Consider the following 57,140-nt stretch of genomic DNA (forward strand, 5'->3'; position numbering starts at 1 on the left):
CCGGCGGCGATGGATGCGAGCCGACGACGACGGCGGGCAGGCCGAGTTCGGCGAGCAACGCGAGGCGGGGGTCGTCGGCTCGCGGGTCGATGAGCACGACGCCGTCCACGCGGTGCCCGCTCCACCACTCGCGGTACGTCTCGAGCTCCTCGTCGACGTCACGCGCGACGAGGAGGTTCATCCCGACGTGGGTCCCGGCGAGGCCGAGCTGGATCCCGGAGATGAGGTCGCCGAAGAACGACTCCGTCCCGAGCGTGCGCGCGGGCCGGTTGAGCACGAACCCGATGGTGCCGGCGCGGGCGCCGCCGAGGGCCCGCGCGGCCGAGTGGGGACGCCAGTTGAGCTCACGGGCGACCTCGAGGATGCGCGACCGGGTGGCCGCCGAGACACCCGGCCGGTCGTTCAGTGCGAACGAGACCGCTCCCGTGGACACGCCGGCCCGTGCTGCGATCTCGGCGATCGTCACCCGTTTCGGTTGCGGCATCGTCGCTGCACCGGCCCCCTCGTCGTCCACGCGCTCATCATGGCGGCACCCGCGCCCGTTGGCGAATGGCACCGCGCCCGGCGAGTGACCACCGGGTGTCGCCGCGGCGCACGACCGGGGACACGCCGCGGCTTGACTATAGCGCTTTAGTCCTTCATGCTCACCTGCAACAGCGGTAGCGATGCCGCGACTGATGGCGGATCTGAACCGCTTCAGTTGCTGCGGCGAACAAGGGAGTCCACGCAATGTCACGTCGTACCACCACAGCACCCACCTCCGGCCGGAGGCGAGCGACGTTCGCCGCAGGCCTGGCGACCGCCGCGGCGGCCGCGCTCGTCCTGACCGGCTGCTCCGCGGGCAGCAACAGCGGCGGCAGCAGCGCCGGCGGCGACGTCACCGGCACGATCACGCTCCAGACCTGGGCGCTGACGCCCAAGTTCACGGGGTACCTCAAGGGCGTGATCGCGGCGTTCGAGAAGAAGCACCCCGGCACGACCGTCAAGCTCGTCGACCAGCCCGGCGACGGCTACTCCGACAAGGTCCTGAGCCAGGCGTCGTCGAACACCCTGCCGGACGTCGTCAACCTGCCCCCGGACATCGCGCTGCCCCTGGCGAAGCGCGGGATCCTCGAGGACGTCAGCAAGGCCGACAGCTCGCTGCGGAGCACCTACACGGCGGGCTCGGTCGACGCCTACGACTACAAGGAGACGAAGGGTGGCGTGTACGGGTACCCCTGGTACCTCAACACGGACGTCGACTTCTGGAACAAGTCGATGCTCGACCAGTGCGGTCTCGACTCGTCGAAGCCGCCGGTGACCACGCAGCAGCTCTTCGCGCAGGCCAAGACCATGCACGAGCACTGCCCGAACGACTACCTGATGAGCCGCAAGCCCACGCTGAGCGACTTCACCCTCGCCGGCGTCAAGGTGCTCAACAGCGACGGCACGAAGTTCACGTTCGCCACGAAAAAGGCGGCGTCGCTCATCGACCAGTACGCCACCGCGTACCAGAACGGCTACATGCCGTCGTCGGTCCTCAACTCCGACTACCTCGGCAACTCGACCCTGTTCACGCAGGGCAAGGTGGCCTGGACCACGGGTGGCGCGTCCTCGCTCAGCGACTTCGAGACGAACAACCCGTCGCTCAAGAACGACGTCGTCGTCTCGCCGGCGCTCGACACCCCGCCGCTGTACGTGCAGGGCCTCAGCGTGTCGCAGAAGTCGAAGCACCTCGCCACCGCGAACGCGTTCGCCCAGTTCATGACGAACGCCGCGAACCAGAAGGCCTTCGCCAAGCTCGTCAACATCTTCCCGTCGACGAAGTCCTCGCAGTCGGACCCGTTCTTCTCGAAGGACGACGGCACCGAGAACGGCACGGCCCGCGTCCTCGCGAACACGGCACTGAAGACGGCGAAGAACCTGACGCCGGTCGAGGCGAACGACTCCATGACGACGTTCCTCGACCAGCAGATCGCGCTCGCCATGAAGGGCCAGACCACGAGCATGAAGGCGCTGCGGACCGCGCAGACCAAGATGAACACCCTGCTCGCGAACGGCTGACGCCACCACCAGGAGAGGGAGGATCGCCATGCGAGCGAACCGTTGGTACACGCCGTGGATCCTGATCGCGCCGGCCCTGGTGTGGCTGCTCGTGTTCAGCTTCTGGCCGTCGATCAACACCGTGCGGCTGTCGTTCACGAACGCCAGCCCGCTCGGCGGGGTGAGCGCGTGGGTGGGCCTGAAGAACTTCAGCACCCTGCTCGCCGACCCCCAGGTGTGGCAGGCGCTGCTCAACAGCGTCGTCTACATGGCGATCTGCCTGCCGCTGCTGACGATCCTCCCGCTCCTCATCGCGCTCCTGGTCGAGAAGAACCTGCCCGGGATCGCGTTCTTCCGGACCGCGTACTACACGCCCGTCATCGCGTCGGCGGTGGTCGTCGGGCTCATCTGGACCTGGATCCTCGACGACCGCGGCGTGGTGAACGAGGTCGCCCAGAGCCTGCACGTCATCCAGGGGCCGCTCCCGTTCCTCACCGACCGATGGCTCGTGCTCTTCAGCGCGATCAGCCTGACGGTGTGGAAGGGCCTCGGCTACTACATGATCATCTTCCTGGCGGCGCTCGGGAACGTCGGCAAGGACCTGCACGAGGCGGCGGCACTCGACGGGGCCGGCGCCGTCCGCCGGTTCTGGAGCGTGACCATGCCGGGCGTCCGCGGCACCATGACGCTCGTCGGGATCCTCGTGTGCGTCTCGGCGCTGCGGGTGTTCTCGGAGCTCTACGTCCTCACCAACGGCAAGGGCGGCCCCGGCGGCCAGGACGAGTCACTCGTCAGCCTCATCCAGGAGTACGCCCGCGGCTTCACCGGCAACCTCGGCTACGCGTCGGCCCTGAGCATCCTGCTCTTCGTCGTCACGCTCGTGCCGATGCTGGTCCTCGCACGCATCAACAACAAGGCGGAGCAGTGACGAACACGACGACGACGTCCGAACCGGTCGTCTCCGGAGACCGCGGGACCGCAGCGAACGCTGCGGGCGGCAGCCGCGCCTCCCGACCGGGAGGGACGGGACGGACCCGGCGCGTCGGTCCGGACGGGCGCCGCCGCCGGAGCCGCACCTTCGGCACCATGAGCACGAAGGAGAAGGTGTTCCGCTACGTGCTGCTCGTGGTGGTGCTGTTCATCACCATCGGGCCGTTCCTGTGGCAGCTGTCGACCTCGCTCAAGGGCGCGGGCGAGGACATCTACACGCAGACGCCGGAGTTCGTACCGAGCCAGCCGACGTTCCTCAACTACGTCAAGGTCGCCGACGCGATCCCCGTGTTCACCTACATCGGGAACTCGCTCGTCGTCGCCGCGCTCGACGTGGTCGGCAACGTCGTGTTCGCCACGCTCGCCGGGTTCGCCGTGGCCCGCCTGCAGTTCCGGGGCAAGAAGGTGGTGCTCGGGCTGTTCCTCGCGACGCTCGTGCTCCCCGGCGAGGTCACGATCGTCTCGCAGTTCGTCACGATCAAGGACCTCGGGCTCGCGGACTCGCTCGTCGGCGTCGCCCTGCCGGGGATGATCGCCGCGCTCAACGTGCTGCTCATGTACAACGCGTTCCGGCAGATCCCGGAGGAGATCGACCAGGCGGCCGTGATGGACGGCGCGAACTCGTGGCAGCGCCTCCGGTTCGTCGCGCTGCCCGCCGTGCAGGGCACGATCGCCGTCATCGCGATCTTCTCGTTCATCGGCGCGTGGGACGACTTCCTCTGGCCGCTCATCGTGCTGCAGACGCCGGACAAGCTGACCCTGACCGTCGGACTCCAGTACCTGCAGGGCACGTTCTCGAACGACCAGCGCCTCATCGCGGCGGGCACGATGATCGCGTTCATCCCGATCGCGGTGATCTTCTCGGTGCTTCAGCGCTTCTTCTTCAAGGGCGTCGAAGAGGGCGGGGTCAAGGGCTGATGCGCTTCGGCGTCAACTACACGCCCGCCGAGGGTTGGTTCCACTCGTGGCTCGACTTCTCGCCGTCCGCGGTGGCGCGTGACCTCGAGCAGATCGCCGGCCTGGGCGTCGACCACGTCCGCGTGTTCCCGCTCTGGCCACTCGTGCAGCCGAACCGGACGCTCATCCGGGCGTCGGCGCTCGACGACGTCGCGACGGTCGTCGACATCGCCGCGTCGTTCGGGCTCGACGTCAACGTCGACGCGCTGCAGGGGCACCTGTCGAGCTTCGACTTCGTGCCGTCGTGGCTCGAGAGCTGGCATCGTCGGAACGTGTTCACCGACCCGGACGTCGTCGCGTCGACCGCCGACTACGTGCAGGCGCTGTCCGCGGCGCTCGCCGGCCGGCCGAACCTGCTCGGCGTCACGCTCGGCAACGAGCTGAACCAGTTCGCGCACGCCCCGCACCCGACCCCGCATGCGGTGACCGACCGGGAGGCCGGGGACTGGCTCGCGACGATGGTCGCGGCGGCGCGCCGCGGGCTCGGCGCACCGGTGCCGGACGCGGTCCCGGCTCCGGGTCTCCCGTCCGGCGTCGGCCGGGAGGCCCGGCGCACGGCCGCCCCGTCCGTCACGGTCGCGCAGTACGACGCCGCCTGGTACGACGACGCGCAGCCGTTCGGTCCGGAGCACGCGGCCGAGCACGGCGACATGACCGTCACGCACTCGTGGGTGTTCAACGGGGCCGCCCGCGTGCACGGTCCGCTCGGCACCGGGTCCGTCCGGCACGGCGAGTATCTGCTCCAACTCGCCGCGGCGTGGAACCGGACCGCGGAGCGACCGAACTGGCTCCAGGAGGTCGGCGCCCCGACGAACGTGGTCCCGGTCGACGACGCCCCAGCGTTCCTCGAGGGCACGATCCGGCACGCCGTTGAGGTGCAGCAGCTGTTCGGCATCACCTGGTGGTGCTCGCACGACGTCGCACGGTCGCTCGCCGACTTCCCCGAGCTCGAGTACAACCTCGGACTCTTCACGAACGACGGACGCCGCAAGCCGACCGGCGAGCGATTCGCCGAGCTCGCCCGTGCGTTCGGCGACGGTGCCGGCGCGGCACTCGAGCGGCTCGCGCCGCCGGCGGACGCGCTCGTCCTCGACGACGTCCTGCCCGACGGCCGTCGCGCCCCGGACGTCCGCGCGACGGCCGCCCCCGGGGGCCGGTTCTCGCTCGCCTGGGTCGCGCTGGCCGAGTCGCTCGGCCGCGGACCGCAGGTCGTCCTGCGCTCGCGCGCGGGAGACTCCGGACTCCTGGCCGAACGCGGCATCCGCACGCTGCACGACGTCCCGGCGGACACCCGCGCCGTCCACACCGCGGTGGCGCACCCCGCCACGATGCCCTGACCACCTCATCCGGAAGGCACTGATGCACGACGACATCCCCCTCACCATCGGCCGAGCGCGCCGGGTCCTCGACGAACGGATCCTGCCGGCCGTGCACGCGACGGCGGTCCCGCTGACGGTCGAGTGGAACGAGCTCCCCGGCGAGCCGATCACCCCCGCCGAGGGCCTCGCGCTCGCCTACCGGCCGTACGAGGTCGGGACGTCGTGGGGCGCCGCGTGGGGGACCACCTGGTTCCACGTCACCGGGACCGTGCCCGAGCAGTGGGCCGGACGTCGGGTCGAGGCGCGCATCGACCTCGGGTTCGACGTGAACATGCCGGGGTTCCAGTGCGAGGGCCTCGTCTACCGACCGGACGGCAGCCCGGTGAAGTCGATCAACCCGCGCAACCAGTGGGTCCTCGTCACTGAGCAGGCCGAGGGCGGCGAGCTCGTCGACCTGTACCTCGAGGGCGCGTCGAACCCCGTGCTGCTCGACTACCACCCCTTCCTCCCGACGCAGGAAGGGGACATCCAGACGTCGTCGTCACGGCGGTTGTACACGTCGCGCCGCATGGACCTGACCGTGTTCGAGGCCGAGGTGCACGAGCTCGCCCTCGACATCGAGGTGCTGCTCGAGCTCCAGGCCGAACTGCCCCAGGGGCCGCGACGGATGCGGATCCTGCAGGCGCTCGACGACGCCCTCGACGCCCTCGACCTGCAGCACATCCCCGAGACCGCGCCCGACGCCCGAGCGGCGCTCGCCGACGTGCTCGCGTCCCCGGCCGAGGCCTCGGCCCACCGGATCTCCGCCGTCGGACACGCCCACATCGACTCCGCATGGCTCTGGCCCGTGCGCGAGACGATCCGCAAGGTGGCGCGGACCACCTCGTCGATGACGGAGCTCATCGACCAGACCGACGACTTCGTCTACGGCATGTCGAGCGCCCAGCAGTACGCCTGGATCAAGGAGCACCGCCCCGAGGTGTACGCACGCGTCAAGGAGGCCGTGGCAGCGGGTCGGTTCCTGCCCCTCGGTGGCATGTGGGTCGAGTCGGACACCGTGATGCCGACCGGCGAGTCGATCGTCCGGCAGTTCTCGCAGGGCCAGCGGTTCTTCGAGCGCGAGTTCGGGATCCGGCCGAAGGGCGTCTGGTTGCCGGACAGCTTCGGGTACTCGCCTGCCCTACCGCAGCTCATGCGTCGCGCCGGGTTCGAGTGGTTCTTCACGCAGAAGATCTCGTGGAACCAGGTGAACAAGTTCCCGCACCACACGTTCCTGTGGGAGGGCATCGACGGGTCCCGCGTGTTCTCGCACTTCCCGTCCATGGACACCTACAACTCGCAGCTGTCCGGCTCCGAGGTCGCGAAGGCGTCGCGGCAGTTCCGCGAGAACCGCCTGGCGTCCGGGTCGATCGCGCCCGTCGGGTGGGGCGATGGCGGTGGCGGGACCACGCGCGAGATGACCGGCAAGGCCGCGCGCCTGGCGGACCTCGAGGGCAGCGCGCAGGTCGCGTGGGAGCACCCGGACGCGTTCTTCGAGCGTGCCCGCGGCGAGCTCGCGAACCCGCCCGTGTGGGTCGGTGAGCTCTACCTCGAGCTGCACCGCGCGACCCTGACGTCGCAGCACGGGACCAAGCAGGGGAACCGCCGCGCGGAGCACCTGCTCATCGAGGCCGAGCTGTGGTGCGCCACCGCCGCGGCCCGCACCGGGTTCGCCTACCCGTACGACGAGCTCGACGCCCTGTGGCAGCAGGTGCTCCTGCAGCAGTTCCACGACATCCTGCCCGGCACGTCGATCGCCTGGGTGCACCGCGAGGCCGTCGAGCAGTACGCGCGCGTCGCCGACGCCCTCGTGGCGATCATCGCGCAGGCCGTCCGCGCGCTCGTCGGTGAGGGGGACACCCCCGTCCTGGTGAACCCCGCGCCGTTCGCCCGGGGCGGGGCGCCCGCGCTCGGGGCGGTCGTCGCGGCCTCCGTGCCGCAGGTCGCTCCCGTCACCATCACGGAGGACGGCGACGCCCACGTGCTCGAGAACGACCTCGTCCGCATCACGGTCTCCGCCGAGGGGCTCGTGACCTCCGCGGTCGACCTCGGGTCCGGGCGGGACGCGATCGCGCCCGGCCAGGCGGGGAACCTGCTGCAGCTCCACCAGGACTTCCCGAACATGTGGGACGCGTGGGACGTCGACCGCTACTACCGCAACCGGGTCGAGGACATCCGCGGGGTCGACGAGCTGACCGTGTCGACCGGTGCCGACGGCGTCGCCCGGATCGTCGTCCGCCGGTCGTTCTCGGAGTCGTCGATCGAGCAGACGCTGTCCCTGGCGCCGGGGTCACGCACGCTCGAGGTCGCCCAGGTCGTCGACTGGCACGAGACGGAGAAGTTCCTCAAGGTCGCGTTCCCGCTCGACGTCCGCGCGGAGCACACGATCGCCGAGACCCAGTTCGGCGCGAACAAGCGCGTCACCCACAGCAACACCTCGTGGGAGGCCGCGAAGTTCGAGACGTCCATGCACCGGTACGTGCTCGCGGAGGAGCCGGGCTTCGGCGTCGCGCTCGTCAACGACTCGATCCACGGGTACGACATGACCCGGGACGCCGTCGACGGGGACGTCACGACGACGCTCCGGCTGTCGCTGCTCCGTGCACCGCGGTTCCCCGACCCCGAGACGGACCAGGGCGTGCAGACGCACCGCTTCGGGCTCGTCGTCGGGACGTCGGTGGCCGGTGCGACCGAGGAGGGCGTGCTCCTCAACCTCGACGCCCGGACCGTGACGGGCGACCACGGGTTCGACCCGCTCGTGACGGTGTCCGACGACCTCGTGCTGTCGAGCGTCAAGCTCGCGGACGACCGCTCGGGCGACCTCGTCGTCCGGGTGTACGAGCCGGCGGGTCGTCGTGCCCGCGGGACCGTGACCGTCGCGGCCGACGTCGCGGCCGTCACCGAGGTCACCCTGCTCGAGGAGCCGATCGTCGACGCGGCGACCACCGGCGCGTCGAGCACCGTCGCGGCGACCGACCCCGCGACGGTCGACCTCGCACTCGGCGGCTTCGAGGTCCGCACGCTGCGGTTCACGCTGGGCTGAGGCCGGTGTCGGGCGGCGCGGTCCGGGGCTGACGACCGCGCCGCCCGCGAGCGGCCACGTCGGGCGGCGCGGTCAACGGTCGATGGCCGCGCTCGCCCGGGCCGCAGCGCGATCGGGCGAGAGGAACCCGATGTCGTACCGCGGCCGGACGCCGAGCGCGAGGTCCGCGAGCACCTCGCCGAGCACCGGCACGAACTTGAACGCGTGCCCGGAGCAGCCGGTCGCGACGAAGCACGCCGGCGCCCCGGGGAGCGCGCCGAGGATGAAGTCCTCGTCGCTGCTCATCGTGTACATGCACGAGTACGCGTCGAGGTCCGCGCCCGCGGCCCCGGGCAGGAACCGCTCGAGGACACCGCGGAGTTCGGCGACCTCGTCGGGGCGGACCACGCGGTCGATCGTGTCCGGGGTCGTGTCCTCCCCACCGTCGTGCCGGCCGATCTTGACGCCCTGCCCGTCGTGGTCCGGGAACCCGTAGTACAGGTGCCCGTCGTGCTGGATGGAGAAGCCCGGCATGGCGTCGGCCCCGAGACCCCGGGGGTTCGTCGGCGCGAAGTGCGCGACCACCTTGCGACGGGCCACGATCCGGAGGCCCGTCGCGGCGAGCAGCTCGGGCGCCCATGGTCCGGCCGCCACCACGACCCGGTCCGCGCGGTAGGCGGCGACGTCGGTGCGGACGAGCGGGTGCGCTCCGAACGCGATGTCGACGACGCGTTCCGCGCGGAACTCCGCGCCGTGCTCCTGGGCGAGTCGGTGGTGGGCGCGGACCGTCGCCTCGGGGTCGACGAATCCCGCTTCCCGCTCGAGGACGCCCTCCCAGCCGTCGGCGACGCGGAATGCCGGGAACCGATCACGGATCGCGGTCGCCGTGAGGTGCTCGACGGGGAGTCCGTGCGCGCGGGCCGCGGCGAGGGTGTCCGCCACAAGGGCTCCTCCGATCGGAGCGACGGCGAGCACGCCGCTCTCGGTCAGCAGACGGGTGCCGGACACCTGCTCGAGTTCGTGCCACAGCCTCCATGCGGCGGTCGTGAGCGCGACGTACTCGGGGCCCTCGGCGTACGCCTGCCGCACCAGGCGCGACCGGCCGTGCGATGAACCGTCGCGGTGACCCGGGAGGCGCGGGTCGAGTCCGAGCACCGTCGCACCCCGTGCGGCGAGGTGGTACGCGGCGGCCGAGCCGATGCCTCCGAGCCCGACGACGACCGTGCCCGGGACGCGGACCTCGGCGTCCGTGGCGCCGGAGCCCCCGGTCGCCCCGCGCGACCGACCGGTGGAGGGATGACCGACGTCCATGCGGTGATCATCGCAGACGCATCATGCCGCAGATCCGCCAGCCGACCCCGTCGTTTCTCACCGACGTCACTGGAGGCTCATCGAGGTCACCCGGGAGGCCGAGAGGTGGCGGCGAGGACCCGTTCGTAGCGTCATCGCAGTCGGCCCCGCCGTGCGACCGCACGAGCCGGAGACCAGGAGCCGACCCTGGCGAGGAGACCCCATGTTCACGACGTACCTGAGGCGCGAGCTCACGAACCGCAAGAAGCAGACCGTGATCATCGCGATCGGGATGGCGTTGGCCATCGCGCTCGTGATCATCGTGTCGTCGATCTCGAGCGGCGTGAAGGCAGCGCAGTCCAGCGTGCTCGAGTCGGTCTACGGCGTCGGCACCGACATCACCGTGACGAAGACGGCGACCGCGTCGTCGAGCAAACCACCGAGCTTCGACTTCGGCTCGGGGTCCGGCTCGTCGTCGGGCTCGAGCGGGAAGACGAACCTGTCACAGTCGACCCTCTCCGTACAGCGGGGTACCTCGACGATGGCCGCGAGCACGGTGACGAAGGTCGCGAACACCTCGGGCGTCGCTGCCGCAACGGGCGTGCTGCAGCTGACCGAGAACTCGTTCTCGGGCTCGGTCTCGTCCGGGTCGTCGTCGGGCACCTCGGGCTCGTCGTCCTCGGGCTCGTCGTCCTCGGGCACCACGGGGTCCGGCACCTCGGGCTCGGGCCAGTCGACCGACGGCGGTCCCGCGGGCGGCTTCGGCGGCGGCAGCTTCAGCGTCGACCAGACCACCGTCGAGGGCATCGCGACGTCGAGCACCACGGTCGGCCCGCTGACGAGCGCCGAGGTGACGAAGGGTCGGGCGCTCAGGGCCTCGGACGCCGGGAAGGACGTCGTCGTGCTCGACACGACGTACGCGAAGACCGAGTCGAAGACCGTCGGCGACACCATCACCATCGGCGACACGACGTTCACCGTGGTCGGCATCGTCGCGTCGACGAGCTCGTCCTCGAGCACCGCATCGGACATGTACATCCCGCTCGACACCGCACAGGAGCTGTCCGGTGAGACCGGCAAGGTGACCTCGGTCTACGTCTCGGCGACCTCGTCCTCGGACGTCAGCAGCATCAAGACCGCGCTCGAGAAGAAGCTCACCAAGGCGACCGTCTCCACCGAGGCCGACCTCGCATCGAGCGTGTCCGGGTCCCTCTCGACCGCGTCGAGCCTCGTGTCGAACCTCGGCACCTGGCTGTCGATCGTGGTCCTCGCCGCCGCGTTCCTCATCGCCATCCTGTTCACGATCTCCGGCGTGAGCCGCCGCACCCGCGAGTTCGGCACCCTGAAGGCCATCGGCTGGTCCAACGGCCGCATCACCCGGCAGGTCGCCGGGGAGTCGTTCGTCCAGGGCATCATCGGCGGCGTCGTCGGAGCCGTCGCGGGCCTGGTCGGCATCCTCGTCATCAACGTCATCGCCCCCACCATCTCCGCCAGCGCCTCCAGCAGCACCAGCGCGGGTGACCCCGGCGGGGCAGGACCCGGCAGCGCGGCGACGGCGGCGGCCGGTTCCGGCGCCGCGAACGGTGCGGCGAGCGCAGCCGGTCGGGCTGCGTCCTCGGCGACGGAGGTGGTCCTCCACGCCCCCGTGACGGTCGAGATCATCGTGGTCGCGATCGGGCTGGCGATCACCGGCGGACTGCTGTCCGGGGTGTTCGGCGGGTGGCGGGCCTCCCGGCTGCGTCCGGCGGCGGCGCTGCGGAGCGTGGCCTGATGACCGACAGCCGCGCCCTGCCCATCAGCACCACGACCGACGACACCACGGAAGCAGGCGCCCCGATGACCACCACGACCGACGACACCACGGAGGCAGGGGCACCGACCACCACGGCACCCCGTACGGTCGGCACCGCGTCGGCCCACCCCACGGCGGCGATGTACCAGCTCACCGGGGTGACGAAGCGCTACGCGCAGAAGGGCAAGCAGGTCACGGCCCTCGCGGGCGTGGACCTCGTGATCCCGAGGGGGCAGCTCGTCGCGATCCAGGGTCCGACCGGCGGCGGCAAGTCGACGCTGCTGCAGATGCTCGGCGCGCTCGACCGACCGACCTCGGGCGCGGTCCGGCTCGGCGGCCACGACCTCTCGACCGCAGGGGGTGCCGCACTCACCGACATCCGCGCCACCGAGATCGGGTTCGTGTTCCAGTCGTTCAACCTGATCCCCACGCTCACCGCGCTCGAGAACGTCGAGACGGCGTTCGCCGGCTCGCTGGCGCGGGTCGGGAGGGACGTAGTGCACCGACGAGCAACTGCGGCACTGCAGGAGGTCGGCCTGGGTGAGCGGCTGTCCCACCTGCCGGCCGAGCTGTCCGGCGGACAGCAGCAGCGCGTCGCGATCGCCCGGGCACTGGTGAAGGACCCGAGCGTGCTGCTCGCCGACGAACCCACCGGGGCGCTCGACGAGGCCACGCGCGACGAGATCATGTCGCTCATCGAGCGGCAGTGGCGGGACCGCGGGCTCACCGTCGTGATCGTCACCCACGACTCGTGGGTCGCCCGGCGCGCCGAGCGCCGGCTCCGCATCGAGCAGGGGCAGGTGCGCGACATCTGACACGGACCGCTGGTGCCCCCGTCTCGGTAGGGAGGCGGGGGCATCGGCACGCCGTGGGCGAGGCCCGCGGGACGGCGCCCGGACCTGAACGACACCGCAGGCGTCCCGACGACACTGCAGGGCACAACGACACCGTGGACCGGACGTCGCCGTCCCCGGCGGCGTCGTCGGAGCGAGAACGGCAGGGACCGATGGACGCCGGAGAGTTCGTGGACCTCGTGGCACAACGAGCCGACATCACCCACACGCGGACGCGGGCGCGGCCCATCACGGACGCGACGCTCCTGACGTTGGCCGAGCGGCTCAGCGGGGGCGAGGCCGCCGACCTCGCCGCGGAGCTGCCCGAGGAGCTCCGCACGCCGCTCCTCCGCGACGGTGAGGCGTCCGAGCGGTTCGGGGCCGACGAGTTCTGCCGACGCGTGGCCGAACGGGCGGGCGTCGACGCCGACACCGCGCTCGAGGGTGCGACCGTCGTGTTCGCCGTCCTGCACGAGGCCGTGTCGAAGGGCGTGTGGGACCACGTGACGACCCAGCTGCCGAAGGAGTACGTCGCGCTCTTCCGCCTGAAGGTCTGACGTCCCGTCTGCCACGATGGGCGCATGCCCGCAACGACGCCGTACGGCTCCTGGACCTCCCCGATCTCCGCAGCGGACCTCACCACGAACGGCCACCCCGTGTCCGGCCCGCGCTGGGTGGGCGACGAGGTCTGGTGGCTCGAGCTCCGCCCGCAGGAGGACGGCCGCTCGGCGGTCCGACGCCGCGACGCGTCGGGCGCGGTGGACGACGTCCTGCCCGCTCCGTGGAACGCCGCGAGCCGCGTGCACGAGTACGGCGGCGGCGCGTGGGCGGCGGACGACCGGGGCGTCCTGGTGTTCGTCGAGTTCGCCGACCAGCGCCTGTACGTGCTGGCTCCGGGCGCCCGGGAGCCCCGCCCCCTCACGCCGCTCGGCACCGGCGGCACGCACCACCGGTACGGGGACGTGAGCCTGCGCGGGGACGAGGTCGTGGCGGTGCGCGAGACCCACACGCCGAGCGCCACCAAGACCGGCGAGAACACGACCGACATCGTCCGTGACGTCGTCGCCGTGCCGCTCGACGGCTCGGCGGCCACGGACCCCGCGGCGGTCCGCAGCGTCGTCGGCGGATCCGACTTCCTCGCCGCCCCGCGGTGGTCGCCGGACGGCCGACACCTGGTCTGGATCGCCTGGGACCACCCCCGGATGCCCTGGGACGGCACCGAGCTCCGCGTCGCCCCCGTCGACGACGACGGCGTCGCCGGCACGTGGCGGACGCTGGCCGGGTCGCCCACGGAGTCGGTCCTCCAGCCCGAGTGGCTCGACGACGACACGCTCGTCGCGATCGCGGACCCGACCGGCTGGTGGAACCTCGAGCGCATCACGCTCGACGGCGTCCGGACACCGCTGCACCCGGACGCCGCCGAGTACGGGGGACCGCTCTGGAGGCTCGGCACCCGCTGGTACACGCTGCTGCCGGACGGCCGCCTGCTCGCCACCCGCACCTTCGGGTCCACCTCACTCGTCGTGCTCGACCCGAGCGGCCAGCGGGACCCCGAGCCGATCGAGACGCCGTGGACGAGCATCGCCGTGGGCGGGGCCCGGGACGGCCGCGTCCTCGTGACCGCAGGTGCGTCGACGGTCGGTGCCGGGGCCCGGGTCGTCGACCTCGCGACCGGAGCCGCCGAGGACGTCCGGCTCGACGCGGACGACCTGCCCGACGCCCGGTACCTGCCGGTGGCCGAGCGCCGGGAGTTCCCGGGCGAGCGGACCGTGCACGCGATCGTGTACCCGCCGCGGAACCCCGACCACGTCGCCCCGCAGGGCGAACTCCCCCCGTACGTCGCGGTCGTGCACGGCGGTCCGACCTCGCAGGCGGTGGCCGCGCTCGACATGCGCATCGCGTACTGGACGAGCCGCGGGATCGGGGTGGTCGACATCGACTACGGCGGGTCGACCGGGTACGGCCGCGCTTACCGCGAGACCCTGCGGGGCCAGTGGGGCGTCGTCGACGTCGAGGACACGATCGCCGCGGTGCGGGGTCTCGGGGAGGCCGGGCTCGCCGATCCGGCACGCCTCGCGATCCGCGGCGGCTCGGCCGGCGGCTGGACGGTCCTGTCCGCACTCACCCGGTCCGACGTGTTCGCCGCCGGGGTCTCGTACTTCGGGGTCGCGGAGCTCGAGCGGTTCGCGCAGGACACCCACGACTTCGAGTCGCGCTACCTCGACGAGCTCATCGGGCCCATGCCGGAGGCCGCGGCGCTGTACCGCGAGCGCGCCCCCCTGCACGCCGTCGACCAGCTCCGCACGCCCGTGCTCCTGCTCCAGGGCCTCGACGACCGGGTCGTGCCGCCGTCGCAGGCCGAGCTGTTCCGTGACGCCATGCGGGAGCGGGGCATCCCGCACGCCTACGTCACCTACGCGGGCGAGGGGCACGGGTTCCGGAAGGCCGCGACCATCATCGACGCGACGGAGAAGGAGCTCGCGTTCTACGGGCAGATCCTGGGGTTCGCGACGCCGGGCGTCCCCGCGCTGCCGCTCGACTGATCGCGGGCGCGCCGACGGGCGCCCGCGGGCGCGGTCGGGATGAGTGTGACCAGCCCGCGCCGTCCCTCCAGGCCGTCAGCCCACGCGCTCCGGGAGCCGCCCCTGCAGGGCGCGGGCGTTGAACTCGCCCGTGCTCGTGTCGTGCAGGCCACGCCCCGTCGTCTCCGGTGCCATGACCTGCGAGACGATCGCGCCGACCACGCAGATCGCCGCGGCGATGAGCATGCACGGTCCGATGCCGAGCGTCGTGATGCCCACCGGGAGCAGGAAGGTCCCCGCGGCGGCGCCGACGCGGCTGCACGCGGCGGTGAAGCCCACACCGGTCGAGCGGACCTCGGTCGGGAACACCTCGATGGGGTAGACGGCGGTGAGGTTGCCCTGCAGCGCGTTCATGAACGAGAACACGGCGAAGCACACGACGACGACCGCACCCGGCGCGCTGCCCCAGAAGCCGACCACGGCCAGGGCGACCGCCATGATCCAGAACGGCGGGATGAGCTGCGGGCGACGGCCGATCCGCTCGATGGTGAGCATCCCGACGAGCGCCCCGACGGCGGCCATGCCGTTGACGGTGATGGTGCCGGCCGTCTCGTTGTGCAGCGCGAGCGACTTGAGCACGGTCGGTGCGAACGTGAAGATCGCGAAGTAGGGGGCGACGTTGCAGGCCCAGAACACGGCGATGAAGGTCACGCGCTTCCGGTTCCCCGGCGCGAACAGGGCGCGGTAGCCGCCGGCCTTCTGCTCCTCGGAGCCGTAGTCCTCTTGCTCGTAGTACGCGCCGCCGCCGAGGCGCTGGTCGATCACCGCGCGCGCCTCCTTCTCGCGGCCACGGTGCAGCAGCCAGCGCGGGGACTCCGGGAAACCGATGCGGACGATGACGGTGACGATCGCCGGGAGGATGCTCGTCGCGAGCACCCACCGCCAGTTGAGGTGCCCGAGGTCGACGAGCGCGTACCCGACCACGACCGCGGCGAGGTACCCGGCGTACCAACACACGAGCAGCCCGGACAGGCGCCGTCCCCGGCTCTTCGCGGGGGCGAACTCGGCCAGCATCGCTGCGCCGATCGAGTACTCGGCGCCGATCGCGATCCCGAGCGCGATGCGGACGGCGAGGAGCTGCCAGGCGTCGGTCACGAAGGCCTGCAGCAGGCCGAGGACGACGAACGCGATGATGTCGACCGTGAACACGGTCTTCCGTCCGAACCGGTCGGTCAGGAGGCCCGTCAGTGGCGCCCCGACGAAGATGCCGATGAGGGACGACGCACCGATGAGGCCCGCCTCCAGGGCGTTCACGTGGAGGGCCGTCGAGATGAGCGGCAGGACGACGCTGATGAGGCCGAGGTCGAAACCGTCCAGGCCCTCGCCCCAGGCGCAGGCGAACGTCATGCGCGCGAGGAATCCCTTCCGGCGCTGCTCGGGGGTCCGTGTGGTGGTGCTCATGATCGCTCCTCGTCCGCCGGTCGGAGCACTCCCGCCCGGTACCCAGCGCATCGTACGGATTGGTGGACGAACGGTCTCTCAGGTTCCGCCATGGGCGTCCGAGGTGTGGGATGGGGGCACCTGGACGTCCGACCGAGGAGGAGCCGATGCCCCGACGCCGCGGACCGCGAGCCGAGTTGGCCGCCGCACGCGACGACCTCTCGCCGGTGCTGCTCGACGGGGACGCGGGAGAGGTCGTCGCAGCGCTCGAGGCGTTCGCGCACCGGATCGAGCTGCCGATCATCCGCCCGGACCGCCGTGACGAGCTGCCGGACGACGTGCGCTGCCCGGTTGCCGTCCTCGCCGTGCGGAACAGCGGGCGGCGTTCGTCGCTCCGCCGCGCCATCGACGTCCTCCGCGCGGTCGAGGCGCACCTGACGCCCGACGCCGTCGTCGTCGCGGTGTCGACGAGCAGCGCGGCCCGTTCGGCGCCCGCGCGGCTGCAGCGGCAGCTGTCGGCCGAGATCCTCTACCAGGTGCGTGCGGCCGTGTCGCCCGCGGCGCCGCGGTCGGGGCGGTCGTTCCGCCTCCGGCTCGGACTGTCGGCGCTCGGCGCCGTGGGCGTCCAGGTGTTCCGCATCGCGCTGTCGGGCTGACCCCGCCGCGGCTCGTCCGCCGGCTCGGTCGTCACCGTGCCGGCGCGTACCGCACCCAGTCGACGACCATCTGGGCCGTCCGCGGCGTGCTCGCTGTCGGGTGCGGCACCGACCCGCCGATCGCGAGGCTGAGGATGAGGTCGAACTGTCCGTCGAACACCCACTTCAGGGCGCTGGGGGCGGTCGCCTCGGTGATGTCCGTGCCGACGACACCGTCCACGCTGATGACGACGTGCCCCGGCGACCGGGTGACCGAGTACGTGTGGAACCCCTTGCTCATCGCCTGGGTGTGCATGAGGATCCCGCCGGCCTGCACGTTGTGGTCCGGGTCGTCCTCGCCCGGGCCGTGCAGGAAGTGCGAGGTGCGGTGCGTGTCGATCGGGGCCTCGACGACGTCGATCTCGCCGCACTCCGGCCAGCCGACCGTGTCGACGTCGGAGCCGAGCATCCAGAACGCCGGCACGAGCGACCCGCCCTGCGGGACCTGGATCCGCGCGGAGACCGTGCCGTACCCGAAGGACGACTTGCCGTGGGTCGTCAGGCGGGCGGAGGTGTACGGGGGACCGCCGTCGGGGCCGATGTCCGCCGTGATGACGAGGTGGCCGTGGCCGTCGAGCACCCCGTTCGACGCCGTGTAGGTCTGCAGCTCGTGGTTGCCCCACCCGCCCGCGCCGGTCTGGGCGCTCCAGTGGGCCGGGTCCGGGGCGGCACCCGCCGGTCCGTCGAACTCGTCGAACGACCCGGGCGTGGGGACGGCCTCGTCCTGGGACGGCGCGGGCTCCCCGGTCGCCGTCGTGGTGGCCGTGCTGGCGGCGGTGGACGAGCGGGCGTCGAACGTCGGCAGGGACTGCGCGCCACTCCGCGCGGGCGCGCACGCCGCGAGCACGAGCGCGAGGGACAGTGCGACGCCGACGGCGAGCGCCGGCCGGCGGGTGCGTCGGTGGTACGCGTGCGTTCGGGTCCGGTCGGCGCGCTCGGGCACGCCGTGGTCCCAGGGCGTTCGGGGCGCCCTGTCGTTCGAGTCCACGGAGACTCCAGGTCAGATGGCGGGTCGGGATCTGCGCGGCGGGTACAGCGCGACGGCCCAGCCGTTCGGGTCCTGTGAGGCTACCGCCGCCCCCGGTCGGCCCGACACCCCGCGGACGGGGGGTACCGGCAGTGCCCGGAGCGAGGTCGTCGTCGAGGCCTCCTGACCGGGGCGCGTCGCGCACCGGGACCGCGGCGTAGCGTCGACCGACGATGACCACGCCGACGTCCACGGAGTCCCTGACCGTCCGGACCACGGGCGGCGCCGTCCGCGGCGTCGAGCGGGACGGGATCCGCCGTTGGCTCGGCGTGCCGTACGCCGAGCCGCCGGTCGGGGAGCTCCGGTGGCGAGCGCCGCGCCCCGTCACGCCGTGGGAGGGTGTCCGACCCGCCGTCGCGCCCGGCCCGGCCGGTCCGCAGCGCCCGCACCCGTACACGGGCGGCATCGCTCGGCGGTTCCCGCAGTCCGAGGACTGCCTGTACGTCACCGTCAGCAGTCCGACCGACGCGGACGGCCTGCCCGTGCTCGTGTTCGTGCACGGCGGCGCCTACCGGTCCGGCTCGGGCGGGACACCCGACTACGACGGCGGCGCCCTCGCCCGGCTCGGCGTCGTCCTCGTGACCGTCTCGTACCGGCTCGGCGTGTTCGGCAGCATGGACCTCCGCGTGCTCGGCGGCGACGGTGTGACCTTCGACGCGAACTGCACCCTGCGCGACCAGATCGCCGCCCTCGAGTGGGTCGCCGAGAACGTCGCCGGCTTCGGTGGGGACCCGGCCCGGATCACCGTGTTCGGCGAGTCCTCCGGCGGGAACTCGGTGACGACCCTGTTGGCCGCGCCGTCCGCCCGGCCGGTGCTCGCCGGGGCGATCGCGCAGAGCGCACACCCGATGACCGCGCACTCGCCCGAGAACAAGGCGGAGCACGCGCGCATGCTCGCGCGACGACTCGGACTCGACCCGGCCCACGCCGGGCGGGCGATGCGAGCGATGCCGGTGTCGCGCCTCCAGACGGTGGGCGAGGAAGTCGACGACGCGGTGACCCGGGAGTCCCCGCTCGTCGCCGTCATGTCGCCGACGATCGACGGCGACGTCCTGCCGGAACACCCGCTCGCCGCCGCCCGGGCCGGGCGGACGGCGCCGGTGCCACTCGTGATCGGCACGAACCACGACGAGGCGTCGCTGTTCAAGCACGCGCGGACCCCGATCCTGCCGAACACGCGGGAGCGCGTCGAACGACTCGTGGCCGGCACGGACCCGGAGGCCTGGCAGCGCATCCGGCGGCTGTACGCCGACGACGCGGACCGGCCTCGCCGCGACTGGGTGGCCGCCGGCGGGGACGGCGTGTTCCACGTGCCGTCGATCGACATGGCCGAGGCGCACGCCGCCGCAGGCAACCCCACCTGGATGTACCGGTTCGACCACGCGTCGCCGCTCATGCGGCTCGTCGGGCTCGGCGCCGCGCACGGCACCGAACTGCCCTACCTGTTCGGGACCTTCCGCACACCGCTCGGGAGGATCGTGGCCGGCACCGACACGCCCGCGACCCGACGGCGGATCCACGAGGTCCTCGCCGGCTCCTGGACCGCGTTCGCGCGCGACGGCGTGCCGTCCCACCGAGGCTGGACCTGGCCCCGGTACACCGCCGAGGACCGGGAGACGCTCTGCATCGACCGCGTCAGCCACGTCGAGCGGGACCCGGACCGTCCGGTGCGCGAAGCCTGGAGCGGCGTGCACTACGAGTTCTGAGCGCTGTCCGCCCCCGCGGAGCACGATGGTGGGCATGGCCACCACCGACCCGGCGCGCACTGCGTTCGACGCACCGATCGACCCGGACTACGACGACGTCCCCCGACCGCACGCGCACCACCGCCACGGCTGGTGGTGGAAGACCCTGCTCCTCGGGCTGGCGCTGTGGCTCGTCACGATCGTCGTGACCGTGTTCACGCGGAACACGAACCTCGTGCCGACGATCATCCTGCTCGGCAGCTTCCTCGTGCCGTTCACCGTCGTGCTGTTCGTCATCGAGCGGGTCACGGGGACGGTCAGCACGATGCAGCTCATCGTCGCGTTCTTCGTCGGCGGCATCCTCGGCGTGCTCGGGGCATCCGTGCTCGAGGCGAACCTGCACCAGAACGTGTTCCTGTACATCGCCGTCGGGTTCGTCGAGGAGTTCGTCAAGGGCGTGCTCCTGCTCTTCGTCGGATGGCGGGTCCGGCCGAAGACCGCGCGCCAGGGAGCGCTGCTCGGCGCCACCGTCGGTGCCGGGTTCGCCGCGTTCGAGTCCGCTGGGTACGCGTTCAACGCGGCGATCACCCAGCAGGGCATCGACCTGTTCTCGCTGCTCCAGACCGAGGTCATCCGCGCCGTGCTCTCGCCGGTCGGCCACGTGCTCTGGACCGCGATCCTCGGGGCGGTCATCTTCGGCCTCGCCCACGGCAGCCAGTGCATCCGCTGGTCGTGGCTCGTGCTCGTGGCGTACGTCGGCGTGGCCCTGCTGCACGGGTTGTGGGACTCGACGAGCGAGATCGCGGCGCTCATCGCGCTGCTCGTCACCGGCAACGCGCGCATGGAACTCATGTACGGCACGCTCCCGCCCGGTTCCGCCGGTGCGGTGTCGGCGCTGACGAACGTGCTCTACCTGATCGGGATCGCGATCGTGTCGGTCGTCGGCGTCATCGTGCTCGTGGCGGTGCTGGTGCACTACCGCCGGCGGTACCCGCGGCCGAACCGACCGGCTGCCGGGTCCGGTCCCGAGGCCGCCTTCGGTGCCGGCCACCAGCACGGCGGTGCCGTCGACCAGCGTGGCGATGACGACGGGTGGGGGAGCACGCCGCCGCCGCACGTCCTCCGCTGACGCGCCCGACCAGCGGCGGCACTGGTCCTACACTGACCGCATGCCGCCCGCGCACGACACCGACCCGGACGTGCTCGCCTGGGCCGGCGCTGCCGTCCGCCGGTACGCGGCGGCCACGAATCTGCTCGTCGCCGGACGCCGGTTCCGCGTCGTGGGCCCCGGCCCCGACGCGTCGACACTCCGCGCCGTGCTCACCGCGATGGGCGCCCGACACGCGCCGGAGGGGCCGGTCGACCAGCTCTGGTGCACCGGCGACCCCGCCGAGAGCACCGCGGCCGTCGACGCGCACGGCGCCCCGCCCCGAGGCCGCACGCTCGTCGTGATCGACGCGGGTCGTCACGTCCCCGCGGTCGACGAGGACGCCTTCGGCCCGGTCGTCGTCGCGCGCCCCGGCGTGCTCGCGGTCCCGCACCACGCCGACGGCGTGTTCCTGGTGAGCACCGGACGCGAGCCGGAGCGTGACGCGCTCGCCGCCGAGCGCATCCGGTGGGCCGGTCGGTACATGCCGGTGAGCAGGGCGCTCGCCGCCCAGCTCCGCGCCGACCGCGCGCTCGCCGGGGTCCGCGTCGGCGTCGCGATGGTGCTCGAGCCGAAGACGGCGGTCCTGTCGTTGCTCCTGCAGGACGCGGGGGCCGACGTCGTCGTCTACGCGCACGCGGACGAGACCGACGACGCCGTGGCGGCCGCGCTCCGCGACGCCGGCCTCGTCGTGTTCGCGTCGAGCACGGTCGACCTCGCGGGGCAGCGGCGGCTCGCCCTCGAGATGCTCGACCGCGAGCCGCAGATCCTGCTCGACGACGGCGCCCACGTCATCCGCCTCCTCCACGAGGTCCGGCCCGAACTCCTGCCCGGCATGGTCGGCGCGGCCGAGGAGACCACGGGCGGCCTGCGCCCCCTCCGAAGCATGGCGGAACAGGGTGCGCTGCGGCTGCCGGTCGTCGCGGTGAACGACGCGCGCGCCAAGACGCTGTTCGACAACCGGTACGGGACCGGGCAGTCCACGGTCTTCGCGGTGTTCGACCTGCTCGACGCCGTCCCCGCGCGCGATGCCGTGGCGCGGCTGCCGGCCGCGGGAGGCACGGCAGCCGTGATCGGGTACGGTCCGGTCGGCGAGGGGGTCGCCCAGGTCCTGACGGCGCTCGGGCTGCGCGTGGTCGTCGCCGAGACCGATCCCGTGCGGGCACTGCAGGCCGTGTTCGCGGGGTACGACGTCGCGCCCGTCAGGACCGCCGTGGCCGGTGCCGACCTCGTGATGTCGGCCACGGGCGTGCGGGACACGGTGTCGCTCGACGTGCTGCGGGCGTGCGCACCCGACGCGGTCGTCGCGGTGGCGGGCGGGATCGACCAGGAGGTCGCTACCGACGATGCTCACGCCGCCGGCAGCGTCCGCACGACCATCGCTCCTCGCCTCGAACGGATGACCGTGCCGGGCACCGAGCGCGCGGTGGTCCTCGTCGACGGGGGCGGGTGCGTCAACATCACGGCGGCCGAGGGCAACCCGATCGAGATCATGGACCTGTCCTTCGCGGTGCAGCTCGCCGCGGTGCGGATGCTGCTCGAGCATGGGGCGGAGCTGCCCGTCGGCGTGCACCCGATCGACCCAGCCGCGGACGCCCGCATCGCCGCGGCGGCACTGGCCGAGCTCGGACTCGCCGTCGACTCGCCTCGCGGACCCGACCCCGACGGGGGCGCGCAGGGGCGGGCCTCCGACGTCCGCACCACGCGGTTCGGAGCCCCACCGTGAGCGCGTCGGTCACCGTGCACTCGGCGCACGTCGTCGTGCCGATGACCGCGCCACCGATCCTGGACGGTGCCGTCGCCGTCCGCGGCGACCGCATCCTCCACGTCGGCGAACGCGCCTGGGTCGTCGACCAGCTCGCCGCCCGTGGCCTGCCGTACACGGAGCGTCGCTGGCGCGGCGCACTCCTGCCCGGTCTCGTCAACGCGCACTCGCACCTCCAGTACACCGGCATGGCCGCGGTCGGCGCCGGCCGGTACCGGGGGTTCGAGGACTGGGCGGCGGCGTTCACCGCCGACTACGGCGGGCGCGAGCACGACTGGGGTGCCGACGCGGCCGAGGGGGCCGCGCAGTCCATCCGGGCCGGCGTCACGAGCATCGCGGACATCATCACCGACCTCGAGGCGGTGTCCGTCCTCGCCGACGCGGGGCTCGGGGGCATCGCGTACTGGGAGGTCATGGACTGGGAGAACGCCGCCTGGCAGGAGCGGGGGCGTGACCAGGTCCTCGGCGAACTCGAGCACATCCCGGAGCACCCGGGTGCCGGTCTGTCCCCGCACGCGCCGTACTCGCTCGACGTGGGCCCGTTGCTCGACCTGCCCGACATCGTGCGTCAGCGGGGACTCCGGTTGCACCTGCACCTGGGCGAGTCGGCGTTCGAGGCGGAACGCCGCGCCCTCGAACCCGTGCCGGGCCTCGCCGGCGTCGTCGGACTCGGCCGGGGCGCCGACTGGCACCAGGCGAACGTGCCGTCGTTCCGGGCGCTCCGCGCACTCGGCTTCGGCGCGAGCGCCACGACGTTCGTCGACCGGCTCGGGGTGCTCGGGCCGGACTGTCACATCGCCCACGGCGTGTACATGACCGCCGCCGACCGGGCGCTGCTCCGCGCGCGCGGGACCGCCGTCGCCCTCTGCCCGCGGTCGAACGCCGTCATCGGACTCGACCCGCCGCCCGTCGCCGACTACCTGCGCGAGGGCAGCGCGATCGCGGTCGGCACGGACTCGCTGTCGTCGTCGCCCTCCCTCGACCTCATGGCGGACGTCGCGGCCCTGCACCGCATCGCGCGGAACCAGGGGTACGGCGCCCGCGACCTGCACGAGCGGTTGCTCGCGGCGGCGACCCTCGGCGGCGCGCACGCGATGGGCCTCGACGTCGGGCCGGACCGCGTCGGCCACCTCGCCGTCGGCGCACGGGCCGACCTCGCGGTGTTCGACGTCGACGCCCGGACCGTGGCGGACGCCCTCGCGGAACTCGCGGAGGACGGCGCCGGCCGGGCGAGGGCCACCGTCATCCGCGGTGTGGTCCGCGCCGTCGACGGGACCGTGCTCACCGCCACCCAGGTCCCCGAGAGGACCCCGTGAACGACACTCCGCCCCGCCCCGGCATGGTCGCCCGCCGCACCGTCGCCGGTGACCTCGTCGAGTGGCTCGACGTCCCGCCCCGCGCCCGCGCCCTCGGCATGGAACCGCACCCCGAGGGCGGCTGGTACGTCCGCACCTGGACGTCGCCCGCCGTGGTGACGACGCCCGCGGGGGAGCGACCGGCCGCGACGCTCATCCACTTCCTCCTGCCACCGGGGGAGGCGTCGGCGTGGCACCGGGTGACCTCGGACGAGATCTGGATGTGGCACGGGCCGGACGCCGTCGTCCTCGAACTCGGCGGCAGCGGTGACGCCCCGGTGCCCGGCGCGCGGATCACCCTCGGACCGGACGCCGGGCGCGACCGTGTGAACGACGCGCAGGCGTTCGTCCGCGGGGGCGTGTGGCAGCGGACCCTGCCCGGCGAGGGCGAGGTGCTCGTCAGCTGCCTGGTGTCGCCGGGATTCGCGTTCGAGGACTTCACCCTGGCAACCTGACCGCGGCAGGCCGTCGGCCTGCCGGCCGCCTTTCATCCGCCGAGATCGCACTCGTTGCCGCTTCGAGACCCTCCTGAGCGGCAACGAGTGCGATCTCGGCGGCGGGGAGGGTGCAGCCGGCCCCGCGACGTGGTGGAGTGGTGGCATGAGCACGACCTCGTGGCTGGAGATCGACCAGCAGGATGCCCGCCCCGACGCCGCCACCCTGGAACGGTCCCGCGCCGGGCTCACCTTCCGGCTCCGGGAACCGACCGACCCCGCGATCGAGGCCGTCCTCGCCGCGTTCCGATCGGTGATCGTGCGCGGCTCCGTGTTCGGGGCCGCGTTCGACGTGACGGGTGACGACGAGACGACCGCCTGGTACCTCTGCCGCAACCGCGTGGACGAGTACGGCCTCGTGGAGGCGCTCCTGACGTCGCCCGCGATGGCGGCCGCGCTCCCCGGCATCGACCAGGACGTCCGGTTCGACGCCGACACGTTCGAGGAACGTGCGGCCGTGGAACTCGACGGCATGATCGCGAGCGCCCTCATCTGGGGCGGGTCGTCGGCCTCGTTCAAGGGTCGCGCCGCCGAGGCGAAGCGCATCGGCCGGGCCTTCAGCGACGCCCTCGTGGGGGATCGGTACGAGGACTTCCGCATCGACGACTCGTTCCAGGCCTGGAGTGGGTGGTTCGACGACGTCGCCTGGGACTTCACGTGGGTCATCACGGACCGGCGGCGGAAGGTCATGACGGTGGTGTTCGTCACGGACGACGACGCCGAGTCCGATCCGCCGAGCGCCGGCTGACGACCGCGGGACGGAACGGCGCGTCATCAACTCGCGCCGGGCCTCCCGGCCCCGTACGATCCGCAGCACACCCCGCTCGCGACCGCCCCGGAGGCAGCCCGTGTCCCCTCGACGCCGACCCCGCACTCCTCGCGCACTCGTGGCGGTCGCCGCCGCGGTCGTCGCGCTCACCCTCGCGGCCTGCAGCGCCGGCGGCTCCGGCTCCGGCAGCGGGACCGTCACGGCCGGCAAGCTGACGATCGCCACCGGCCAGCCCGCGTACTCGCCCTGGGTCGAGGGGAACAAGCCGCAGTCCGGCAAGGGGTTCGAGGCGGCCGTCGCGTACGCCGTCGCGCAGGAGATGGGCTACGCGAAGGACGACGTGGTGTGGAAGCGGAGCACCTTCGACAGCGCGATCGCCCCCGGTGCGAAGGACTGGGACATGAACATCCAGCAGTTCAGCATCACGGCGAAGCGGAAGCAGGCGGTCGACTTCTCGGCGCCGTACTACACGACCACGCAGGCGGTCGTGACGACGTCGGGGTCGAAGGCGGCCGACGCCACGAGCATCAGCGCGCTCAAGGGCCTCAAGGTCGGCGTCGCCACCGGCACCACGAGCTACGACGTCGCGAAGGACGCCCTCGGACAGCCGCAGGTGTTCAACTCGAACGACGACGCCGTCCTCGCGCTCAAGAGCGGACAGATCGACGCCGTCGTCACGGACCTGCCCACCGCGTTCTACGTCGCGTCCGCGGAACTGAAGAAGGGCGAGGTCGTCGGTCAGTTCCCCGCCTCGTCGGGCACGGGTGACCAGTTCGGCATCGTCCTGCCGAAGGGCTCGGCGCTGACGCCGAAGGTGAGCGGGGCGATCCGCGCGCTCAAGGCCGACGGCACGCTGCAGCGCATCACGACCAAGTGGCTGTCGACCGCGGTCGACGTGCCCGTCCTGCACTGATCGGGACGCGGTCCGTGACCACCACCCCGACCACCGTCGTCGCGGCGCCGAGCGAGATCGAGGTCGAGCGGCGGCTGTACCGGCGCCAGCGGGGCCGCCGCTCGGTGGCGGTGAGCATCGTCTCGTCGCTCGTGGTGGTCGCGCTCGTCTGGGTCGGCGTCGTCAACACCCCCGGATGGGCGGCCGTGCAGCAGTCGTTCTTCGACCCGGAGACGGCGGTCTCGGCCTTCCCCGACATCCTGCTCGGGCTGTGGCTCAACGTCCGGATCCTGTTCTTCGCGTCGATCGGCGTCGCCGTGTTCGCGACACTCCTGGCCGTCGTCCGAGGGCTCCGGAGCCCCGTGGCCTTCCCGCTCCGGCTGCTCGCCACCGGGTACACGGACCTCTTCCGGGGCCTGCCGCTCATCATCGTGCTGTACCTGGTCGGCTACGGCGTGCCGGGGCTCGGTGTCTTCCCGCGGTTCCCCGCCGAGGTCTGGGGCACCATCGCGATCATCCTGACCTACTCGTCGTACGTCGCCGAGGTGCTCCGCGCCGGCATGGAGGCCGTGCACCCGTCCCAGCGCCTGGCCGCGCGGTCGCTCGGCCTCTCGCATGCGCAGACGCTCCGGCTCGTCGTCCTGCCGCAGGGGTTGCGGAAGGTCACGCCGGCACTCATGAACGACTTCGTGTCGATGCAGAAGGACGTCGGGCTCGTGTCGATCCTCGGCGCGGTGGACGCCGTGCGGGCCGCGAACATCGCGCAGGCCGAGTCGTACGACTTCACGCCGTACTTCGTCGCGGGGCTCCTGTTCGTGCTCATCAGTCTGCCGCTGATCCGGCTCACCGACGCGCTCGCGCTGCGCCAGCAGCGGCGGGAGCAGAGCGGTGGTGCGGTGTGACCGCGGACGCGACGAGCGCGCCGGACACCAGCCGCTCCTCCCGGCCCGGTCGGTCCGGTTCGCCGGCCGGTCGGGAGGCTCGGCACCCGTCCGCCACCGACGCGCCGGTCCTCGAGCTCCGCGGTCTCCGCAAGACCTTCGGGGACACGGCGGTCCTGCGCGGCATCGACCTGGCCGTCGACCGGCACGACGTCGTCGTGGTCATCGGCGCCTCGGGATCCGGTAAGTCGACCCTGCTGCGGACGGTGAACCTGCTCGAGCCGATCGACGACGGCCAGATCCTGCTGCAGGGGCAGGACATCTCCGATCCCCGTGTCGACGTCGACGCCACCCGCGGACGCATCGGTGTCGTGTTCCAGCAGTTCAACCTGTTCCCGCACATGACCGTGCTCGACAACGTCACGATCGCGGCCCGCCGTGTCCACCGGATCCCGCGCGCCGAGGCCGAGACGACCGCGCGCCGGCTGCTCGACCGCATCGGCCTCGGGGCGTTCGCGGGGGCGTACCCGGACCGGCTCTCGGGCGGACAGCAGCAGCGCGTCGCCATCGTGCGCGCGATCGCCACCGACCCCGAGCTGCTCCTGCTCGACGAGGTCACGAGCGCCCTCGACCCGCAGCTCGTCGGCGAGGTGCTCGACCTCGTGCGCGACCTGAAGCAGGGCGGCGCGACGATCCTCATGACGACGCACGAGATGTCGTTCGCCCGCCGGGTCGCCGACCGCGTGGTGTTCCTGCACGAGGGGGCCGTCGCCGAGCAGGGGTCGCCCGACGCCGTGCTCGGGGATCCGCAGCACCCCGCGCTCCGGGCGTTCCTGGCGCGCGTGCAGCGCTGACCCGGTGCGCGAGCCGCCGGATCCCCTCACACACCCCTCCGCGAGATCGCAGTCGTTGCCGTTCTGCAAGGGTTCGAAACGGCAACGAATGCGATCTCGCCGAAGTGGGGGGGCGGCGGTCAGGCGGCCGGGGCCGGGGCCGGGGCCGCGTCCGGGAGGACCGCCTGCGTCGGGACCGCCGACTCCGCCCCGGGTGTGGGCGCCGCGCGTCGGAGCACCCCGCTCGGCAGGAAGAGTGCCAGCACCGCCGCCAGGAGCACCACGCCGGCGCCCACGACCACGGCGGGCTGGGCGGCCGACACGTACCCCGTCGGAGTGAGCTGGCCGCCCGCGCCCGTGAACACCGCGGTGAGCACGGCGATCCCGAGCGCGATCCCGATCTCGCGGAGCGTCGAGTTCGTGCCGGACGCCTTGGCGTGGTCCTCCGGGGGCATGCTCGCCAGGACCGCGGTGGACAGCGGCGCGAACACCAGGCCCATGCCGACGCCCGCCAGCAGGAAGCCCGGCAACAGCACGCCGTACCCGACGTCCGCCGACATCGTCAGTGCGATCTCGAACAGGCCCGCCGACAGGAGCACGAGCCCGCCGACGATGAGCGCACGGGTCCCGACGCGCGGGGCGATGAACCCCGTGAGCGGTGCGATGACCATCGGCGCGAGGGTCCAGGGCATCGTGGCGACGCCGGCCTGCAGCGGGGTGTTCCCCTGCACGATCTGCAGGAACTGGATGAGGATGAACACCGCGCCGAACGTGCCGAAGCTGAACGCGGTCGCGACGGCGTTCGCGAGCGTGAACCCCCGGTCCCGGAACAGTCGCAAGGGGAGGAGCGGTGCGCTCGTGCGGGCCTCCCGGACGATGAAGGCGGCGAGGAGCGCGGCGCCGGCGACCAGGGCGCCGACGACCTGCCCACTGCCCCAGCCTGCGTCGTTGCCACGGACGACCCCGAACACGATGCCGAGCACGCCGAGCCCGGCGAGGAGCACACCGATGACGTCGGCGCGGAGTCTCGCGCCGAGTGCGTTCGGGAGCGCGGCGAGCGCGAGCGGGACGGCGATGACGCCGACCGGCACGTTGAGCCAGAAGATCGCCTGCCAGTTCCAGCCCTCGACGACGGCGCCGCCGATGAGCGGGCCGAGCGCGACGCCCAGGCCGGACACGCCGCCCCACACGCCGATCGCGAGGGAGCGTGCGCGGTCGGGCACACTGCCGACGAGCAGGGTGAGCGAGAGCGGCATGATCGCCGCAGCACCGGCACCCTCGAGCGCTCGGGCGGCGATGAGCGAAATGGCGTCCCCGCTCACGGCGCACAGCGCGGAGGCGACCGTGAAGATCGCGATGCCGACCACGAACACGTGTCGACGCCCGAAGCGGTCCCCGATGCCGACGGCGAGCAGCATGAGGGCGGCGAACGCCAGGGTGTAGGCGTTCGTGATCCACTGCAGGTCCTCGACCGAGGCGCCGAGGTCCTCGTGGATGACGGGAAGCGCGCTCGTCACCACGAGGTTGTCGAGCGTGGCCATGAACATCGGGAGCGAGGCGGCGAGGATCGCCAGCCAGACCGGGATGCGACGGGTGGGTGGAGCTGAAGCGGTCATCGTTGCCTCCGCGGATCGGGTGCCGGCCGGGAGGCCCGACACCAGTTGTAATCGGATGATCACAAACCGTAGTAATCGGTTGATACCATGTCAAGCGTGAGTCCCGCATCGTCCCCGACCGCTGCTGCGTCCGCTGGATCCGCCGCATCCCCCGCGACCCGGATGGCCGCGGCGGAGCGTCGCGTCCTCATCCTCGACATCGCGCGCACCGTGTTCGGGCGACGCGGGTACCACGGCACGACGACCGACCAGATCGCCAGCGCCGCGGGCATCAGCCAGCCCTACGTCGTGCGGATGTTCGGTACGAAGGAGAAGCTGTTCCTCGAGGTCCTCGCCGACACGCTCGACACCCTCATGGCGGCGTTCCGGACCGCCCTCGACGGCGCGGTCGCCCGCGGCGAGGACGAGCAGGGCACGGCACGGGCGGTGGGCAACGCGTACCTCGATCTCGCTGCCACGCGCGGGTTCCACACGCTGCTGCTCCAGGCGTTCGTGTCGGGAGCCGATCCCGCGATCGGCGCCGCGGCACGAGCCGGGTTCCTCGAGATCTACCGGTTCCTCGTGCACGACGCGGGGTTCACGCCCGAGCGCGTGCACGAGTTCCTCGGCAGCGGCATGCTGTTCAGCGTCCTGCTCGGGATCGAGATGCCCGGCCTGTACGACACGGACGACGACGCCGCGGCGCTCATGCAGGCGAGCTTCGGTGACAAGTGCGCCGCCATCGTGGACGCCGCGCGCAGCCAGACGGACTGAGCCGGCCCGGCCCGGCCGGCCCGGCCCGGCCTTTCTCCTCCGCGAGATCGCAGTCGTTGCCGTTCTGACCAGACTCAGAGCGGCAACGACTGCGATCTCACCGGATGGCGGGGGCGGCCGGAGGGGTCAGGGGGTCAGGAGGACCTTGCCGATCGTGGCGCCCTCCGCGACCAGGCGGTGCGCGTCGGCGGCCTGCGCCATCGGCAGCACGGTGTCGACGACGGGCGCGACCCGAGCACGCTCGACGAACGGCCAGACCTCGCGACGGACCGAGGCGACGATCTCGGCCTTCTCCTCGGCCGGACGAGCACGGAGCGTCGTGGCGGTGACACTGGCGCGCTTCCGCATGAGGAGCCCGAGGTCGAGCGGGGCGTCCGGGGCCGAGCCCGTGCTGCCGATGACGACGAGATGGCCGTTCACCGCGAGCGCTTCGAGGTTCCGCTGCAGGTAGGTCGGCCCCACGATGTCGAGCACGACGTCGACCCCGGCGCCGTCGGTCTGCTCCCGCACGACGGTGACGAAGTCCTCGTCGCGGTGGTTGATGACGACGTCGGCACCGAACCGCCGGGCTGCCTCGAGCTTCGGCGTGCTGCCCGCGGTCGCGAACACCCGGGCGCCGAGGGCGTGCGCCCACTGGATGGCGTGTGACCCCATGCCGCTGCCGCCGCCGTGCACGAGGAGCGACTGCCCCGGGCGCAGGCCCGCGATCATCCCGACGTTCGAGTACACCGTGCACGCGGCTTCGGGCAGACCCGCGGCCCCGACGAGGTCGAGGTCGTCGGGGACCGGGAGCACTTGCGCGGCGGGGACGGCCACGAGCTCGGCGTACCCACCACCGCTCAGCAGCGCGCAGACCCGGTCGCCCACGTGCCAGTCGCTGACGCCCTCGCCGACCGCGGCGATCGTGCCGGAGCACTCGAGCCCAAGGATCGGCGAGGCACCCTGCGGCACCGGGTAGTGTCCCCGCCGCTGGAGCAGATCCGCGTTGTTGATGCCGGCGGCGGCGACGGCGATCAGGACCTCACCCGGACCGGCGACGGCGTCGGGGACGTCGGACCAGACGAGGACGGCCTCGTCGCCCGGAGCGTCGAACGTGATGGCGTGCATGCGGTCGACGCTACGCCGGGCTCCTCAGCCCTCCGTGCCGGTGTCGTCCCGGGGCGCGGCCACCCGTTTCGACTGGGTCGAGCCGCGCTGCCGGAGCCACACGGTGGCCACGATCATGACCGAGATCACCATGAACTCCGATTGCCAGTTCTGCATCGACTCGAACCAGAACTGGCTCGTGGCGAGGTAGCCCCACCCGGAGACGACGGCACCGCCGTGCTCGCGTTGGTCCTCGTTGTAGGCCGCAGCACCGCCGAGGACGTGCCCCACGACGCTGCCGACGAACAACAGCGCGAAGAGGATGAGCAGCGAGTTCTCGTACAACACGAGTGCCAGGCCCCCGCGCCGGACCGGCCAGGGGACACGAGCGTCGTCCCGGTGCTCCCGCGGGTCCTCGTCCTGCTCGGCCGCTTCGTCCAGGGGCTTCGACTCGCTCGACCCCCACTGGAACAGGAACGACGTCAGCACGACGTACGACCCCATCTGGAGGAACTCGCTCTCCCAGTTCTCGAACGTCGCCTCGACGAAGTCCCCGCTCCGCAGGAACGCGCCGAGGGACTCCGCCGCCTGGCCGTGCTCGAGTGCGTCGGCGTTCGCGACGTGCCAGCCGCTGAACACCATTCCCGCGAAGAAGACGAGGAACGCGATCAGGTTGACGAGCAGCAGCCCGTTCCGTCGCGCCCACGTCCACTCCTGCGGCCGGTCACGCAGGAAGGCGCTCATGTCGTCCGCCGGGTTCCCGCGTGCCGACCGCGGAGCACGATCACGCCGCGGGTGCCTGCGCGGCGTCGAGGCGCTCGATCTGCTCGGGCCGCAGCTTGACGTCGGCCGCCCGCACGGAATCGAGGATCGACTGCGGTCGTGACGCACCCGGGATCGGGATGACGACGTCGCTCTTCTGCAGCTCCCACGCCAGTGCGATCACCTGCGGGGAGACCTCGTGCTCGCGCGCGACGATCGAGAAGGCCTCGTGGATGGCCCCGAGGTCACCCGCCGACGTGATGCCGCCGAGCGGAGCCCACGGCAGGAACGTGATGCCGAGCTCGTCGCACAGGACGAGTTCGACCTCGCTCGTGCGGAACGCCGGCGAGTACTGGTTCTGCACGGACACGAGTCGCCCGTCGAGGATCTCGTTCGCCTGTCGGATCTGGTCGACGTCGGCGTTCGAGATGCCCGCCATGCGGATGACGCCCTCGTCGAGCAGGTCGACCAGGGCACCGATCGAGTCGGCGTAGGGCACGGCCGGGTCGGGCCGGTGGAACTGGTAGAGGTCGATGGCCTCGACGCCGAGGCGCTTCGCCGATGCCTTGGCGGCCTCCTTGAGGTAGGCCGGGTCGCCGTTCTGGGTCCACCGCTCGTCCGGCCCGGGGCGCAGGTGTCCGCCCTTCGTGGCGATGACGACGTGCGCCGTGTCCCCGCCGTACTCCGCGATGGCCTTGGCGATGAGCGATTCGTTGTGCCCGACCTCGTCGTGGCCGCCCAGGTGGTACGCGTCCGCCGTGTCGATGAGGGTCACCCCGGCCTCGAGTGCGGCGTGGATGGTCGCGATCGCGCGGCGTTCGTCCGGTCGCCCCTCGATGGACATGGGCATGCCGCCCAGACCGATGGCGCTGACGTCGGTGTCTCCGATGGTCCGTTGTCTCATGGCTCCAGCATGCGCCGCACGCACCGAGCCGGTTCCCCGCGAGGCCTCCCTGTGGATGTCGACAGCTCTCCGGCCCCGGTGGAGGGATCAGCGGTCAGCGGGAACGCGGCCGGCGACGAGCAGACCTTCAGCGCCCCGCGGCGTACGCCTGCTCGCCCCGCGGGTTGGCGGCGGCCGACAGGACACCGGTCCGCGGGTCGCGGCCGACGCTCGAGAGGCGACCGAGGGTCCAACCGCCGGCGCGCGTGACGACGTGCCCCCGGGCCTCCAGGCCGGCGATGACGTCGTCCCCGATCCGGTCCTCGACGACGATCCCCGCCGGCTCCCACGTGCGCGGCCAGAACGACCCCGGGAACGAGGTCGTGTGCAGCGCCGGGGCGTCGATCGCCTGCTGCGGCGACCAGCCGCCGACGATCGTCCGGAGCAGGTAGAGCAGCTGCCACTGGTCCTGCTGGTCACCGCCGGGGGAGCCGAGGGCGACGACGGGCTCGCCGTCGCGGAGCACGAGCGTCGGGGTGAGCGTCGTGCGCGGACGCAGCCCGGGGCGGAGCGTCGAGGCGGTGCCCTCCTCGAGCCAGGTCATCTGCAACCGCGTGCCGAGGCAGAAGCCGAGCTCGGGGATCGTCGGCGAGGACTGGAGCCATCCGCCGGACGGGGTGGCCGACACGATGTTGCCCCAGCGGTCGACGACGTCGATGTGGCACGTGTCGCCGCGCGTCTGGCCGTCGGGCCCGACGTGCGGTTCCGCGCCGGCGAACGAGTCGACGGTGGGTTCCCCGACGCCCTCGGGGCGCTCGTCGAGCGCCGGCGGCAGGTACTCGGTGCGGAGCGGGGGCATGACGCCGGCCGGCACGCCGGCGTCACCCGGGCGGATCTCGGCGGAGGCCCGGTCACCGATGAGCGCGCGTCGCTCGGCTGCGTAGGCCGCGGACAGGAGCCGCTCGAGCGGCACGTCGTGGTCGCCGTAGTACGCCTCGCGGTCGGCGAGGGCGAGCTTCTGCGCCTCGACGATGGTGTGCGCGCCCTCCAACGTCGACGGGTCGAGCAGGGCGTCGTCGAGCGGTTCGAGGATGGCGAGGGTCTGCAGCAGTGCGGGCCCCTGCCCCCAGGCGCCGGTCTTCGCGATGGTGTGGCCGCGGAACTCGAGCGTCACCGCGGGCTCGTACGTGGCCCGGAACCCGGCCATGTCCGCAGCCGTGATGACGCCCGCGTGGTCGGTGCCCGACGAGTGCCGGTGCGGCGTCCGGACGAACCGCTCGACGGCCTCGGCGACGAACCCCGACGCCCAGGCGTCCCGGGCCGCGTCGATCCGTGCCGACCGGTCCGCCGAGCCCTCTCCGGCGGCGACGAGCCGCGCGAGCACGTCTGCGTACGCGGTGTTCCGGACGACCTCGCCGGCGACGGGGATCCGGCCCTCGGGCATCCAGCGCTCGGCGGAGGACGGCCAGTGCTCCGTGAACAGGTCGGCGACGCGGCCGATCGTGTCCGCGACGCGAGCGGCGACCGGGTGGCCGTCGCGCGCGTACCCGATGGCGTAGGCCAGGACGTCGGCGAGGTCCCACGTGCCGTGGTCCCGGAGGAGCAGCAGCCACGCGTCGACGGCGGCGGGCACGGCGGCCGCGAGGGCGCCCGACCCCGGCACGAGTTCCAGACCCTCGCCGCGGTAGTGCTCGACGGTCGCACCGGCGGGAGCCGGGCCCTGCCCCATGAGCACGACGGGCGTGGGGTCCGCCGCGGTGGCGAACACCGCGGTCATGTCGCCGCCCGGGCCGTTGAGGTGCGGCTCGACGACGTGGAGCACGAACGCCCCGGCGACGGCCGCGTCGAACGCGTTGCCCCCGCGCTCGAGTACCGACTGTGCCGAGGCCGTGGCCAGCCAGTGCGTCGAGGCGCTCATGCCGTGCGTGCCCTGCAGGTCGGGGCGGGTCATGGTCGTGGGTGGGGTCGTGTAGGTCACGAGGTCCTTCCTGGTCATGCGGGCCGCTCGGTCGGTTCGAACCGTGCCGCGTTCGTCTCGGCGACGATGCCGGTGTCCCCGCCCGAGCGCGCCTCGTGCAGCCGCGACCCCGTGCGTACTCCGTGCAGCTGGTGCGGACCGGGGCCGGAGCGGGCGGCGCCGTCCCCGGGGTTGACGAGGGCGCAGCGGGTCAGCGACAGACAGCCGCACCCGATGCAGCCGTCGAGGTCGTCGCGGAGGGCCTCGAGCTCGCGGATGCGGGTGTCGACCGCGTCGGCCCATCGTCGTGAGAGCGCCGTCCACTCCGCCGGGTTCGGGGCACGGTCCGCGGGCAGGGCGTCGAACGCCTCGCGGATCTCGGCGAGGGACAGACCGGCTCGCTGCCCGGCGGCGAGGACCGCGAGCCGACGGAGCGTGTGGCGCGGGAACAGTCGCTGGTTGCCGGCCGTCCGTTCCGCCGTCACGAGACCGCGTTCCTCGTAGTACCGGATGGCCGACGGGGCGATCCCCGACCGGCGCGACAGCTCGCCGATGGTCAACAGGTCGGTCGCGGTCGGCACGCGTTCATCGTCGCACCGATCCGGCCCCTCGCGGTCCTGGGGGTTGTCAGGTCCCGCTCCCGCCGGGCCACGGAGAGTCACCGGCCGGGGTCGTGCCGCCGAGGTCGCCGAGTGCCGACGCGGACAGGACCCCGCCGCCGACGACGCATCCGACGGCCACCACGAAGCCGATCGCGGCGATCCACCACGAGCTCCGCCGACGGATCCAGGCCCACACCGCCAGGACGAGCGCCGCGACCCCGACGACGAACGCACCGCCGGCCGCGAGCGCGCCGCCGCCGACGAGCGCTCCGGTCGAGCACCCGCTCGCCGGGTGGCATCGCGGTGCCGATGCCAGGACCGCGACGAGCGCGATCACGGCGGTCACGATGGTCATGACGCCGGTCGCGGCCAGCAACAGGACCGTCACCACCCGGTCGGCGATGCGCCCGACCGGTGGGATGAGCGAGGTGCCGCCCTGCTCCCACGCGATCCGGGCCTCCCGTTCGGCCTGCGTCTCCATGTGCGGCCGGGAGGCCCGGCTGCCGTCCGGCGCGCCGCCGTCCGTCCCCCCGGTCATCGGGGTTCCACCCCGAAGGCCTGCGCCAGGCGTTCGATCTTCTGCGCGCGCCCGAGCCGGGGCAGGTCGCTGCCGTCCCGGACCACGCGGTCGCGCGCCTCGAAGTCGTCGAGGAAGTCGCGGGCCCAGGCGACGTCGGCCGGCGTGGGCGAGATGACCTCGTTGATCACGGGCAGCTGGTCGGTGTCGAGGCACAGCTTGCCGGTGAGGCCGAGCGCCACCGCGACCTGCGCCTGCTCCCGGAGGATCGGGTGACTCGTGCCGACCGTCGGGCCGTCGATGGGGCCGGGCAGGTCCCCGACGCGTGACGCGACCACGAGCCGGGATCGCGGGTAGGCCATGGCCAGGGTGTCGGCGGAGGTACCGGTGTCGCGGCGGTAGTCACCGCTCCCGAACGCCAGGCGGAACGCGCCCTTCGCGCGGGCGATCGCCGTGGACTCCTCGATCCCGAGGGCCGACTCGACGAGCGCGACCACGGGGTGGGTGCCCCCGAGGCGGTGCCAGGTGTCGGTGACCTGTTCCGCGGCCTCCGTCTTGGCGAGGACCACGCCCCGCAGTCCGGGCAGGCCGCGGAGCGCCTCGACGTCGTCCGCCCAGAACGGCGTCGTGACGTCGTTGATGCGCACCCATGCCGATCCGCCGCCCGCGAGCCACGCGGCGACGGTGGCGCGGGCCTCCGGCTTGCGCTTCGGGTCGACCGCGTCCTCGATGTCGAGCACGACCTGGTCGGCCCGGGACCGCGCGGCGCGGTCGAAGCCAAGCTCGGCGGTCGCGGCGACCAGGAGCCAGGACCGGCTGATCTCGGCCGGGACGGCACGGCGTTCGGAGGTGGAGGTGCGCGGACGGTCGTCGATGGCCATGCGTCGTTGGTACCACACCCACCCCCGCGCGCCAGGGGCCGCGGGGGCTGCTGTGGAGGGTCGCGTGATCACGCTCGGATGTGTCGAAATCGGCGTTCATTGACGGTCGGGGCTCGGCGGGCCGCCTACAGTATCGGTGTGTGGCGTGTCGACAGGACTGCAGAGCGCGAGGACGACGTGGATGACGACGTCCGCGCCGATGACCTGCGCGCGCCCGAGCAGGTGACGAGCCCACAGCAGCTGAGCCTCGGGGACCCGCGACTCACGGCGGGGAACGCGGCCGAGCCCGTGTGGGACGCCTGGCGCGAGCAGCTCTCCGGTGTCGGTGGCACGTCCCCGCTCATCCACTTCTCGGATCACCCCCGGGCTCGCATCGAGCTCAGCACGACCCACCCGGGTGGTCTGGCACAGTTCATCACCGGCAAGACGACCCTGCTGTCGAGCCTCATCCGCGACGAGGTCGCGTTCCGCGCCGCCCGCATCGCCGCCGGGTTCGTCGAGGAGAAGGGCACCGAGCTCGCCACGGTGCGCGGGATCGACGCGGTCGAGCTCGGCATCGGCATGGTGGACTGGCGGCACGCCGACGTCGACCACCGCGGGCCGGTCCTCCTCCGGCCGCTCGCCATCCGCCGCCACGGGCGTGACTTCGAGGTCCGACTGCTCGGCCAGCCCGTCCTCAACCCCGCGCTCGCCGACGCCCTGCGCGACCAGTTCGGGATCGTGCTCGACGCCGAGGCCTTCGTCGCGCTCGCCCAGCAGGACGGCTCGTTCACGCCGAACCCGGTCATCGACCGCCTCCGCGGCCTCACCGCGCACCTGCCGCACTTCAGCGTCCACCCGCGCCTCGTCGTGTCGACGTTCGCCGAGGTCGCGTCGAGCATGGTCGAGGACACCCGCGACCTCTCGCACCCGGTGCTCGACGCCCTCGCCGGCAACCCGAGCGCCAAGTGGCAGGTCGAGCAGTCCTACCGGCCGGTCGAGCAGACGCCGTCCGACGAGCGCAGCCCCGAGACCGACACGCTCCTGCTCGACGCCGACGACGAGCAGGAGAACGTGATCGCGCAGATCACGGCGGGCAACTCCATCGTGGTCAAGACCCTGCCCGGCACGGGTGGCACCCAGACCATCGTGAACGCCCTCGGTGGCCTCGTCGCCGCGAACAAGCGCGTGCTCGTCGTCAGCCCGCGACGCGCGACCCTGCGCGGCATCGCCAGCCGGTTCGTCGAGGTCCAGCTGCCCGGCGTCGCCGTCACCCCCGCGACCCTCCGGCGCGACCTCATCCGCGCGATCGGCCGCAACGAGAAGTCGACGAAGCCGAACCTCCGCGAGGTCGACGACGCGCTCGTCCGGCTCCGCAAGGTCCTGCTCGACTACCGCGGCGCACTCGGCCGCGTCGACCCGGCGTTCGGTGTCTCCGTGCTCGACTGTCTGGTCGAGCTGTCCCGTCTGTCGCTCCTCCCGGTCCCGCCCGCCACGACCGCGCGCCTGTCGCGGTCGTCCGTGGAGGCCATGGTCGACGGTCGCGCGCGCGTCGCCGAGACGATGGTGAGTGCCGCGAACCTCGGCGAGTTCAAGTACGGGCCGGACGACTCGCCCTGGTACGGCGCCCGGTTCGCGTCCAGCGCCGCCGCGCACAAGGCACACCAGACCGCGCAGGGCCTGCACGCCACCGAGCTGCCGACGCTGCTGCAGCGCGCGAACGACCTCATCGGCTCGACCCACATGCGGCCGTTCACGACGATCGGCGAACTCGGCGTGTACCTGCGGCTCCTCACCGAGATCCGCGACACCCTCGACCGCTTCCTGCCCGTCGTGTTCGATCGCTCCGTGTCCGAGCTCGTCGCGGCGACGGCCCCGCGTGGTGAGGGTGCCCCGATGTCGGCGACGAACCGCCGTCGCCTCAAGAAGCTCGCCCGCGAGTACGTCCGTCCGGGCGTGCACGTGTCCGACCTGCACGAGGCCCTGACGCGGGTCCAGCAGCAGCGGGTCCTGTGGCAGCGGTACGTGGCGGCCGGCGTCGCCCCGGAGATCCCCACCGGCATCGCCGACGTCCAGGTGCTCTACTCGAACGTCGCCGAGGACCTCGCGCGTCTCGACGAGCCGCTCGGCAACACGTCCCGTGAGCGGCAGCTCGCCAACCTGCCGATCGACCAGCTCGTCGCGGACATCGGCGAGCTCGCGGCCGAGAGCGACGTCCTGCACAACCTGCAGGAGCGCACGGAGCTCATGACGACCCTGCGCGACCTGCAGCTCGAACCGCTCATCACCGACCTGGCGAACCGCCACGTGCCCGAGTCCCAGGTGCCGGCCGAGCTCGAGCTCGCGTGGTGGCAGTCCTGCCTCGAGATGCTGCTCGAGGGCGACCGCGCCCTGCTCGGGGCGAACACCGACATGCTCGACCGCGTCGAGGCGGACTTCCGGCTCGTCGACGATGCCCACGCTGCCGGGGTGTCCCAGGGCCTGGCGTGGCAGCTCGCCGAGAACTGGAAGGTCGGCCTGGTCGACTGGCCGGACGAGGCCGCGCAGCTCAAGGCGCAGCTCCGGCAGCCCGCGATCACGTCGCGACTGCTGCAGGACTCCGCACCGCACCTGTCCCGCGCCATCGCACCCGTGTGGCTCGCGTCGCCGTACGAGGTCCCGCAGATCGCGGACACGATGCCGTTCGACACCGTGATCCTCGTCGACGCCGGTGCCGTGACGATCGCCGAGACCGTCGGGGCGATCCGCCGCGCCAAGCAGACCGTGGTCTTCGGCGACCCGGTCACCCAGACGCCGTCCCCGTTCCGCATCGCGGTCGACCCGGACCACCGGGCGCTCCGCGTCGACGAGCAGACGCTCGACTCGCTGCACGCCGACTCCGCGCTGGCGAAGCTCTCGACGCTCCTGCCGACCCTGTCGCTCACGCGCTCGTACCGCGCCGGCGGCGAGGACCTCGCGGAGCTCGTGAACCGGCGCTTCTACGGGGGCCGCATCGAGTCCCTGCCGTGGGCGGGTTCGTTCCTCGGCCACGGCTCGATCGCGATCGACTACGTCGCCGAGGGCAAGGCCGTGCCGGACCCCGAGTCCGGCGCCGTCGAGAGCGTCGACGCCGAGGTCGACCGTGTCGTGCGGCTCGTCCTCGACCACGCCAAGAACCGGCCGACCGAGTCGCTCATGGTCATCACGGCGTCCGCCAAGCACGCCGTTCGTGTCGAGCAGGCCGTCCTCGCCGCCGTGCAGGGCCACAAGGACCTCACCGAGTTCGTGATCGGCGACCGCCCCGAGCCGTTCATGGTGGTGACGCTCGAGCAGTCCGTCGCCCAGAGCCGCGACCGCGTCGTGTTCTCGATCGGCTACGGGCGCACGCCCCACGGCCGCGTCCTCCGCGACTTCGGTCCGCTCGGCAAGCCCGGCGGCGAACGCCTGCTCGCCGTCGCGATGACCCGCGCCCGCCGGTCGATGATCATCGTCACGTGCTTCCAGCCGTCCGACATCGAGGCCGAGCGCATGGGTCACGGCACCGTCGCGCTCGCCGAGATCCTCGCGGAGGTCCGGGCCCGCACGAGCATGGAGTACGTGCCCGACGACAGCGACCCGCTGCTCGTCGACCTCGCCCGCCGGCTCGAGATGCGCGGCATCCCCGTGGCGCTCGGACACCGCGGCAAGCTCGGCCTCGTCGCCGCGCACGGCGGGGTCTGCGTGACGATCGAGACCGACGCGTCGCTCGCCAAGGGCTCCCTGCGCGAGTCGCTGCGCCTCCGGCCCGAGGTGCTCCGACGGCTCGGCTGGCACTACGTGCGCGTCCACGCCTTCCAGCTCTTCTCCGACCCGGACCGCGTCGCCACGACGGTCGCCCAGGTGCTCGGCGTCGACCGTGGTGCGACGCAGGAGATCGCGATCCCGCCGGTCCCGGCCCGGCAGTGACCGCGGGCTGGCCAGCGACCGCCGGCTGGTCCCGATGACCGGGAGGCGCGCCTCCCGACCGGCCGGACCGGTCACCCCAGGGACGGAACAGCTCCGCGGGAGCTGGGCGGCCCACGCCGACGTCCGTTCCGCCACGGGGGCAGAGGCCGTCGCAGCTGGCCCCGCGGGCGACCCGTCCGCCGTTGGTCCCGCGGGCGACCCGTCCGCCGTTGGCCCCGCGGGCGACCCGTCCGCCGGGCGGACGACGGGCGCACAGGACCGCACGTCTGACGGCGCCACGGCCGCTCATGACCGACGGCCGGGAGGCCCGACTCGCCGCCGCCGGGTCACGACCGCTCCGGCGCCGGGAACGGACCCGAACCCCGCGCCCGAGCCGGAGCGGCACGGCGCGGGGGAGAACGACGCGCGGCTGCTGGGCGACCGGCCGCCGCACTGGGGCTGAGGCGGCCCTCCCGCCGCCCGTGAGCCCTCCTGCCTCCCCGTTCCGCCCTCGCACGGCCCCCGTCGGACCGGGACGACGTTCAACGCGTCGCCCGACAACGGTCGTGTCGGCGGCGGAAGTCGGCGGATGGAACTGTGCGCTCACGTACCCAGGGGCGACGCGTCGATCGGGGAAGCGTGGCAGCCTCGGCAGCGCGAGGTCAGCGAGGAGACTGCCGTCCGCGCGGTGCCGAGCTCAGCGAGCGGGGACGGCGTCGCCGCGGCGCTTCCGCACCATGGCAGCGGCGTACTGGGCGCCGGCGAGCACGTGCCCGACCGTGCCGAGGACGATGCACACGAGGGCGACGACGCGCACCCACGTGAGGTGTTCGGCGACCGACGTCGACGAGAACAGCAGCACGGGCAGCCCGACGAACAGCAGCGCCGAGCGGATCTTGCCCGTCCAGGTCACGTCGAGGTCTGGCGACCCGCGGAACAACGCGCTCGACATCGCGACGAGCACCAGGTCCACGACCACCACCACGGCGACGACGACCCACGGCAGGAGCCCGACGAGGACCAGCGACAACACGATCGCGACGATCGACAAGCGGTCCGCCACGGGATCCAGCGCCTTGCCGAGTGCGGACTCCTGGTGGAATCGGCGGGCGATGAAGCCGTCCGCCCAGTCGGTGACCCCGAGTCCGACCAGCGACACGAGACCCCACCCGGGGTGTCCCGCGACGACCAGTCCGACGTACACGGGGATGAGGACGAACCGGACGAGCGTCAGCAGGTTCGGCCAGGTCTGCCAGTCCGGACGGGCTCGCCTCCCACTGGTGTCCGCCATGGCGTCGGGCCTCTCGTTCGCCGTCGTGGCGAACCCGGCGGTCGCCCATCCACTCAGGATAGCGGCGGTGCCTCCGGCACCTGGGTGGCGAGCGATCGGCCGGGTCTCAGAGCTTCGTCGTGCCGCTGATGCCCGGTCCCGTCGGCGCGTCGGTGGGGGCAACGTGCGCGCCCGCGGCCTGACCGGTGATCCCCTGCTGCTGTCGGAGCAGGTCGCGGATCTCGAGGAGGACCTCGACGTCGGTCGGCGGGACGTCCGCCGGCGGCTGCTCGACGTCGTTCTCGACGCGCTTGAACGCGAGCTTCCTCAGGCGGTTGACCGGCAGCACGAGCGCGAAGTAGACGACCGCGGCCACGATGACGAACTGGATCACGGCGCCGAGCACGGAACCGAAGTGGAGCTCGGCGTGCGCCCCGCCGACTCCGGGGATCGTGAGGACCCAGGTGTGCTCGAGGCTCGACGCGTTGAACAGCGCCCCGACCGCCGGGTTGATCACCGCCGTGACGATCGTGTTGACGATCGCGGTGAACGCGGCGCCGATGACGACGGCGACTGCGAGGTCGATGACGTTGCCGCGGAGCAGGAACTCCCTGAAGCCCTTCACGGGACCCCCTCGTGTCCAGGTGTCGGCCCGCGCCACGGGGACCGGCCGGGCGTCCAGTCGACCGGCACGGATCACGCTACCGACGGAGCACGACTCAGGCCGCGCTGGAACTCCCGGATGAGGACGACGACGGCGAGGACGAGCCTGTGGAGGACGAACCGGATGAACTCGACGAGGACGAACCGGATGAACTCGACGAGGTCGAACTCGACGACGACGACTCGCTCGGCGTCGATCCGCCACCGGACTCGGACTTCGTCCCCGATGCCCCGGACGACGACCGGGAGTCCGTGCGGTAGAAGCCGGACCCGTTGAACGTCACTCCGACGGGGCTGAACACCTTGCGGAGCACGCCGCCGCAGGTCGGGCACTCGGTCAGGGCCGCGTCCGAGAAGGACTGCTTGACGTCGAAGGCGGTACCGCACTCGGTGCAGCGGTAGGAGTAGGTGGGCACGTCAGCTCCGGAAGGTGAGGATGCGCGATGGGGTGATGATGCCGTCGACGGGCTGGTCGTGGCGCTCGCGAGGGACCTCGTCCACGTACTCCGCGTCGAACACCACAGCATAGACGGGCGGACGCTTGGCCATGGATCCGAGGGTCTTGTCGTAGTAGCCGCGCCCCCAGCCCATCCGCATGCCGGCTCGGTCCACGGCGGCCGCGGGCGCGAGGATGACGTCGACGTCGTTGATCGCGATCGGCGAGAGCACCTCGCCGACGACCTCGGGGACGCCCGCCAGACCCTGGTGCTCGGTCTCGCCGTCACCCACGGCCCAGTCCAGCAGGCCGTCGTCCCGGGCGATCGGGAACAGCGTGCGGATGCCCGCGTCGAACGCCCAGTTGAGGAACGGGCGGACGTTGGGCTCGTCGGATGACGGGAGGTAGGCCGACAGCGAGGAGATCGCCCGCTCCTCCACGAAGCGCTGGAGCGTGGCGGTGAGGTCCGTGGTGAACGCGCTCCGCTCCGACGCGGTGTGCATGCGGCGACGTTGCCGCAGCTCGGCACGGAGGGCTCGTTTGGCGTTCCCGATGTCGCTCTCGGCGCTCATGGCCACGAGCTTAACGGCTCGTCCCCGCGTGGCCATGTGTCCTCCACACGGTCCCCCATCCGTTAACGCCCGCGTCGTGGGGGCAGCGGATACGCTCGTCGCCATGGGTTTCCAGATTTCCAAAGCAGTGATCCCGGCCGCAGGGCTGGGGACGCGGTTCCTCCCCGCGACCAAGGCGATGCCGAAGGAGATGCTCCCGGTCGTCGACAAGCCCGCGATCCAGTACGTGGTCGAGGAAGCCGTCGACGCGGGCCTCCATGACGTCCTCATGATCACCGGTCGCAACAAGAACGCGCTCGAGAACCACTTCGACCACGTGTCGGAGCTCGAGGAGACCCTCCGCAAGAAGGGCGACCACGACAAGCTCGCCAAGGTGAACCAGTCGACGGACCTCGCCGACATGCACTACGTGCGCCAGGGCGACCCGCTGGGCCTCGGTCACGCCGTGCTCCGCGCCAAGATGCACGTCGGCCGCGAGCCGTTCGCCGTGCTCCTCGGCGACGACATCATCGACGCTCGTGATCCGCTGCTCAAGCGCATGATCGAGGTGCAGGACGAGAAGAACGCGACCGTCGTCGCCCTGCTCGAGGTCCCGGCGTCCCAGACCCACATGTACGGCATCGCGACCGTCGAGGAGACCGACGAGGACGACGTCGTCAAGATCACCGGTCTCGTCGAGAAGCCCGCCCAGGGGGAGGCCCCCTCCAACCTCGCGATCATCGGTCGCTACGTGATCCGCCCCGAGGTGTTCGACGTCCTCGAGAAGCAGGAGCCGGGCAAGGGCGGCGAGATCCAGCTCACGGACGCGCTCATGAAGATGGCCGGCGCCGAGGAGTGGACGGGTGGCGTGTACGGCGTCGTGTTCCGTGGACGCCGATACGACACGGGTGACAAACTCGACTACATCAAGGCGATCGTCCAGCTCGCCTCCGACCGCGACGACCTCGGCCCCGAGCTCAAGGAATGGCTCAAGGAGTTCAACGCGGGCGAGTAGCCGTCCCGTCCGGGACACCCGAACCAGGAACGCGATCCCCCGATGACGACCATCCCCACCCTGACGCACGGTCGGATCACCATCCGCCCGCTGCGCCTCCGTGACACCCGTGACCTCGACATGGCCCTGTCGATGAACCGGAGCTGGTTGCGGACCTGGGAGGCCACGAACCCGTCGGGACTCGTGTCGGCGGACGTCCGGGGGAGCATCCGGGCCCTGCAGGCGAACGCGCGTGCAGGGCTCGGCCTGCCCTTCGCCATGGAGCTCGACGGCCGGTTCGTCGGACAGCTCAACGTGTCGGGCATCAGCTACGGCTCGCTCGCCAGTGCGTCGATCGGTTACTGGGTGGTCGAGAGCGCCGCGGGGCACAACGTGACCCCGACCGCCGTCGCGCTCGCGACCGACCACTGCTTCCGTTCCGTCGGGATCCACCGGGTGGAGATCTGCATCCGTCCGGAGAACGCGCCCTCGCTCCGGGTCGTCGAGAAGCTCGGGTTCCGGTACGAGGGCCTGCGACGCCGGTACATCCACATCAACGGTGACTGGCGCGACCACTTCTGCTTCGCGCTCGTGGCCGAGGAGGTCCGCGAGGGCGTCCTCGACCGCTGGGTGCGCGGCGCCGTGCCCGCAGGCCAGGGCAGCGTGCCCGACCAGGCCCGTGAGGAGGCCGCGATGCCGATCGCGACCTCGCGCCGCGGCTGAACTCGTCCTCCACAACCCGAATCCGGCGCGACTCGCTCAACACGCGACGCGCAATGACCGATCGGCGCGCGGCCCGCCCATACCGTGTTCCCCGTGAGCATCGGGTCCTGGAGCGGAGGCATCGTCCTCCTCATCGCGGCGGTGCTGTGGCTCGTCTACCTCATGCCCTCGTGGCACGCGCGTCGGCAGTACCTCGCCACGGAGCGCAACGCGGTGCGTCTGCAGCAGACGCTCCGGATCCTCGCACAGACCGCCGAACTCCCGGACGAGGTCCGCATCGAGATGAACGCCCGATCCCTGGCAGAGGCCCAGCGTGTGGCCGCGAGCGAAGAAGCCCGCCGCCGCGCCATCGTCCGAGCCCACGAGGCCGCACGCCAGCGTGAGATCACGCGACGCCTGGCGGAGCAGGAGCCCGAGCTCGAGCGGGTCGCCGCGTCGCCGGCGCTCACCGCCCGCCGCATGCGTCGTTCTCGACTGGGGGCGACGCTCATCGGCTTCGTCGGGCTCGTGGTCACCGTGGTGACGCTCGTCGCCGCACCGGCGATGTGGCTCATGGCGCTCGCCGCCGCGCTCGTGGTCGTGGGGGCGGTGGCGGTCCTCGCGCAGCTCGCCGCCGTCGGCCGTGCCCGGATGCGCCGTGCCGCCGGTGTCGCCGCGGCGACCCGGGCACCCGCACCGCGCGCCCGGTCCGCACGGGCACGGAACGCCGCTCCGATCGACACCGCCGTTGGCACAGCGGAGACCGCACCGGCCGCCGAGGACCGGAGCTGGACGCCCGTGGAGGTCCCCAAGCCGCTCTACGTGTCGCGACCCGACGTGGAGCGCGCCCGTGCGGAAGCCCGCCAGGCAGCCGAGGAGTCGTCGGCGGCGCTCGCCGCACGCCTCCGCGAGCGTGTCGCCGAGGCCGCTGCGGCCGCGGACGCGGAAGCAGCGCAACGCCGAGCAGAGGCAGCTGCCGTGGCAGCGGGCGCGACCGACCCCGACCTCGCTCGGGTCACGCCGATCCGATCCGATGTCGAGGCCGCTGCGGCCGCGCTCGCCGAGCACGACCAGGCGACGCCGACGACCCTGGCCGAGCGGATGGGGCTGCGCGCTCCCGCCGCGGACGGGGCCGCTGGTGGACCACAGCCGGGAGGCCCGACCACCGCCACCCGGACCGCGGACGACCGGCGGCCGGAACCCGCTGCACCGTCGGCACCGCCGAGCAAGTACGCGGGTATGGGGATCATCGACGAGGACTCGTGGGAGCGCACGGACCTCGACGCGGTCCTCCGGCGCCGCCGCGCGGTCTGAACGCGGTCGCCCAGCCGGACCGATGTCGTGCCGGGCTCGATTTCGGATCGAGCCTGCTGCGGTGCTAGTCTTGCTGGGCACTCGGGGCTATGGCGCAGTTGGTAGCGCGTCTCGTTCGCAATGAGAAGGTCAGGGGTTCGAATCCCCTTAGCTCCACCGAGAACCGCGCGGCGAGAGGCCCGGGTCCACCAGGATCCGGGCCTCTCGCCGTCTCGGCGGGTGGTCGTTCTGCACCTGTCGTCTCGGCATGGTCGTTCTGCGTTGCGGGCGATGGTGGTGGTGCGCAGCGGCCTCTGGCACCATGGGCGCACCGCGACGAGGCGCACGCCGCCCCACAGCCAGCACGCGAGGAGCGACGATGCCCACCGCACTCAACCCCTACATCGGTTTCCGTGACGAGGCCCGCCAGGCGATGGAGTTCTACCGCGACGTCTTCGGCGGCGACCTGACGCTGTCGACGTTCGGCGAGATGCACGCGAGTGAGGACCCGACCGAGCAGGACAAGGTGATGCACAGCGTCCTGGTGACCCCGCACGGCCTCCTGCTCATGGCCTCGGACACGCCGAACGGCATGGAGGCCCCGACAGGGTCCCGCATCAGCATCTCGCTGAGCGGCGACGACGGGCAGGAGCTCCACGGCTACTGGGACGGTCTGGCCGACGGGGCGACGATCATCGCGCCGTTGACCGCCGCCCCGTGGGGCGACGAGTTCGGGATGCTGAGCGACCGCTTCGGCGTCACCTGGCTGGTGAACGGCACCGGTCCGCGGTCCTGAGCGGCGCCGGTCGTCTCGGGGTTCCAGATCTCGGGAACGGTGGGCCACCGGCGCATCCTCGGACGTATCGCTTACCCTGTCCGGACGATGACTGCTCCCGCCGCGCTCACCCGACGTTCCCTGTTCTCGCTGGCGGGTGTCGCCGGCGTCGGCCTGGCGCTCGCGGCGTGCACGGCGGACGATCGGTCCTCGGGGTCCGCGACGCACGGACCCACGACGGGCAGCGCGTCGACGGGTGCGGCGCACCCGGTCGCACGGGCGCTCTCGCCGGCGCAGGTGCCCTTGGCGGGCGGGGTGACCGTGACCGTCACGGGGTCCGGGCTGGCGCGGGTCGCGGGCGTGACGGTCGGCGGGCTCGCGGCACGGGACGTCCACGCGACGGGTGAGCGGGTGACCTTCACGGCTCCGCACCAGGCCTCCTACGCGCCGGGACGCGCGGAGGTGGCGCTGTTCACCCGTGCGGTGGAGCCGGTGCCGTCGGCGAACGTGACGACGTCGGACGGCAACGGCAGCACGAGCAACGACGGCGTGAGCGGGGACACCGCCACGAGCGGCGCGACCGCGACCCCGACGCCCACCGCAGCCACCGCGGGAACGCCCGTCGCCACGACGACGCTGACGTACGCCGCGCTGACCGCCGTCGACCGTCAGCTCCAGTACGCGATGGCGCACTGGTCGAACTACAACCTGGCGGAGTACGGCAACATGAACGCGATCGGCGGCGACTGCGCGAACTTCGTCAGCCAGACGCTCGTCGCCCGCGGGTGGCAGCAGCGCGACGACTGGTACAACCACGACGCCGGGGCCGAGCACTCCGCCACCTGGACCTACTGCCCGTCGCTCGACCCGTGGTTGCAGACGAACGCCGCCGCCTTCGGGCTCACGCGGCGCACGCTGGACGAGCGCGCGAAGGTCGGGGTCGGTGACATCGTCATGTGGGACTGGAACGGCAACGGGTCGCCGGACCACACGACGATCGTGTCCGAGGTGTTCCCGAAGCCCGACGGCACGGTGCTCATCAAGTCCGCGAGCCACAACGAGGACGGACCCTACCGTGACCTCGACGAGATGCTCACCGTGCAGCACCCCGGTGGCACGGCCTGGTTCCACACCTTCGACGCGTAGTGCAGCGGCGGCGGTCGCATGCCGCCCGGACCAGGGGAACGGGATCCGACCGGTCACACCGCCCGGGCCGGGAGAACACGATCAGGGGAACCCGATGTACCAGATGAGCACGATCGCGATCGCCTGCAGCACCACGCCGACGACGGCGAGCACGACGGTGCGCCGCCGCGTCCGCACGAACAGGTCGGTCCCGAGCACGGGTGCGGCGGGCATGAGCAGCCGCACGAGGCTCTGCTGTGGCAGGAACACCGCGACGAGGTAGACCCCGTACGCGGCCACGAACCCGACCACCTCGGGCCCGAGCGCGCGCGTGCTCCGCCCGACGAGCAGCCACACCGCGGCGGCGATCACGGCGATCACCAGGACGAACCCGCCGTTCCCGAGCCACCGTCCGGCGAGCATGAACCACGGGGTCATCGGCACGAAGTGGACGTGGCCGACGTACCCGGTCCACCAGGCGAGCTCGCTGTCGAGGTAGGTGTCCGGCCGCCCGGTGACCGCGCTCGCGATGAACGGCCAGGCCAGACCGGCCACCGCGACCACGATCCCGGTGACGGCGAGGCCGAGGCGCGTGGTCCAGGGGACGCGGTGGATCCACCGTCGGGCGGGCAGGCCCCGGGTGCGCGATCGACCGGCCCGGACCTCGATGGCGACGAGGTGCACGGCGACCGCGACGGACAGCGCGAGGGCGCCCGGGCGGGTGAACGCGGCGACCACGCCCAGGGCGGCCACGAGCGGGTACCGGCGTTGCACGAGTGCGAGCAACGCGCCCGCGACGAGCAGCAGGGACAGCGCCTCGGCGTAGGGCACTTGCAGCAGGAACCCGAGCGGCCCGAACACGAACAGGGCCGTGGCGCGCCGGGCACGTCGGGACCCGGCGACGGCGCGGACGAGCCGGTAGAGCACGACCGTGCCGCCGGCGCCGCTGAGCAGGGACACGACGACGCCCGCACCCCAGAAGGACAGCCCGGTGACGGCCATGACGACACGGACGACGGCGGGGAACACCGGGAGGAACGCCCACGCGTTCGGCTCGACGTGCCCGTGGTGGTCCAGGGGGACGGACCGCGGGTACCCGTGCACCGCGACGGTCTGGTACCACCACGCGTCCCAGGAGCCGGAGAACGCCAGCAGACCGTGGGCGCCGCCGTGGCCCTCCGGCTCGTGTCCGGCGGCCGCCCCGACGAGCAGCACGCCGACGAGCAGCACGGTGCTCACCGCACGGGAGCCGACCCACAGCAGGAGCGGGGCGGTCCACCCGCTGTGCCGTCCCTCCAGGGCGATCCGGATCAGGCGGGCGAGCCGCCTGATCCGGAGCAGGCGGGCGAGCCGCCGCGGCCGGGAGGCCCCGCCCACGCCGTGGACGGCCGTGCTGACGGGCGTCGGCAGAGCTGGCACGACCTCGATGATCGCAGAGGCGCGACGGGCGCGCGCGCTCCGACGGGAGGTCACTCGATGGCGGCCTCGCGGGTGAGGACCATGACGTCCATGCGTCCGGTCTGCACGACCTCGCCGTGCTGGTTCCGGAGGGTCACGGTGCGCTCGACGATGCCGGTGCGGCCGGAGCTCGTGCGACGGGTGGACAGGATCTCGACCGTGCAGGTGAGCGTGTCACCGATGAACACGGGCGCGGTGAACCGCCAACCGTCGATGCCGAGGAGCGCGACGGCGGAGCCCTCGAACACGCCGGTGCGGGCGATCAGCCCCAGGCACAGGGACGCGCCGAGCATGCCGTGGACGATGCGCTGGCCGTACCGCGTCTGCTTCGCGAACTCGACATCGGTGTGCACCTGGTTGTTGTCGTTCGTCCACGACGCGAACGACACGACGTCCGCCTCGGTGATCGTGCGACCCGGGGTCACGAAGGTCTGTCCGGCGGCGAGGTCCTCGAGGTAGTGCGGCACGGTGCCAGTGTCCCACGCGGGCTCCGACCTGCCGCGCTGCCCGCGTCCCGGGCCAGCCGGAGCCGACCACGGCCTCCCGGCGCGGACCAGGGAACCGCGCCGGTCCGTCCGGCGTACGCTCCGGCGCATGAGCGACGCAGCCCCGACCACCGCCGCGACGGACCCGACATCGACCTCGGAGCCGCGCGACGACCGCCGGGTCGACGCCCTGACCCACGAGGTCGTGGCCGCCTGGATGGCGGGGCAGCGCTGGTACGCCGCGAAGGGCCTCGACCCCGCGCTCCGGCTCATCGCCGCCCTCGAGGGGGAGGTCGACGGCGTCCGGGTCAGCACGCAGCTCGTCATCGACGACGCCCCGAGCACGCCCGTGCTCTACCAGGTGCCGCTCACCGTGCGGACCGAGCCGGTCGACGCGCTCGACGCCGTCCTCATCGCCACGGACGGCGAACGGTGGCTCTACGACGGGCCGCACGACGCCGCGTACGCACGGTGGCTGCTCGGGACGATCGACGGCGGCGCGACCGTGCAGGCCGACGGCGCCAGCGTGGAGGGGCAGCACCTCGCCGACATCGGTGCCGTGACCGCCGTCCGGGTGCTCCGCGGCGAACAGTCGAACACGTCCGTGATCTGCGACGTCGACGGTGGCGGCGGCCAGGTCATCGTCAAGGTGTTCCGGGTCCTGCACCACGGCGACAACCCGGACGTGACCTCCCAGGCCGCGCTCTCGGCAGGTGGCTCGACGCGCGTGCCGAGGTCGTTCGGGGCGCTCCGGGGCACCTGGCCGGACGTCGGGCGGGACGAGGGCACGGCGACGGGGCACCTCGCGTTCGCGCAGGAGTTCCTGCCGGGGCTCGAGGACGCCTGGCGCGTGGCGCTGCAGGCCGCGCAGGACGGCGTGGACTTCACCGAGCAGGCCCACGGTCTCGGGCAGGCGACGGCCGAGGTGCACGCGGTGCTCGCCGAGCAGCTCCCGACGGTCGCGGCCGGCACCGACGAGATCGCCTCGGCGGTCGGGTCGATGCGGCAGCGGCTCGAGGTCGCCTCGGACGAGGTGCCCGCCGTCGCCGAGCACGCCGACGCGATCCGCAGGATCTACGACGACGCCGAGGGCCTCGAATGGCCCCGGCTCCAGCGCATCCACGGCGACCTCCACCTGGGGCAGGCGGTCTCGTCGCCCGACCGCGGCTGGGTGCTCCTCGACTTCGAGGGCGAGCCGCTCCGGCCGATGCCCGAGCGGTCGCGACCCGACGTCACACTGCGGGACGTCGCGGGCATGCTCCGCTCGTTCGACTACGTCGCCGGCGCCCTGCAGCACGGCGACCACCCGACCGATGCGAGTGGGTGGGCGCACGATGCGCGCCGCGCCTTTGTGGACGGGTACATCGCGGCGTCCGGCACGGACATCCGTGCCCAGCGGACCCTGCTCGACGCGTTCGAGATCGACAAGGCCGTCTACGAGGCCGTGTACGAGGCGCGCAACCGTCCGGACTGGATCGGCATCCCGATCGCGGCCGTCGCCCGGCTCGTCGAGCGGTCCGCGCCGGACGCGGCCTGACGCCGCCCGCGGCCTGACGCGCCGCCTGGCCTGCCGTGCCGCCCGTGGCCTGCCGTGCCGCCCGATCAGGCGGGAACGGCGCCCGTGAGCTGACTCGCAGCGAGCGCCAGGGTCATGATGCCGAGCACGGCTGCCGTGAACGCCATGCTGCGCGCGGCGACGCGCCACACCCCCGTGGCTCGGGGGCGGGCGATGCCGACGATCGCGGCGAGCACCGCGAGCAGGCTGACGATCCCGAACGGGTCGACCACCAGGGCGAGCAACGCCAGCGCGAGCGAGCCCCAGCCGAACAGGCAGAAGCGCCGCGCGGCGTGCACGCTGAACCGGCCGCCCGGGGTGAGCGCGATCGATCCCGTGCGGGATCCGCACGCCCAGCCGTGCTCGTCGAGGTCCTGCGACGTCACCGAGAAGTGCGGGGCGACGGACTCGGGCGTCGTGGGGGCCAGTGTCCGGTCGGCCAGCGCGGGCGCCTGCGTGGCACTGCCCCACGTGCGACCGTCCCACCACCGCAGACGCGTCGCATCGGCGGGGTCGGGGAACCAGCCAGCAGCCGGCAGTGACACGGGGACGTCTCCTGATCCTGGGAGGGGTGGGACGCGATCGAGCCTACGAAACGCGTCCCACCCGCCCCAGCCCCAGCACGAGTGTCGGCAGAAGGGGGGACAAACCGGACGGGAGGTACGGTTCAGGCCGCGCCCACGGCCTCCCGGTCCCAGCCGAGCTCGGTCCCGACGGCCTTGACGCCGGCGAGCAGGCGCGCGTTGAACTCGACGCCGAGCTGGTTCGGCACCGTCACGAGCACGGTGTCGGCGGCCGCGACGGCCGCGTCCTGGGCGAGCTCGGCGACGAGCTGCTCCGGCTCGCCGATGTACGAGCGTCCGAACCGCGCGAGGCCGCCGTCGAGGTGCCCGACCTGGTCCTGCCCCTCCACCTGCGCCCGGACGCCGAAGTAGTGGCGGGACTCGTCGTCGATGATCGGGATGATGCTCCGCGACACGGAGACGCGCGGTGTGCGCTCCCAGCCGGACTCCGCCCACGCGTCGCGGAACCGCTGGATCTGCTCGGCCTGCAGCTCGTCGAACGGCACGCCGGTGTCCTCGGTCAGGAGGGTGGACGACATGAGGTTCATGCCCTGCTCCGCGGTCCACTCCGCCGTCGCGCGGGTGCCGGCACCCCACCAGATGCGGTCGGGGAGCGTGTCGGACAGCGGGAAGAGGGGCAGGGACCCCTCACGGCCGGTCATCTGCGGGTTCGCGTTCGCCATCGGCTGCCCGGCGATCGCCTGGCGGAAGATCGCGGTGTGCTGCCGGGCCATGTCCGCGTCGGTCTGCCCCGCCGCGGGCGCGTACCCGAAGGACTCGTAGCCCGCGAGCGCCGTCTCGGGTGATCCCCGGCTCACACCCAGCTGCAGGCGGCCGCCGCTGATGAGGTCCGCGGCCGCGGCCTCCTCGGCCATGTAGAGGGGGTTCTCGTACCGCATGTCGATGACGCCGGTGCCGATCTCGATGCGGCTCGTGCGCGCCGCGATGGCGGACAGCAGCGGGAACGGCGCGGCCTGCTGCGGCGCGAAGTGGTGGACGCGGAAGTACGCGCCGTCCACGCCGACCTCCTCGGCGGCGACGGCCAGGTCGATCGCCTGCACGAGGGCCTCGCGGGCGGACCGCACCCGGGACCCCGGCACGTTCTGCCAGTGCCCGAAGGACAGGAACCCGATCTTCTTCGTCATGTGCATGCGAACGCACGGACCCCGGCGAGCATTCCGGCCGGGAGGCACGCTCCGAGCCCGTCCCGCCACTAGCGTCGAGCAGGTGGCCGATGACGCATGGACGGACGACGACGCCCGGGAGGCCCTGCTCGCCGAGCGGGTCCGCTCACGCCGACTGCTCGGTGCCGTCGAGCGGAGCATGGACGACGTCGCATCTGCGCGGGACGGTGCGAACAGCGACGACGAGCACGACCCCGAGGGCGCCACGCTCGCCTGGGAGCGCGGGTCCCTCGGCGCGGTCCGCGACGACGCCCGCCGACGGCTCGAGCTCGTCGACGCCGCGCTGCATCGTCTCGATGACGGGTCCTACGGACGGTGCCTCGTCGGGGGCGAGCCCATCCCGCAGGCGCGACTCGCCGCCGTCCCCTGGGCGCGGACCTGCGTCGCACACGCGGGCTGAGTCGCGCACGCGGGCTGACCGGGGCGCTCCGGTGTCGCTCGTGGCGGGACCGCTCCCGGTGTCCGGTGCCGGGCCTCCCGGTCGTCGCGGGGGGACATCACCAGCCGCACCCCCGGGGTTTCCCAGCCGGGGTTCCTAGCCTCGAGCCATGGACGGCGACCGCGTGCACACCGACGGGGCCGACCCCCGTGCCGCGGACGACGATGGAGCAGCGCGAGCCCCCGGACAGGCGCTCGTCGCGGCGCCGGTACTGCCGAAGCGACATCGGTTCCACTGGTTCAGCGACGTGCGAGCGTGGATCCACGCGCGGCCCCACGTGCACTTTGTCTACCGCGTCCTCGTCGGGATCGTCGGCGGCCTCGTCATCATCATCGGGCTGGCGCTCGTGCCCCTGCCCGGGCCGGGCTGGCTCGTCGTGTTCATCGGTCTGACGATCCTGTCGAGCGAGTTCGCGTTCTTCCACCGCATCTCGACCTGGCTGCGCCGGAAGCTGCACGACTTCTGGGATCGGGTCCGTCGGCACGCGCCGTCCTCGCGGATGCGGGCTGCGGCCGACCGGGGCAAGGCGTCGGTGGACGCGGCGCACGACGACGCCCATCGGTCGATGGGGGCCTCGTCGCGCTGATCGCGCTGCCGCTCCCGCGCGCCGCTGCTGCTCCCGCGCGCCGCTGCTGCTCCCGCGCGCCGCTGCTGCTCCTCCCGCGTTGAACCGCGCTTCGCCCTGTTGAACCGGGTTGTTCCGCGGTTCAACACGACGGAAGGCGGTTCAACCGGGCGGGATCCAGGTCGGGGGTGGCGTCAGACGGTGCGGATCGTCCCCGTCGCGATGCGCTCGACCTCGTCGGCGGCGGCCTGCTCGAGCGCAGCGGTCCGGGGCGACCGGAGCTGGGCCACGAGGGCGACGACCGCCGCGAGCACGACGAACCCGCCGTACGCGACGCTCACGGGCACGATCCCGACGCTCGGCTCGAACACCCCCGCAACGACGCTCGGTGCACCGAACGCCAGGTAGCTCGCGACGTAGATCGCCGACAGGAGTCCGGCCCGGTGCGCGGGGGACGCCGTGGCGAGCAGCATCCGCAGCCCTGCCTGGAACCCCGCCCCGAAGCCGACGCCCGCGATCACCGCGCCGACGACGACGCCCACGAGCAGGTGCGCGACGACGAACCCGAGCGTGACGACCGGCCCGACGACGAGCGCCACGAGGCCGAGCACGACCGCGTGACGGGCGTCCATGCGCTGGATGACGACCCCCGTCAGCGCACCGGTACCCGCGAACGCCGCGATGAACCCGCCCGCGGCCACGTGGTCCGTCACGCCGAACACCGCCGGCAGGAGGGACGGCACGATGGACAGGAACATCCCGCCGAGCGCCCAGCTCGACACGAGGGCGCCGACGACGCTGCGGAACAGGCGCTTCGACGACGCCGGGATCCCGAGGGTGGGGCGCAGAGACCGGAGCGCGCCGGGCTGCTTGCGGACGCGTTCCGGCACGACGACGAGGGTGGCCGCCGCGAGCACGAGCAGTGCGCCGAAGACGATGTAGACGAGTTGCTCGGGCAGCGGTGCCCACTCGACGAGCATGCCGCTCGAGAGCGCCCCGATCGCGAGGGCGATGGGCGGGACGGCGCCGTTGAGGACACCGGCGAGGGCGCGATGCCGTTCGAGCGAGTGATCGAGGAGCGCCGCACCGAGGGCCCCGATGAGCACGCCCACGAAGACGCCCTGCACGATGCGGGCGACGATGAGCATCGCGACCCCGTTCGCGAGCACGAACAGCACCATCGCGGCGACGACACCGAGCGCACCGACCGCGAGCACGGGCTTCCGGCCGACGTGGTCGGACAGCGCGCCGGCGGTCAACAGGCTGACGAGGAGCCCGGCCACGTAGATCGCGAACACCCCGGTGAGCATGAGCGGGCTCAGGTGCCACTCGGCCGCGTACACAGGGTAGATCGGCGAGGGGATGGCCGACGACGCGACGGAGATGAACATCATCGTCGCGACGATCCAGAAGGCGACGACCGAGCGTCGCGGCTGGGTGGACACGGCCTGTCCGTGGTCGCTCGTGCGCTCCGTCGGTGCCATGCCGTTCCTCCTGGTCCTCGGGCTCGCGCCGCGCGGTCGCAGTACGAGCAGACTCGTACTGTACTCCCAGTACGACCCGAGTCGTACTGCCCAGTACTGGGTGGTAGCCTTCCGCGCATGTCAGCAGCCGTCGCCGTCGCCCCCACCCCGGCACCGCTCCTGCCGCAGCCGGACCCGGACGCGATCGCGCTGCCGAGCGTGATGGCGGCGCTCTCGGACCCCATCCGCCTCACCATCCTGCACCGGTACCTCGTCGACGGCGACGGATCCGAGCAGGCCTGTGGATGGGTGGGGATCGACCGGCCGAAGTCGACGCTGACGCACCACTTCCGGGTCCTGCGCGAGGCCGGCCTGCTCGAGCAGCGTCAGGACGGCCTCGAACGACGCAGCCGCGTCCGGACCGAGGTCATCGCCGCGCGGTTCCCCGGCGTGCTCGACCTCGTCCGCACGTGGCAGGTCCCGCCCGCCGTGCTCCTCGAGGACCTGCCGCCGCTGCCCGCACCGCGCACCGCCGGCGCGCACACCTCGGCTCGCGCGTGACGACGCAGCACGCCCCCGAACTCGCCCCGGCGCCCGCCCGCCGGATCGTCCCCGACGCCGAACTCGCCCGTGCGCTCGCCGAGGACCTGCGCACCGCGGGGTACACCGTCGACGCCGTGGACGCGCTCTGGGGCACGGACGCCGCGGCCGCCCTGCACCGTGGCGACCGCGTCCCCGCGCTCCGGGCCCTGGACGCACAGCGACGCGCCGGCATGACGACCGGTGCCACGAACGACAGCGCGGACGACCGGGCACCGACCGCCACCGCGCCGACCGCCACCGCGCCGATCGCCACAGCACCGACCGCCACAGCGCCGACGCCCACCGCCACGCTCGCCACGTGCTTCGTG

The 57,140-nt window shown here is 72.6% G+C and carries 52 protein-coding genes, 1 tRNA gene and 1 pseudogene (2 of these 54 cut by a window edge); 33 read left to right on the forward strand and 21 right to left on the reverse strand.

The window, feature by feature from the left end; genetic code table 11:
- A protein-coding gene (locus tag DEI92_RS08385) for a LacI family DNA-binding transcriptional regulator (protein WP_258370133.1) crosses the window boundary here: on the reverse strand, positions 1-514 show its beginning. 560 nt of this gene lie to the left of the window's left edge; 514 of the gene's 1,074 nt are visible here — the first part of the coding sequence; its start codon is at positions 512-514; the stop codon falls past the left edge of the window.
- A 215-nt stretch (positions 515-729) separates the two neighbouring features.
- Between DEI92_RS08385 and DEI92_RS08390 the strand changes: the two genes are divergently transcribed.
- The 5 genes from DEI92_RS08390 to DEI92_RS08410 all read left to right on the forward strand — a co-directional run bounded on the left by DEI92_RS08390 (position 730) and on the right by DEI92_RS08410 (position 8,370).
- The gene (locus DEI92_RS08390; RefSeq protein ID WP_111013132.1) at positions 730-2,043 is read left to right on the forward strand and encodes a sugar ABC transporter substrate-binding protein; all 1,314 of its coding nucleotides are present in this window, start codon (positions 730-732) and stop codon (positions 2,041-2,043) included.
- Between the two features lie 28 nt (positions 2,044-2,071).
- Positions 2,072-2,950 carry a carbohydrate ABC transporter permease gene (locus DEI92_RS08395; protein WP_111010462.1) on the forward strand — a complete coding sequence of 293 codons (879 nt, stop codon included), beginning with the start codon at positions 2,072-2,074 and terminating at the stop codon, positions 2,948-2,950.
- Positions 2,951-3,108: 158 nt separating this feature from the next.
- Positions 3,109-3,930 carry a carbohydrate ABC transporter permease gene (locus tag DEI92_RS08400; protein WP_111010545.1) on the forward strand — a complete coding sequence of 274 codons (822 nt, stop codon included), beginning with the start codon at positions 3,109-3,111 and terminating at the stop codon, positions 3,928-3,930.
- Positions 3,930-5,306, forward strand: a complete 1,377-nt coding sequence (locus tag DEI92_RS08405) for a glycosyl hydrolase (protein WP_111013133.1) — start codon at positions 3,930-3,932, stop codon at positions 5,304-5,306. Before DEI92_RS08400 ends, DEI92_RS08405 begins: the two co-directional genes overlap by 1 nt.
- 22 nt (positions 5,307-5,328) lie before the next feature.
- On the forward strand, positions 5,329-8,370 hold the full coding sequence (locus DEI92_RS08410; protein WP_111013134.1) for a glycoside hydrolase family 38 C-terminal domain-containing protein: 3,042 nt from the start codon (positions 5,329-5,331) through the stop codon (positions 8,368-8,370).
- A 72-nt stretch (positions 8,371-8,442) separates the two neighbouring features.
- Here DEI92_RS08410 and solA read toward each other — a convergent pair whose 3' ends face one another.
- Complete coding sequence (gene solA / locus DEI92_RS08415) at positions 8,443-9,660, reverse strand: N-methyl-L-tryptophan oxidase (protein ID WP_111013135.1); 1,218 nt, start codon at positions 9,658-9,660, stop codon at positions 8,443-8,445.
- A gap of 202 nt (positions 9,661-9,862) precedes the next feature.
- Between solA and DEI92_RS08420 the strand changes: the two genes are divergently transcribed.
- The 4 genes from DEI92_RS08420 to DEI92_RS08435 all read left to right on the forward strand — a co-directional run bounded on the left by DEI92_RS08420 (position 9,863) and on the right by DEI92_RS08435 (position 14,807).
- Complete coding sequence (locus tag DEI92_RS08420) at positions 9,863-11,410, forward strand: ABC transporter permease (RefSeq protein WP_111013136.1); 1,548 nt, start codon at positions 9,863-9,865, stop codon at positions 11,408-11,410.
- Positions 11,411-11,571: 161 nt separating this feature from the next.
- Positions 11,572-12,246, forward strand: a complete 675-nt coding sequence (locus DEI92_RS08425; RefSeq protein WP_111013205.1) for an ABC transporter ATP-binding protein — start codon at positions 11,572-11,574, stop codon at positions 12,244-12,246.
- A gap of 191 nt (positions 12,247-12,437) precedes the next feature.
- Positions 12,438-12,821 carry a DUF2267 domain-containing protein gene (locus DEI92_RS08430; RefSeq protein WP_111013206.1) on the forward strand — a complete coding sequence of 128 codons (384 nt, stop codon included), beginning with the start codon at positions 12,438-12,440 and terminating at the stop codon, positions 12,819-12,821.
- 24 nt (positions 12,822-12,845) lie between these two features.
- On the forward strand, positions 12,846-14,807 hold the full coding sequence (locus DEI92_RS08435; protein WP_111013137.1) for a prolyl oligopeptidase family serine peptidase: 1,962 nt from the start codon (positions 12,846-12,848) through the stop codon (positions 14,805-14,807).
- 75 nt (positions 14,808-14,882) lie between these two features.
- Here DEI92_RS08435 and DEI92_RS08440 read toward each other — a convergent pair whose 3' ends face one another.
- Positions 14,883-16,247 (reverse strand): MFS transporter, encoded by a 1,365-nt coding sequence (locus tag DEI92_RS08440; protein ID WP_111013138.1) that lies wholly within the window; start codon positions 16,245-16,247, stop codon positions 14,883-14,885.
- 146 nt (positions 16,248-16,393) lie between these two features.
- On the opposite strand from DEI92_RS08440, the gene DEI92_RS08445 reads away from it, so the two are divergent.
- Positions 16,394-16,882, forward strand: a complete 489-nt coding sequence (locus tag DEI92_RS08445; RefSeq protein ID WP_111010455.1) for a hypothetical protein — start codon at positions 16,394-16,396, stop codon at positions 16,880-16,882.
- 31 nt (positions 16,883-16,913) lie between these two features.
- Here the strand turns inward: DEI92_RS08445 and DEI92_RS08450 are convergent, their stop codons facing one another.
- Complete coding sequence (locus tag DEI92_RS08450; protein ID WP_111013139.1) at positions 16,914-17,909, reverse strand: family 16 glycosylhydrolase; 996 nt, start codon at positions 17,907-17,909, stop codon at positions 16,914-16,916.
- 212 nt (positions 17,910-18,121) lie between these two features.
- Here DEI92_RS08450 and DEI92_RS08455 point away from each other — a divergent pair, with 212 nt between their 5' ends.
- The 9 genes from DEI92_RS08455 to DEI92_RS08495 all read left to right on the forward strand — a co-directional run bounded on the left by DEI92_RS08455 (position 18,122) and on the right by DEI92_RS08495 (position 27,790).
- Positions 18,122-19,654, forward strand: coding sequence for a carboxylesterase/lipase family protein (locus tag DEI92_RS08455; RefSeq protein ID WP_111013140.1), 1,533 nt, complete (start codon positions 18,122-18,124; stop codon positions 19,652-19,654).
- A 34-nt stretch (positions 19,655-19,688) separates the two neighbouring features.
- Entirely contained in the window at positions 19,689-20,762 is a 1,074-nt protein-coding gene (locus tag DEI92_RS08460) for a PrsW family intramembrane metalloprotease (RefSeq protein WP_111013141.1), read from the forward strand.
- Positions 20,763-20,802: 40 nt separating this feature from the next.
- Positions 20,803-22,506: an adenosylhomocysteinase gene (locus DEI92_RS08465; RefSeq protein ID WP_111013207.1), complete on the forward strand. Its 1,704-nt coding sequence runs from the start codon at positions 20,803-20,805 to the stop codon at positions 22,504-22,506.
- The gene (locus tag DEI92_RS08470) at positions 22,503-23,861 is read left to right on the forward strand and encodes an amidohydrolase family protein (RefSeq protein WP_309147134.1); all 1,359 of its coding nucleotides are present in this window, start codon (positions 22,503-22,505) and stop codon (positions 23,859-23,861) included. Before DEI92_RS08465 ends, DEI92_RS08470 begins: the two co-directional genes overlap by 4 nt.
- Positions 23,858-24,355: a cupin domain-containing protein gene (locus DEI92_RS08475; RefSeq protein ID WP_258370134.1), complete on the forward strand. Its 498-nt coding sequence runs from the start codon at positions 23,858-23,860 to the stop codon at positions 24,353-24,355. Before DEI92_RS08470 ends, DEI92_RS08475 begins: the two co-directional genes overlap by 4 nt.
- A gap of 145 nt (positions 24,356-24,500) precedes the next feature.
- Entirely contained in the window at positions 24,501-25,142 is a 642-nt protein-coding gene (locus DEI92_RS08480; RefSeq protein WP_111013143.1) for a hypothetical protein, read from the forward strand.
- Positions 25,143-25,242: 100 nt separating this feature from the next.
- Positions 25,243-26,076: an ABC transporter substrate-binding protein gene (locus DEI92_RS08485; RefSeq protein WP_111013144.1), complete on the forward strand. Its 834-nt coding sequence runs from the start codon at positions 25,243-25,245 to the stop codon at positions 26,074-26,076.
- 14 nt (positions 26,077-26,090) lie between these two features.
- Positions 26,091-26,957, forward strand: a complete 867-nt coding sequence (locus DEI92_RS08490) for an amino acid ABC transporter permease (RefSeq protein WP_111013209.1) — start codon at positions 26,091-26,093, stop codon at positions 26,955-26,957.
- A gap of 155 nt (positions 26,958-27,112) precedes the next feature.
- A complete protein-coding gene (locus tag DEI92_RS08495; RefSeq protein WP_258370143.1) occupies positions 27,113-27,790 on the forward strand; it encodes an amino acid ABC transporter ATP-binding protein in 678 nt (225 codons plus the stop codon).
- A 119-nt stretch (positions 27,791-27,909) separates the two neighbouring features.
- Here DEI92_RS08495 and DEI92_RS08500 read toward each other — a convergent pair whose 3' ends face one another.
- On the reverse strand, positions 27,910-29,385 hold the full coding sequence (locus tag DEI92_RS08500) for a DHA2 family efflux MFS transporter permease subunit (protein ID WP_111013210.1): 1,476 nt from the start codon (positions 29,383-29,385) through the stop codon (positions 27,910-27,912).
- A 96-nt stretch (positions 29,386-29,481) separates the two neighbouring features.
- Between DEI92_RS08500 and DEI92_RS08505 the strand changes: the two genes are divergently transcribed.
- Positions 29,482-30,138, forward strand: a complete 657-nt coding sequence (locus DEI92_RS08505) for a TetR/AcrR family transcriptional regulator (protein WP_181434768.1) — start codon at positions 29,482-29,484, stop codon at positions 30,136-30,138.
- A 126-nt stretch (positions 30,139-30,264) separates the two neighbouring features.
- Here DEI92_RS08505 and DEI92_RS08510 read toward each other — a convergent pair whose 3' ends face one another.
- The 7 genes from DEI92_RS08510 to DEI92_RS08540 all read right to left on the reverse strand — a co-directional run bounded on the left by DEI92_RS08510 (position 30,265) and on the right by DEI92_RS08540 (position 36,826).
- A complete protein-coding gene (locus DEI92_RS08510) occupies positions 30,265-31,245 on the reverse strand; it encodes an NAD(P)H-quinone oxidoreductase (protein ID WP_111013147.1) in 981 nt (326 codons plus the stop codon).
- 24 nt (positions 31,246-31,269) lie between these two features.
- Positions 31,270-31,968, reverse strand: coding sequence for a DUF6766 family protein (locus DEI92_RS08515; protein WP_111013148.1), 699 nt, complete (start codon positions 31,966-31,968; stop codon positions 31,270-31,272).
- Between the two features lie 40 nt (positions 31,969-32,008).
- Positions 32,009-32,890, reverse strand: coding sequence for an aldo/keto reductase (locus DEI92_RS08520; RefSeq protein WP_111013149.1), 882 nt, complete (start codon positions 32,888-32,890; stop codon positions 32,009-32,011).
- A 127-nt stretch (positions 32,891-33,017) separates the two neighbouring features.
- Complete coding sequence (locus DEI92_RS08525; RefSeq protein ID WP_258370135.1) at positions 33,018-34,865, reverse strand: gamma-glutamyltransferase family protein; 1,848 nt, start codon at positions 34,863-34,865, stop codon at positions 33,018-33,020.
- A complete protein-coding gene (gene soxR / locus DEI92_RS08530) occupies positions 34,862-35,407 on the reverse strand; it encodes a redox-sensitive transcriptional activator SoxR (RefSeq protein ID WP_111013150.1) in 546 nt (181 codons plus the stop codon). The genes DEI92_RS08525 and soxR overlap by 4 nt, the downstream gene beginning before the upstream one ends.
- A gap of 46 nt (positions 35,408-35,453) precedes the next feature.
- On the reverse strand, positions 35,454-35,966 hold the full coding sequence (locus tag DEI92_RS08535; RefSeq protein WP_111010443.1) for a DUF6264 family protein: 513 nt from the start codon (positions 35,964-35,966) through the stop codon (positions 35,454-35,456).
- Complete coding sequence (locus DEI92_RS08540) at positions 35,963-36,826, reverse strand: CoA ester lyase (RefSeq protein WP_111013151.1); 864 nt, start codon at positions 36,824-36,826, stop codon at positions 35,963-35,965. Before DEI92_RS08540 ends, DEI92_RS08535 begins: the two co-directional genes overlap by 4 nt.
- 138 nt (positions 36,827-36,964) lie before the next feature.
- Between DEI92_RS08540 and DEI92_RS08545 the strand changes: the two genes are divergently transcribed.
- Positions 36,965-40,729 (forward strand): AAA family ATPase, encoded by a 3,765-nt coding sequence (locus DEI92_RS08545; protein ID WP_375334622.1) that lies wholly within the window; start codon positions 36,965-36,967, stop codon positions 40,727-40,729.
- A 676-nt stretch (positions 40,730-41,405) separates the two neighbouring features.
- Here DEI92_RS08545 and DEI92_RS08550 read toward each other — a convergent pair.
- Together DEI92_RS08550 and mscL are read right to left on the reverse strand one after the other, a co-directional pair.
- Positions 41,406-41,999: a CDP-alcohol phosphatidyltransferase family protein gene (locus DEI92_RS08550; protein WP_111013153.1), complete on the reverse strand. Its 594-nt coding sequence runs from the start codon at positions 41,997-41,999 to the stop codon at positions 41,406-41,408.
- Positions 42,000-42,105: 106 nt separating this feature from the next.
- Positions 42,106-42,603: a large conductance mechanosensitive channel protein MscL gene (gene mscL, locus DEI92_RS08555; RefSeq protein WP_111010439.1), complete on the reverse strand. Its 498-nt coding sequence runs from the start codon at positions 42,601-42,603 to the stop codon at positions 42,106-42,108.
- A 146-nt stretch (positions 42,604-42,749) separates the two neighbouring features.
- On the opposite strand from mscL, the gene DEI92_RS16960 reads away from it, so the two are divergent.
- The gene (locus DEI92_RS16960; protein ID WP_309146647.1) at positions 42,750-42,902 is read left to right on the forward strand and encodes a hypothetical protein; all 153 of its coding nucleotides are present in this window, start codon (positions 42,750-42,752) and stop codon (positions 42,900-42,902) included.
- Between the two features lie 14 nt (positions 42,903-42,916).
- Here DEI92_RS16960 and DEI92_RS16965 read toward each other — a convergent pair.
- Positions 42,917-43,168, reverse strand: a pseudogene (locus tag DEI92_RS16965) (FmdB family zinc ribbon protein); the annotation flags it as partial.
- Positions 43,059-43,649 carry a 5-formyltetrahydrofolate cyclo-ligase gene (locus DEI92_RS08565; RefSeq protein WP_111010538.1) on the reverse strand — a complete coding sequence of 197 codons (591 nt, stop codon included), beginning with the start codon at positions 43,647-43,649 and terminating at the stop codon, positions 43,059-43,061. The gene DEI92_RS08565 and the pseudogene DEI92_RS16965, both read right to left, overlap by 110 nt.
- 103 nt (positions 43,650-43,752) lie before the next feature.
- Between DEI92_RS08565 and galU the strand changes: the two genes are divergently transcribed.
- The 6 genes from galU (at position 43,753) to DEI92_RS08595 (ending at position 48,538) form a co-directional block, all read left to right on the forward strand.
- Positions 43,753-44,643 (forward strand): UTP--glucose-1-phosphate uridylyltransferase GalU, encoded by an 891-nt coding sequence (gene galU, locus DEI92_RS08570; RefSeq protein WP_111010437.1) that lies wholly within the window; start codon positions 43,753-43,755, stop codon positions 44,641-44,643.
- Positions 44,644-44,685: 42 nt separating this feature from the next.
- Positions 44,686-45,345, forward strand: coding sequence for a GNAT family N-acetyltransferase (locus tag DEI92_RS08575; RefSeq protein ID WP_111010436.1), 660 nt, complete (start codon positions 44,686-44,688; stop codon positions 45,343-45,345).
- A 93-nt stretch (positions 45,346-45,438) separates the two neighbouring features.
- On the forward strand, positions 45,439-46,638 hold the full coding sequence (locus DEI92_RS08580) for a DUF3040 domain-containing protein (RefSeq protein ID WP_146249134.1): 1,200 nt from the start codon (positions 45,439-45,441) through the stop codon (positions 46,636-46,638).
- Between the two features lie 83 nt (positions 46,639-46,721).
- Positions 46,722-46,794: transfer RNA gene (locus DEI92_RS08585), tRNA-Ala, on the forward strand.
- A 202-nt stretch (positions 46,795-46,996) separates the two neighbouring features.
- Positions 46,997-47,413 carry a VOC family protein gene (locus DEI92_RS08590; protein WP_111013156.1) on the forward strand — a complete coding sequence of 139 codons (417 nt, stop codon included), beginning with the start codon at positions 46,997-46,999 and terminating at the stop codon, positions 47,411-47,413.
- A gap of 87 nt (positions 47,414-47,500) precedes the next feature.
- Positions 47,501-48,538 carry an amidase domain-containing protein gene (locus tag DEI92_RS08595; protein ID WP_111013157.1) on the forward strand — a complete coding sequence of 346 codons (1,038 nt, stop codon included), beginning with the start codon at positions 47,501-47,503 and terminating at the stop codon, positions 48,536-48,538.
- An 81-nt stretch (positions 48,539-48,619) separates the two neighbouring features.
- Here the strand turns inward: DEI92_RS08595 and DEI92_RS08600 are convergent, their stop codons facing one another.
- Together DEI92_RS08600 and DEI92_RS08605 are read right to left on the reverse strand one after the other, a co-directional pair.
- A complete protein-coding gene (locus DEI92_RS08600; protein ID WP_258370136.1) occupies positions 48,620-49,936 on the reverse strand; it encodes a hypothetical protein in 1,317 nt (438 codons plus the stop codon).
- Between the two features lie 50 nt (positions 49,937-49,986).
- The gene (locus DEI92_RS08605; RefSeq protein ID WP_258368596.1) at positions 49,987-50,442 is read right to left on the reverse strand and encodes a MaoC/PaaZ C-terminal domain-containing protein; all 456 of its coding nucleotides are present in this window, start codon (positions 50,440-50,442) and stop codon (positions 49,987-49,989) included.
- Positions 50,443-50,569: 127 nt separating this feature from the next.
- Here DEI92_RS08605 and DEI92_RS08610 point away from each other — a divergent pair, with 127 nt between their 5' ends.
- The gene (locus DEI92_RS08610; RefSeq protein WP_181434770.1) at positions 50,570-51,997 is read left to right on the forward strand and encodes a phosphotransferase; all 1,428 of its coding nucleotides are present in this window, start codon (positions 50,570-50,572) and stop codon (positions 51,995-51,997) included.
- A gap of 65 nt (positions 51,998-52,062) precedes the next feature.
- On the opposite strand, the gene DEI92_RS16530 is transcribed toward DEI92_RS08610, so the two are convergent.
- Together DEI92_RS16530 and DEI92_RS08620 are read right to left on the reverse strand one after the other, a co-directional pair.
- The gene (locus DEI92_RS16530) at positions 52,063-52,560 is read right to left on the reverse strand and encodes a DUF2510 domain-containing protein (protein ID WP_111010431.1); all 498 of its coding nucleotides are present in this window, start codon (positions 52,558-52,560) and stop codon (positions 52,063-52,065) included.
- A gap of 122 nt (positions 52,561-52,682) precedes the next feature.
- Positions 52,683-53,729 (reverse strand): LLM class flavin-dependent oxidoreductase, encoded by a 1,047-nt coding sequence (locus tag DEI92_RS08620; protein WP_220037476.1) that lies wholly within the window; start codon positions 53,727-53,729, stop codon positions 52,683-52,685.
- Between the two features lie 76 nt (positions 53,730-53,805).
- On the opposite strand from DEI92_RS08620, the gene DEI92_RS08625 reads away from it, so the two are divergent.
- Positions 53,806-54,162, forward strand: a complete 357-nt coding sequence (locus DEI92_RS08625) for a TraR/DksA C4-type zinc finger protein (RefSeq protein ID WP_111010430.1) — start codon at positions 53,806-53,808, stop codon at positions 54,160-54,162.
- A gap of 148 nt (positions 54,163-54,310) precedes the next feature.
- The gene (locus DEI92_RS08630) at positions 54,311-54,787 is read left to right on the forward strand and encodes a TIGR02611 family protein (RefSeq protein WP_111013158.1); all 477 of its coding nucleotides are present in this window, start codon (positions 54,311-54,313) and stop codon (positions 54,785-54,787) included.
- A gap of 173 nt (positions 54,788-54,960) precedes the next feature.
- On the opposite strand, the gene DEI92_RS08635 is transcribed toward DEI92_RS08630, so the two are convergent.
- Positions 54,961-56,250 (reverse strand): MFS transporter, encoded by a 1,290-nt coding sequence (locus tag DEI92_RS08635; RefSeq protein WP_111013159.1) that lies wholly within the window; start codon positions 56,248-56,250, stop codon positions 54,961-54,963.
- 117 nt (positions 56,251-56,367) lie between these two features.
- Between DEI92_RS08635 and DEI92_RS08640 the strand changes: the two genes are divergently transcribed.
- Positions 56,368-56,790, forward strand: a complete 423-nt coding sequence (locus tag DEI92_RS08640) for a helix-turn-helix transcriptional regulator (RefSeq protein ID WP_111013160.1) — start codon at positions 56,368-56,370, stop codon at positions 56,788-56,790.
- A protein-coding gene (locus DEI92_RS08645; protein WP_375342535.1) for a methyltransferase crosses the window boundary here: on the forward strand, positions 56,787-57,140 show its 5' portion. 1,371 nt of this gene lie beyond the right edge of the window; the window shows 354 of its 1,725 coding nt (coding positions 1-354); its start codon is at positions 56,787-56,789; its stop codon lies beyond the right edge, outside the window. Before DEI92_RS08640 ends, DEI92_RS08645 begins: the two co-directional genes overlap by 4 nt.

Origin of the sequence: Curtobacterium sp. MCBD17_034, from assembly GCF_003234515.1 — a bacterium.
Classification (GTDB): Bacteria; Actinomycetota; Actinomycetes; order Actinomycetales; family Microbacteriaceae; genus Curtobacterium.

Bases quoted from the DNA above. Each gene is read 5' to 3' on its own strand.
- DEI92_RS08390 (WP_111013132.1), top strand. From the start codon at position 730: ATGTCACGTCGTACCACCACAGCACCCACCTCCGGCCGGAGGCGAGCG.
- DEI92_RS08395 (WP_111010462.1), top strand. From the start codon at position 2,072: ATGCGAGCGAACCGTTGGTACACGCCGTGGATCCTGATCGCGCCGGCC.
- DEI92_RS08400 (WP_111010545.1), top strand. From the start codon at position 3,109: ATGAGCACGAAGGAGAAGGTGTTCCGCTACGTGCTGCTCGTGGTGGTG.
- DEI92_RS08405 (WP_111013133.1), top strand. From the start codon at position 3,930: ATGCGCTTCGGCGTCAACTACACGCCCGCCGAGGGTTGGTTCCACTCG.
- DEI92_RS08410 (WP_111013134.1), top strand. From the start codon at position 5,329: ATGCACGACGACATCCCCCTCACCATCGGCCGAGCGCGCCGGGTCCTC.
- solA (WP_111013135.1), bottom strand. From the start codon at position 9,660: ATGGACGTCGGTCATCCCTCCACCGGTCGGTCGCGCGGGGCGACCGGG.
- DEI92_RS08420 (WP_111013136.1), top strand. From the start codon at position 9,863: ATGTTCACGACGTACCTGAGGCGCGAGCTCACGAACCGCAAGAAGCAG.
- DEI92_RS08425 (WP_111013205.1), top strand. From the start codon at position 11,572: ATGTACCAGCTCACCGGGGTGACGAAGCGCTACGCGCAGAAGGGCAAG.
- DEI92_RS08430 (WP_111013206.1), top strand. From the start codon at position 12,438: ATGGACGCCGGAGAGTTCGTGGACCTCGTGGCACAACGAGCCGACATC.
- DEI92_RS08435 (WP_111013137.1), top strand. From the start codon at position 12,846: ATGCCCGCAACGACGCCGTACGGCTCCTGGACCTCCCCGATCTCCGCA.
- DEI92_RS08440 (WP_111013138.1), bottom strand. From the start codon at position 16,247: ATGAGCACCACCACACGGACCCCCGAGCAGCGCCGGAAGGGATTCCTC.
- DEI92_RS08445 (WP_111010455.1), top strand. From the start codon at position 16,394: ATGCCCCGACGCCGCGGACCGCGAGCCGAGTTGGCCGCCGCACGCGAC.
- DEI92_RS08455 (WP_111013140.1), top strand. From the start codon at position 18,122: ATGACCACGCCGACGTCCACGGAGTCCCTGACCGTCCGGACCACGGGC.
- DEI92_RS08460 (WP_111013141.1), top strand. From the start codon at position 19,689: ATGGCCACCACCGACCCGGCGCGCACTGCGTTCGACGCACCGATCGAC.
- DEI92_RS08465 (WP_111013207.1), top strand. From the start codon at position 20,803: ATGCCGCCCGCGCACGACACCGACCCGGACGTGCTCGCCTGGGCCGGC.
- DEI92_RS08480 (WP_111013143.1), top strand. From the start codon at position 24,501: ATGAGCACGACCTCGTGGCTGGAGATCGACCAGCAGGATGCCCGCCCC.
- DEI92_RS08500 (WP_111013210.1), bottom strand. From the start codon at position 29,385: ATGACCGCTTCAGCTCCACCCACCCGTCGCATCCCGGTCTGGCTGGCG.
- DEI92_RS08510 (WP_111013147.1), bottom strand. From the start codon at position 31,245: ATGCACGCCATCACGTTCGACGCTCCGGGCGACGAGGCCGTCCTCGTC.
- DEI92_RS08515 (WP_111013148.1), bottom strand. From the start codon at position 31,968: ATGAGCGCCTTCCTGCGTGACCGGCCGCAGGAGTGGACGTGGGCGCGA.
- DEI92_RS08520 (WP_111013149.1), bottom strand. From the start codon at position 32,890: ATGAGACAACGGACCATCGGAGACACCGACGTCAGCGCCATCGGTCTG.
- DEI92_RS08525 (WP_258370135.1), bottom strand. From the start codon at position 34,865: ATGACCAGGAAGGACCTCGTGACCTACACGACCCCACCCACGACCATG.
- DEI92_RS08535 (WP_111010443.1), bottom strand. From the start codon at position 35,966: ATGACCGGGGGGACGGACGGCGGCGCGCCGGACGGCAGCCGGGCCTCC.
- DEI92_RS08540 (WP_111013151.1), bottom strand. From the start codon at position 36,826: ATGGCCATCGACGACCGTCCGCGCACCTCCACCTCCGAACGCCGTGCC.
- DEI92_RS08550 (WP_111013153.1), bottom strand. From the start codon at position 41,999: ATGGCGGACACCAGTGGGAGGCGAGCCCGTCCGGACTGGCAGACCTGG.
- DEI92_RS08565 (WP_111010538.1), bottom strand. From the start codon at position 43,649: ATGAGCGCCGAGAGCGACATCGGGAACGCCAAACGAGCCCTCCGTGCC.
- galU (WP_111010437.1), top strand. From the start codon at position 43,753: ATGGGTTTCCAGATTTCCAAAGCAGTGATCCCGGCCGCAGGGCTGGGG.
- DEI92_RS08575 (WP_111010436.1), top strand. From the start codon at position 44,686: ATGACGACCATCCCCACCCTGACGCACGGTCGGATCACCATCCGCCCG.
- DEI92_RS08590 (WP_111013156.1), top strand. From the start codon at position 46,997: ATGCCCACCGCACTCAACCCCTACATCGGTTTCCGTGACGAGGCCCGC.
- DEI92_RS08595 (WP_111013157.1), top strand. From the start codon at position 47,501: ATGACTGCTCCCGCCGCGCTCACCCGACGTTCCCTGTTCTCGCTGGCG.
- DEI92_RS08610 (WP_181434770.1), top strand. From the start codon at position 50,570: ATGAGCGACGCAGCCCCGACCACCGCCGCGACGGACCCGACATCGACC.
- DEI92_RS08620 (WP_220037476.1), bottom strand. From the start codon at position 53,729: ATGCACATGACGAAGAAGATCGGGTTCCTGTCCTTCGGGCACTGGCAG.
- DEI92_RS08630 (WP_111013158.1), top strand. From the start codon at position 54,311: ATGGACGGCGACCGCGTGCACACCGACGGGGCCGACCCCCGTGCCGCG.
- DEI92_RS08635 (WP_111013159.1), bottom strand. From the start codon at position 56,250: ATGGCACCGACGGAGCGCACGAGCGACCACGGACAGGCCGTGTCCACC.
- DEI92_RS08640 (WP_111013160.1), top strand. From the start codon at position 56,368: ATGTCAGCAGCCGTCGCCGTCGCCCCCACCCCGGCACCGCTCCTGCCG.